57 protein-coding genes (2 of these 57 cut by a window edge) are annotated in these 55,891 nt (G+C 69.3%); 28 read left to right on the top strand and 29 right to left on the bottom strand.

Going from position 1 to position 55,891, the window contains the following annotated elements; translation table 11 throughout:
- The 4 genes from ACFPJ4_RS10850 to ACFPJ4_RS10835 all read left to right on the top strand — a co-directional run.
- A protein-coding gene (locus tag ACFPJ4_RS10850) for an ATP-dependent helicase (protein ID WP_386740431.1) crosses the window boundary here: on the top strand, positions 1-179 show its end. The gene continues 4,417 nt to the left of window position 1, outside the view; only the last 179 of its 4,596 coding nucleotides appear in the window; its start codon lies beyond the left edge, outside the window; it ends in the stop codon at positions 177-179.
- An 11-nt stretch (positions 180-190) separates the two neighbouring features.
- A complete protein-coding gene (locus ACFPJ4_RS10845) occupies positions 191-976 on the top strand; it encodes a DNA-formamidopyrimidine glycosylase family protein (protein WP_386740430.1) in 786 nt (261 codons plus the stop codon).
- A gap of 97 nt (positions 977-1,073) precedes the next feature.
- Positions 1,074-1,790 (top strand): hypothetical protein, encoded by a 717-nt coding sequence (locus tag ACFPJ4_RS10840; protein WP_386740429.1) that lies wholly within the window; start codon positions 1,074-1,076, stop codon positions 1,788-1,790.
- Positions 1,791-1,796: 6 nt separating this feature from the next.
- On the top strand, positions 1,797-2,198 hold the full coding sequence (locus ACFPJ4_RS10835; protein WP_386740427.1) for a DUF3052 domain-containing protein: 402 nt from the start codon (positions 1,797-1,799) through the stop codon (positions 2,196-2,198).
- 25 nt (positions 2,199-2,223) lie between these two features.
- On the opposite strand, the gene ACFPJ4_RS10830 is transcribed toward ACFPJ4_RS10835, so the two are convergent.
- On the bottom strand, positions 2,224-2,760 hold the full coding sequence (locus tag ACFPJ4_RS10830; protein WP_386740426.1) for a hypothetical protein: 537 nt from the start codon (positions 2,758-2,760) through the stop codon (positions 2,224-2,226).
- 41 nt (positions 2,761-2,801) lie between these two features.
- The gene (locus tag ACFPJ4_RS10825; protein WP_386740425.1) at positions 2,802-3,362 is read right to left on the bottom strand and encodes a MarR family winged helix-turn-helix transcriptional regulator; all 561 of its coding nucleotides are present in this window, start codon (positions 3,360-3,362) and stop codon (positions 2,802-2,804) included.
- Positions 3,363-3,447: 85 nt separating this feature from the next.
- Here ACFPJ4_RS10825 and idi point away from each other — a divergent pair, with 85 nt between their 5' ends.
- From idi to msrA, 10 genes are all read left to right on the top strand, one after another.
- The gene (gene idi / locus ACFPJ4_RS10820; RefSeq protein WP_386740424.1) at positions 3,448-4,038 is read left to right on the top strand and encodes an isopentenyl-diphosphate Delta-isomerase; all 591 of its coding nucleotides are present in this window, start codon (positions 3,448-3,450) and stop codon (positions 4,036-4,038) included.
- Positions 4,035-5,102, top strand: a complete 1,068-nt coding sequence (locus ACFPJ4_RS10815) for a polyprenyl synthetase family protein (RefSeq protein WP_386740423.1) — start codon at positions 4,035-4,037, stop codon at positions 5,100-5,102. The genes idi and ACFPJ4_RS10815 overlap by 4 nt, the downstream gene beginning before the upstream one ends.
- The gene (locus ACFPJ4_RS10810) at positions 5,099-5,989 is read left to right on the top strand and encodes a phytoene/squalene synthase family protein (RefSeq protein ID WP_386740422.1); all 891 of its coding nucleotides are present in this window, start codon (positions 5,099-5,101) and stop codon (positions 5,987-5,989) included. Before ACFPJ4_RS10815 ends, ACFPJ4_RS10810 begins: the two co-directional genes overlap by 4 nt.
- Positions 5,986-7,563 carry a phytoene desaturase family protein gene (gene crtI / locus ACFPJ4_RS10805; protein WP_386740420.1) on the top strand — a complete coding sequence of 526 codons (1,578 nt, stop codon included), beginning with the start codon at positions 5,986-5,988 and terminating at the stop codon, positions 7,561-7,563. The genes ACFPJ4_RS10810 and crtI overlap by 4 nt, the downstream gene beginning before the upstream one ends.
- Positions 7,560-7,889 (top strand): lycopene cyclase domain-containing protein, encoded by a 330-nt coding sequence (locus ACFPJ4_RS10800; protein WP_386740419.1) that lies wholly within the window; start codon positions 7,560-7,562, stop codon positions 7,887-7,889. Before crtI ends, ACFPJ4_RS10800 begins: the two co-directional genes overlap by 4 nt.
- Positions 7,886-8,212, top strand: a complete 327-nt coding sequence (locus tag ACFPJ4_RS10795; protein ID WP_386740418.1) for a lycopene cyclase domain-containing protein — start codon at positions 7,886-7,888, stop codon at positions 8,210-8,212. The genes ACFPJ4_RS10800 and ACFPJ4_RS10795 overlap by 4 nt, the downstream gene beginning before the upstream one ends.
- Before the next feature lie 13 nt (positions 8,213-8,225).
- Positions 8,226-9,095, top strand: coding sequence for a prenyltransferase (locus ACFPJ4_RS10790; protein ID WP_386740416.1), 870 nt, complete (start codon positions 8,226-8,228; stop codon positions 9,093-9,095).
- A gap of 19 nt (positions 9,096-9,114) precedes the next feature.
- Complete coding sequence (locus ACFPJ4_RS10785) at positions 9,115-9,885, top strand: enoyl-CoA hydratase/isomerase family protein (protein WP_386740415.1); 771 nt, start codon at positions 9,115-9,117, stop codon at positions 9,883-9,885.
- A 109-nt stretch (positions 9,886-9,994) separates the two neighbouring features.
- The gene (msrB, locus tag ACFPJ4_RS10780; RefSeq protein ID WP_386740414.1) at positions 9,995-10,453 is read left to right on the top strand and encodes a peptide-methionine (R)-S-oxide reductase MsrB; all 459 of its coding nucleotides are present in this window, start codon (positions 9,995-9,997) and stop codon (positions 10,451-10,453) included.
- Positions 10,450-10,992: a peptide-methionine (S)-S-oxide reductase MsrA gene (msrA, locus tag ACFPJ4_RS10775; RefSeq protein ID WP_386740413.1), complete on the top strand. Its 543-nt coding sequence runs from the start codon at positions 10,450-10,452 to the stop codon at positions 10,990-10,992. Before msrB ends, msrA begins: the two co-directional genes overlap by 4 nt.
- A gap of 85 nt (positions 10,993-11,077) precedes the next feature.
- Here msrA and ACFPJ4_RS10770 read toward each other — a convergent pair whose 3' ends face one another.
- Positions 11,078-12,067 (bottom strand): potassium channel beta subunit family protein, encoded by a 990-nt coding sequence (locus ACFPJ4_RS10770; RefSeq protein ID WP_386740412.1) that lies wholly within the window; start codon positions 12,065-12,067, stop codon positions 11,078-11,080.
- Between the two features lie 125 nt (positions 12,068-12,192).
- Between ACFPJ4_RS10770 and ACFPJ4_RS10765 the strand changes: the two genes are divergently transcribed.
- Positions 12,193-13,080: a 1,4-dihydroxy-2-naphthoyl-CoA synthase gene (locus tag ACFPJ4_RS10765; RefSeq protein ID WP_386740411.1), complete on the top strand. Its 888-nt coding sequence runs from the start codon at positions 12,193-12,195 to the stop codon at positions 13,078-13,080.
- 12 nt (positions 13,081-13,092) lie between these two features.
- Here ACFPJ4_RS10765 and ACFPJ4_RS10760 read toward each other — a convergent pair whose 3' ends face one another.
- The 5 genes from ACFPJ4_RS10760 to ACFPJ4_RS10740 all read right to left on the bottom strand — a co-directional run bounded on the left by ACFPJ4_RS10760 (position 13,093) and on the right by ACFPJ4_RS10740 (position 18,451).
- Positions 13,093-14,265, bottom strand: a complete 1,173-nt coding sequence (locus ACFPJ4_RS10760; RefSeq protein WP_386740410.1) for a serine hydrolase domain-containing protein — start codon at positions 14,263-14,265, stop codon at positions 13,093-13,095.
- A complete protein-coding gene (locus ACFPJ4_RS10755) occupies positions 14,262-15,242 on the bottom strand; it encodes a glycoside hydrolase family 68 protein (RefSeq protein ID WP_386740409.1) in 981 nt (326 codons plus the stop codon). The genes ACFPJ4_RS10760 and ACFPJ4_RS10755 overlap by 4 nt, the downstream gene beginning before the upstream one ends.
- Positions 15,243-15,312: 70 nt before the next feature.
- The gene (locus ACFPJ4_RS10750) at positions 15,313-16,137 is read right to left on the bottom strand and encodes a carbohydrate ABC transporter permease (RefSeq protein WP_386740408.1); all 825 of its coding nucleotides are present in this window, start codon (positions 16,135-16,137) and stop codon (positions 15,313-15,315) included.
- On the bottom strand, positions 16,134-17,039 hold the full coding sequence (locus tag ACFPJ4_RS10745) for a carbohydrate ABC transporter permease (RefSeq protein WP_386740626.1): 906 nt from the start codon (positions 17,037-17,039) through the stop codon (positions 16,134-16,136). Before ACFPJ4_RS10745 ends, ACFPJ4_RS10750 begins: the two co-directional genes overlap by 4 nt.
- A 71-nt stretch (positions 17,040-17,110) precedes the next feature.
- Positions 17,111-18,451 carry an ABC transporter substrate-binding protein gene (locus tag ACFPJ4_RS10740; RefSeq protein ID WP_386740407.1) on the bottom strand — a complete coding sequence of 447 codons (1,341 nt, stop codon included), beginning with the start codon at positions 18,449-18,451 and terminating at the stop codon, positions 17,111-17,113.
- A 204-nt stretch (positions 18,452-18,655) separates the two neighbouring features.
- Between ACFPJ4_RS10740 and ACFPJ4_RS10735 the strand changes: the two genes are divergently transcribed.
- Both ACFPJ4_RS10735 and ACFPJ4_RS10730 read left to right on the top strand, forming a co-directional pair.
- Complete coding sequence (locus tag ACFPJ4_RS10735) at positions 18,656-19,750, top strand: LacI family DNA-binding transcriptional regulator (RefSeq protein ID WP_386740406.1); 1,095 nt, start codon at positions 18,656-18,658, stop codon at positions 19,748-19,750.
- A gap of 69 nt (positions 19,751-19,819) precedes the next feature.
- Positions 19,820-20,581: a FadR/GntR family transcriptional regulator gene (locus tag ACFPJ4_RS10730; protein WP_386740405.1), complete on the top strand. Its 762-nt coding sequence runs from the start codon at positions 19,820-19,822 to the stop codon at positions 20,579-20,581.
- A gap of 24 nt (positions 20,582-20,605) precedes the next feature.
- Here the strand turns inward: ACFPJ4_RS10730 and ACFPJ4_RS10725 are convergent, their stop codons facing one another.
- Genes ACFPJ4_RS10725 through ACFPJ4_RS10695 form a run of 7 tightly spaced genes read right to left on the bottom strand, consistent with a single transcriptional unit; the run spans position 20,606 to position 27,230 of the window.
- Positions 20,606-21,628, bottom strand: coding sequence for an aldo/keto reductase (locus tag ACFPJ4_RS10725; protein WP_386740404.1), 1,023 nt, complete (start codon positions 21,626-21,628; stop codon positions 20,606-20,608).
- Positions 21,625-22,464: an amidohydrolase family protein gene (locus ACFPJ4_RS10720; RefSeq protein WP_386740403.1), complete on the bottom strand. Its 840-nt coding sequence runs from the start codon at positions 22,462-22,464 to the stop codon at positions 21,625-21,627. The genes ACFPJ4_RS10725 and ACFPJ4_RS10720 overlap by 4 nt, the downstream gene beginning before the upstream one ends.
- Positions 22,461-22,802 (bottom strand): L-rhamnose mutarotase, encoded by a 342-nt coding sequence (locus tag ACFPJ4_RS10715; protein ID WP_386740402.1) that lies wholly within the window; start codon positions 22,800-22,802, stop codon positions 22,461-22,463. The genes ACFPJ4_RS10720 and ACFPJ4_RS10715 overlap by 4 nt, the downstream gene beginning before the upstream one ends.
- On the bottom strand, positions 22,799-23,980 hold the full coding sequence (locus ACFPJ4_RS10710) for a mandelate racemase/muconate lactonizing enzyme family protein (protein WP_386740400.1): 1,182 nt from the start codon (positions 23,978-23,980) through the stop codon (positions 22,799-22,801). Before ACFPJ4_RS10710 ends, ACFPJ4_RS10715 begins: the two co-directional genes overlap by 4 nt.
- 28 nt (positions 23,981-24,008) lie before the next feature.
- Positions 24,009-24,914, bottom strand: coding sequence for a carbohydrate ABC transporter permease (locus ACFPJ4_RS10705; protein ID WP_386740399.1), 906 nt, complete (start codon positions 24,912-24,914; stop codon positions 24,009-24,011).
- Positions 24,915-24,916: 2 nt separating this feature from the next.
- Positions 24,917-25,840 carry a carbohydrate ABC transporter permease gene (locus ACFPJ4_RS10700; RefSeq protein WP_386740398.1) on the bottom strand — a complete coding sequence of 308 codons (924 nt, stop codon included), beginning with the start codon at positions 25,838-25,840 and terminating at the stop codon, positions 24,917-24,919.
- A 25-nt stretch (positions 25,841-25,865) separates the two neighbouring features.
- Positions 25,866-27,230 (bottom strand): ABC transporter substrate-binding protein, encoded by a 1,365-nt coding sequence (locus tag ACFPJ4_RS10695; RefSeq protein WP_386740397.1) that lies wholly within the window; start codon positions 27,228-27,230, stop codon positions 25,866-25,868.
- Between the two features lie 136 nt (positions 27,231-27,366).
- Between ACFPJ4_RS10695 and ACFPJ4_RS10690 the strand changes: the two genes are divergently transcribed.
- From ACFPJ4_RS10690 to ACFPJ4_RS10675, 4 genes are read left to right on the top strand one after another with little or no spacing between them, the layout of a single operon-like run.
- Positions 27,367-28,395 carry a zinc-dependent alcohol dehydrogenase gene (locus tag ACFPJ4_RS10690; protein WP_386740396.1) on the top strand — a complete coding sequence of 343 codons (1,029 nt, stop codon included), beginning with the start codon at positions 27,367-27,369 and terminating at the stop codon, positions 28,393-28,395.
- On the top strand, positions 28,392-29,147 hold the full coding sequence (locus ACFPJ4_RS10685) for an SDR family oxidoreductase (protein ID WP_386740395.1): 756 nt from the start codon (positions 28,392-28,394) through the stop codon (positions 29,145-29,147). The genes ACFPJ4_RS10690 and ACFPJ4_RS10685 overlap by 4 nt, the downstream gene beginning before the upstream one ends.
- Complete coding sequence (locus ACFPJ4_RS10680) at positions 29,144-29,770, top strand: bifunctional 4-hydroxy-2-oxoglutarate aldolase/2-dehydro-3-deoxy-phosphogluconate aldolase (RefSeq protein WP_386740394.1); 627 nt, start codon at positions 29,144-29,146, stop codon at positions 29,768-29,770. Before ACFPJ4_RS10685 ends, ACFPJ4_RS10680 begins: the two co-directional genes overlap by 4 nt.
- Entirely contained in the window at positions 29,767-30,729 is a 963-nt protein-coding gene (locus tag ACFPJ4_RS10675; protein ID WP_386740392.1) for a sugar kinase, read from the top strand. The genes ACFPJ4_RS10680 and ACFPJ4_RS10675 overlap by 4 nt, the downstream gene beginning before the upstream one ends.
- Before the next feature lie 54 nt (positions 30,730-30,783).
- Here the strand turns inward: ACFPJ4_RS10675 and ACFPJ4_RS10670 are convergent, their stop codons facing one another.
- From ACFPJ4_RS10670 to ACFPJ4_RS10615, 12 genes are all read right to left on the bottom strand, one after another.
- The gene (locus ACFPJ4_RS10670) at positions 30,784-32,088 is read right to left on the bottom strand and encodes a glycoside hydrolase family 27 protein (protein ID WP_386740391.1); all 1,305 of its coding nucleotides are present in this window, start codon (positions 32,086-32,088) and stop codon (positions 30,784-30,786) included.
- On the bottom strand, positions 32,085-34,193 hold the full coding sequence (locus tag ACFPJ4_RS10665) for an alpha-galactosidase (RefSeq protein ID WP_386740390.1): 2,109 nt from the start codon (positions 34,191-34,193) through the stop codon (positions 32,085-32,087). The genes ACFPJ4_RS10670 and ACFPJ4_RS10665 overlap by 4 nt, the downstream gene beginning before the upstream one ends.
- Complete coding sequence (locus ACFPJ4_RS10660; RefSeq protein WP_386740388.1) at positions 34,190-36,217, bottom strand: beta-galactosidase; 2,028 nt, start codon at positions 36,215-36,217, stop codon at positions 34,190-34,192. Before ACFPJ4_RS10660 ends, ACFPJ4_RS10665 begins: the two co-directional genes overlap by 4 nt.
- Entirely contained in the window at positions 36,214-37,116 is a 903-nt protein-coding gene (locus tag ACFPJ4_RS10655) for a carbohydrate ABC transporter permease (protein ID WP_386740387.1), read from the bottom strand. The genes ACFPJ4_RS10660 and ACFPJ4_RS10655 overlap by 4 nt, the downstream gene beginning before the upstream one ends.
- Positions 37,116-38,072, bottom strand: coding sequence for a carbohydrate ABC transporter permease (locus ACFPJ4_RS10650; protein ID WP_386740386.1), 957 nt, complete (start codon positions 38,070-38,072; stop codon positions 37,116-37,118). Before ACFPJ4_RS10650 ends, ACFPJ4_RS10655 begins: the two co-directional genes overlap by 1 nt.
- An 11-nt stretch (positions 38,073-38,083) precedes the next feature.
- Complete coding sequence (locus ACFPJ4_RS10645) at positions 38,084-39,340, bottom strand: ABC transporter substrate-binding protein (RefSeq protein WP_386740384.1); 1,257 nt, start codon at positions 39,338-39,340, stop codon at positions 38,084-38,086.
- Between the two features lie 222 nt (positions 39,341-39,562).
- On the bottom strand, positions 39,563-40,627 hold the full coding sequence (locus ACFPJ4_RS10640) for a LacI family DNA-binding transcriptional regulator (RefSeq protein WP_386740383.1): 1,065 nt from the start codon (positions 40,625-40,627) through the stop codon (positions 39,563-39,565).
- Positions 40,628-40,739: 112 nt separating this feature from the next.
- Positions 40,740-41,426 carry an ABC transporter ATP-binding protein gene (locus ACFPJ4_RS10635; protein ID WP_386740382.1) on the bottom strand — a complete coding sequence of 229 codons (687 nt, stop codon included), beginning with the start codon at positions 41,424-41,426 and terminating at the stop codon, positions 40,740-40,742.
- On the bottom strand, positions 41,423-43,180 hold the full coding sequence (locus ACFPJ4_RS10630; RefSeq protein ID WP_386740381.1) for a branched-chain amino acid ABC transporter ATP-binding protein/permease: 1,758 nt from the start codon (positions 43,178-43,180) through the stop codon (positions 41,423-41,425). The genes ACFPJ4_RS10635 and ACFPJ4_RS10630 overlap by 4 nt, the downstream gene beginning before the upstream one ends.
- The gene (locus ACFPJ4_RS10625; protein WP_386740380.1) at positions 43,167-44,036 is read right to left on the bottom strand and encodes a branched-chain amino acid ABC transporter permease; all 870 of its coding nucleotides are present in this window, start codon (positions 44,034-44,036) and stop codon (positions 43,167-43,169) included. Before ACFPJ4_RS10625 ends, ACFPJ4_RS10630 begins: the two co-directional genes overlap by 14 nt.
- An 80-nt stretch (positions 44,037-44,116) precedes the next feature.
- Positions 44,117-45,343 carry an ABC transporter substrate-binding protein gene (locus ACFPJ4_RS10620; RefSeq protein WP_386740379.1) on the bottom strand — a complete coding sequence of 409 codons (1,227 nt, stop codon included), beginning with the start codon at positions 45,341-45,343 and terminating at the stop codon, positions 44,117-44,119.
- 220 nt (positions 45,344-45,563) lie between these two features.
- Positions 45,564-46,490 carry a LysR family transcriptional regulator gene (locus ACFPJ4_RS10615; RefSeq protein WP_386740378.1) on the bottom strand — a complete coding sequence of 309 codons (927 nt, stop codon included), beginning with the start codon at positions 46,488-46,490 and terminating at the stop codon, positions 45,564-45,566.
- A 222-nt stretch (positions 46,491-46,712) separates the two neighbouring features.
- On the opposite strand from ACFPJ4_RS10615, the gene ACFPJ4_RS10610 reads away from it, so the two are divergent.
- The 7 genes from ACFPJ4_RS10610 to ACFPJ4_RS10580 are packed head-to-tail and all read left to right on the top strand — an operon-like array spanning position 46,713 to position 54,190.
- On the top strand, positions 46,713-47,921 hold the full coding sequence (locus tag ACFPJ4_RS10610; protein WP_386740377.1) for an FAD-dependent oxidoreductase: 1,209 nt from the start codon (positions 46,713-46,715) through the stop codon (positions 47,919-47,921).
- Entirely contained in the window at positions 47,918-48,937 is a 1,020-nt protein-coding gene (locus ACFPJ4_RS10605; RefSeq protein ID WP_386740376.1) for an alpha/beta fold hydrolase, read from the top strand. The genes ACFPJ4_RS10610 and ACFPJ4_RS10605 overlap by 4 nt, the downstream gene beginning before the upstream one ends.
- Positions 48,934-49,749: an SDR family NAD(P)-dependent oxidoreductase gene (locus ACFPJ4_RS10600; RefSeq protein WP_386740375.1), complete on the top strand. Its 816-nt coding sequence runs from the start codon at positions 48,934-48,936 to the stop codon at positions 49,747-49,749. The genes ACFPJ4_RS10605 and ACFPJ4_RS10600 overlap by 4 nt, the downstream gene beginning before the upstream one ends.
- Positions 49,750-49,781: 32 nt before the next feature.
- A complete protein-coding gene (locus tag ACFPJ4_RS10595) occupies positions 49,782-51,575 on the top strand; it encodes an FAD-dependent oxidoreductase (protein WP_386740374.1) in 1,794 nt (597 codons plus the stop codon).
- Positions 51,576-51,579: 4 nt separating this feature from the next.
- Positions 51,580-52,638: a maleylacetate reductase gene (locus tag ACFPJ4_RS10590; protein ID WP_386740373.1), complete on the top strand. Its 1,059-nt coding sequence runs from the start codon at positions 51,580-51,582 to the stop codon at positions 52,636-52,638.
- A gap of 12 nt (positions 52,639-52,650) precedes the next feature.
- A complete protein-coding gene (locus ACFPJ4_RS10585) occupies positions 52,651-53,547 on the top strand; it encodes a dioxygenase family protein (RefSeq protein WP_386740372.1) in 897 nt (298 codons plus the stop codon).
- Positions 53,548-53,584: 37 nt separating this feature from the next.
- Positions 53,585-54,190: a 4'-phosphopantetheinyl transferase family protein gene (locus ACFPJ4_RS10580; protein WP_386740371.1), complete on the top strand. Its 606-nt coding sequence runs from the start codon at positions 53,585-53,587 to the stop codon at positions 54,188-54,190.
- On the opposite strand, the gene ACFPJ4_RS10575 is transcribed toward ACFPJ4_RS10580, so the two are convergent.
- Positions 54,187-55,506: a M1 family metallopeptidase gene (locus ACFPJ4_RS10575; protein ID WP_386740370.1), complete on the bottom strand. Its 1,320-nt coding sequence runs from the start codon at positions 55,504-55,506 to the stop codon at positions 54,187-54,189. The two genes, ACFPJ4_RS10580 and ACFPJ4_RS10575, sit on opposite strands and share 4 nt — an antisense overlap.
- Positions 55,503-55,891: the 3' end of a Pls/PosA family non-ribosomal peptide synthetase gene (locus ACFPJ4_RS10570; protein ID WP_386740369.1), read on the bottom strand. 3,589 nt of this gene lie beyond the right edge of the window; the window shows 389 of its 3,978 coding nt (coding positions 3,590-3,978); its start codon lies beyond the right edge, outside the window; the stop codon is at positions 55,503-55,505. The genes ACFPJ4_RS10575 and ACFPJ4_RS10570 overlap by 4 nt, the downstream gene beginning before the upstream one ends.

Below are 55,891 nucleotides of genomic sequence, written 5' to 3'. Positions count from 1 at the left end.
ACGACGAGGGCGGCCGGGCCTCCGCCGCCCAGTCGCTCACGACGACCCTGCGGGCGACCGGCGGACGGCTGCGCGTCGAGAAGGTCAACGGCGAGTTCGCCGTCGGCACCGTGCTCGGAGACGCGCTCGTGGCGGCGGGATTCGTGCCGACGCCCCAGGGCCTGCGGCTGCGCGGGTAGGGGCGGCATCCATGCCCGAGGGCGACACCGTCTACCAGACCGCGCGGCACCAGAACGCGGCGCTCGCGGGCGCGGTACTCACGGGCTTCGAGCTGCGGGTGCCGGCGTTCGCCACGCACGATCTGCGCGGCGAGACCGTGCACGAGGTGGTGTCACGCGGCAAGCACCTGTTCCATCGAATCGGCGAGTTCTCGCTGCACTCCCACCTCAAGATGGAGGGATCGTGGCGCCTCGTGCGTCCCGGCCAGCGATGGCCGCGACCGGCGTTCCAGGCGCGCGCGGTGCTGCAGACGGCATCCGTCACCTCGATCGGCTTCGAGCTGGGCATCACCGAGTTGATCCCGACCACCCAGGAGCACTCGGTGGTCGGGCACCTCGGTCCGGATCTGCTCGACCCCGGCTGGGACGCCGAGTCGGCCGCCGAGGCCGCTCGACGCCTCGCGGCGCATCCCAGCACGGCGGTGTTCACCGCGCTCTTGGAGCAGCGCAACCTCGCCGGGATCGGCAACGTCTACGCCAACGAACTGTGCTTTCTGCGCGGGATGCTGCCCACGACGCCGGTCGCCGAGGTGGATGCCGCCGCCGCCGTCGACCTGGCCCGCCGCCTGCTCTGGGCCAACCGCAGCCGAGTCGCCCGCACCACGACCGGCGACCCGCGTCCTGGCCGGCGAAGCTGGGTCTACGGGCGGACCGGATCACCGTGCCGGCGCTGCGGAACCCCGCTGCTCGGCGGCGAACTCGGCGAACGACCGGGTCAGGCGCGGATCGTCACATGGTGCCCGCGGTGCCAGCGATGACAGTGAGGCGAAGCGCGGCATCCCGACGGCCGCGGGCGAGGGAAGTTCTTCTCACTATCCGCGCCCGCAGGGGTGACGGCCTGGCTATGGTGGGGGCATGACCCAGCCGTCACCCTCGTCCCTGCCATCGGAGAACTTTCAGCGCGGCCTGATCTTCGCGTTGCTCGCCCTGCCGGCCGGCATCATCGTCTGGGACATCATCTGGAGCGCTGGCTTCGTGGCCTCGCTCGTCGCCTTCGGGGTGGCTTGGCTCGCGATGCGCCTTTACCGCTTCGGCTCGGGCGGTCGCATCAGCCGCAACGGCGCGATCGCGGTCACCGTCGTCACGGTCCTGACCCTGGTGCTCGCCTTCATCTCGGGCTACGTGATCGACAATGTCGTCCAGTTCACGCAGCAGACGGGCGGCAGCATCCCCGAGGGGATCGTCGACTCGCGGGTGTGGTCGTTCGCATTCCAGGACATGGTGACCGGTCAGGCGTTCGTGAGCCTGCTGCTCGCAGCCGCGTTCGGTCTGCTCGGCTGCTTCAGCATCCTGCGCGGCGCCTTCCGTCAGGCCCGGATGCCACAGGCCGAGAGCGCCCCGGTCGCGCCGCCGTCGGGCGCGCAGGCGCCGACGGATGCCGCGTCGGGTGCTCCGAGCGCCTCCGGTCAGACGCCCGACGGCAGGCCGCGCTACGGCCAGATGCTCGATAGCCAGGGGCTCGACAATCAGACCTCCGAGGGCACGACCCTCAACGGAATGCCGGTCGACGGTCGACCCCTCGACGGACGCTCTCTCGATGGGCGCCCTCTCGACGGCCCTGACCCGAAGTAGCCGCGGATGGCGGACGCGGGCTACTCCGGGACGCCCCAGCTTACGAAGCTCGGCATCGTGCCGGGCGCGCGCTGGTCGCTCGTCGGCGCCGACGACGGCTGGGCCTTCGCGACCGACCCGGACGCCGCCGACCGCGCGCCCGACGACGCACCGGCCGACGTGGTCGTGGCGTTCGTCCGCACCGCCGCCGAACTCGAGTCGGTGCTGCTCGCCCAGGAGTCCCGGATCTTCCCGGCCGGTGCGCTCTGGATCGCGTGGCCGCGCAAGGCCGCCGGTCATGTCAGCGATCTGAGCGACTCGGTCGTGCGCGCCGCGGCACTGGCGCGCACGCTGGTCGACGTCAAGGTCGCCGCAATCGACGACGACTGGTCGGGGCTCAAGCTCGTGTGGCGGCGCGAGCACCGCTGACCCCCGCCGGCGCGGTGCGCGGCGGTCAGCCGGAACGGTGACTGCGCTGCCAGCTCCGCCCGAAGAGCACGAGCAGGGCGGCGACCACCGCGACGCCGACGATGATCGTGAGAGGCGCCCCGAATGACATCGTCTGCGCGGCCCAGTACTCGACCTCGTTGCGGGTTCCCCCGTTGCGGACGATCGTCGCGAAGCCCTCGTACGCCCAGATCGCACCGCCGATCACGAGCACGACCGCGAGGGCGGCGAGCGCGATCACGAAGGGATTGCGGGCGAGCTCGCGCGGTGTGGCAGTAGGCGAGGGGGCCACGGGGGCGGCCGCGTCGGCATCGGCCGTCGCCTCAGCGAGCTCCTCGACGGGCGGGCGCGGCGTTGCGACATCGGCGGCACGCGGGGACTCCTCGACCTGCTGTGCAACGGGGCGAGCCGGAGCCGGGTTGACCGCCGCCGTCCGCCGCAGGGTCGACTGGCCACGCGGCGCCGTCGTGACCTCGCCCTCGAACCCCCGCTGGAACGCAGGGTCGTACCGCGGGTCGATCGGGGCCCCGTTCTGATCGCTCATCGATTCACCTCCCCGCACGGCGGATCGCCGCGCCGTCGAGCCTAGCTCGTCGCCTCCGGTTCGGCGCCGGTACTGCTCAAGTCATTCAGGAACCGGATGACGACCTCGCGCTCCGGCGGGCTGAGTCGGGCGGCGACGTCGAACCGCAGAGCGTGAGTGCGCCCGACCGACTCCCGCACCTGTTCGTGCGTGGACTGGGTGATCGTGATCCTCAGCGCTCTGCGATCGGTCGGATGCGGCGAGCGCTCGATGTGCCCGGCGGTCGCGAGGCGATCGAGGAGCTTGGTGGTCGACGCCGTGGAGATGTTCAAGTGCTCGGCGAGGCTGCCCGGCGTCACGACGACCCCCTGGTTCTTCGAGACGACCAGGAATCGGAGCGCCTTCATGTCGGTCTCGTTCAACCTCATGTGGCTGCGCGACTCGAGACTGAGGGCCTGCTCCGCTTCGCGCCAGCGACGCAGGCCCGACAGCACCTTCACGATCTGCGCGATCTCGGCGTCATCCATCCCGGAGTAGTCGACGAGTTCTTGGCGCGGGTCGATCACGCGCGGGTCGAGCATCGTGTCGGCGTCCCGCGATGGCAGATTGCGGGACGCTCGCATGTGGATATTGTATGCGGATGAAGAATGCTTTCTTAGCTAGTTTTTAGCTAGGCTAGCCACGCAAGAGCGATGAGAAGGAGACCGCATGACGGCCAGTACGGATGTCGACGAAGTCGTGCTTCTGGGTATCGACGGCACTCCCACCGGCACGGCCTCGAAGGCAGCCGTCCACGGCCCGGATACCCCTCTGCACCTGGCATTCTCGTGTTACGTCCTCAACGGCCGGGGCGAGGTGCTCGTGACCCGCCGCGCGCTGACCAAGAAGACCTGGCCGGGCGTCTGGTCGAACTCGTTCTGCGGTCACCCGAAGCCGAGCGAGTCCTTGCTGGCCGCCGTGCACCGGCGTGCCGACTACGAGATCGGTGTGGAGCTGTCAGACGTCGAGCTGGCCCTGCCCGTGTTCCGGTACCGCGCCACCGATTCCAGCGGAGTCGTCGAGAACGAGGTGTGTCCGGTCTACGTCGCCTCGTTGCGAGGCCATGTGACGCCCCACCCGGGAGAGGTCATGGATCACGCCTGGGTCGACAGGGCAGACCTCGGCCGATCGGTTCGGGCGACCCCGTGGGCCTTCAGCCCCTGGATGGTGCTGCAGGCGCAGGTGCTTCCCCTGCTCGGCGGATCGGCCAGCTCAGCGAGCACGGCGCAGCCCGCGTCGCGCCACGGGGCGCCGCGATGACGCTGATCATGTCTCGGCCCGGCAGCTCGGATGCCGTCACCGAGGTCTCCCTGCGGATCGAGGAGTTCTTCGCCCGAATGCAGACCATGGCGCTCCCGCTGGGCCGTCGCTATGCGGAGCTGTGGGGCGCAGCACGGCTCTCGAGCGAGGGCGGCAAACGATTCCGTCCAGCCCTCGTCATCGACGCGTATCACGCACTGGGCGGAGCCCACGACGACGTGATCACCGTCGCGACGGCCTTTGAGCTCCTGCATACGGCGTTTCTCCTGCACGACGACGTCATCGACGGCGACACGACGCGGCGGGGCCGACCGAACCTGGCGGGCACCTTCACGACACGTGCGACGGAACGTGGCGTGAGCGCAAAATCCGCGGAGGACTGGGGTGCGGCGTCGGCGATCCTCGCGGGCGACCTGCTCATACACGCCGCGCAGGCTCACATCGCACGACTCGAGATCTCGGCCACGCGACGTTCGGCGCTGTTGGACTTGATCGAAGAGACCATGTTCGTGACCGCGGCGGGCGAGTTGGCCGACGTCGCCTTCGCCACCGGCGTCGAGGTGCCCGAGCTCGCCGAGAGCCTGTCGATGACGCAGTGGAAGACCGCCCACTACTCGTTTCAGGCTCCTCTGTTGGCGGGGGCCATCTTGGCCGGGGCCTCGGACGAGACGTTGCGGGCCCTGAGCGAATTCGGGCATCAGATCGGGATCGCCTTCCAACTGCGTGACGACGTTCTCGGGGTGTACGGAGCCGAGCACCTGACGGGAAAGAGCACGTCGAGCGACCTGCACACCGGAAAGATGACGCCCATGATGTGCTACGCGCTTCAGCACGACGATGACGGCGAGCTGCGGAACGCCCTCGCGCTCGGGGTGGTGACCGATCGGGACGCCTGCAGGGTGCGCGCGCTGCTCGAGCGCAACGGCGCGCGTGCGTTCACCGAGAACCTGATCGACGACTGCACGCGCATTGCCTCGGCGGCGCTCGCGTCGCCCGCCGTGCCCGCGAGCCTGCGACAGCATCTGGACCGCGTGGCCTCAGCGGCGCGGGAGCGCGTTTCGTGATCGGCAGCCGCCTCGACTCGGGGCTCGCGCTCTACTCGCGCGCCGCCCAGCTGAGTTCAGCCCGCGTCATCCACGAGTACTCGACATCGTTCGGAATGGCGACTCGGCTGATGGATCGTCGCCTCCGCCCGGGCATCGAGAACATCTATGGACTCGTGCGCATCGCCGACGAGATCGTCGACGGGGCCGCCGCCGAGGCGGGCCTCAGACGTGAGGCCCAGCGGGCGCTCCTCGACGCGCTCGAGGCCGAAACCGAGAGAACCCTTCAACTCGGCTACAGCGCCAATCTGATCGTGCACTCCTTCGCGGTCACCGCCCGAGCGGCGGGAATCGGCCCCGAGCTGACCCGTCCGTTCTTCGCCTCCATGCGGCGCGACCTCGACCCCGCGGCCTTCACGAACGAGCAGGTACGCGACTACATCTACGGCTCGGCCGAGGTCATCGGCCTGATGTGTCTCAAGGTCTTTCTGAGCGAGGGCCCCGACGAAGCCGATCAGCGCCGTCGGCTCGAACAGGGTGCTCGGCGGTTGGGCGCGGCGTTCCAGAAGATCAACTTCCTGCGTGACCTGCGAACCGATTGGATCGCGCTGCACAGGAACTACTTCCCCGACATCGACCCGGCGCGGCTGAGCGAAGCGCAGAAGCAGCAGCTGCTCGCCGACATCGAGGCGGACCTCGAGATCGCCCGGACGGCGATCCCGTACCTCCCTCGCAGCTGTCGCGCGGCCGTCGCGGCCGCGCACGGACTGTTCCGGGAGTTGACCGCGCGGATCCGCGCGACGCCCGCATCCGATCTGCTCAGTCGACGCATCCGGGTACCCACCCTCGCCAAGCTGCGCATCCTGCTCGAGGCACAGCTGCTCGGCCGCGCGGAGCGACGACGATGAAGGCCGGCCGCACCCCGGGCACTCCCGCCGTCGTCATCGGAGCCGGGATCGCCGGGCTGGCCACGGCCGCCTTGCTCGCGCGGGAAGGGTTCGTCGTCACCGTGCTCGAGGCGCGCGACGAACTGGGCGGGCGTGCCGGGAGTTGGTCATCCGATGGCTTCCGCTTCGACACGGGACCGTCGTGGTATCTGATGCCCGAGGTGTTCGACCACTTCTACCGCCTGCTTGGAACCTCCAGCGCGGAGCAGCTCGACTTGGTCCGGCTGGACCCGAATTATCGCGTCTTCTTCGAGGGATACGACGAGCCGGTCGAGATCGTCGCCGACAGAAGTCGTAATCGGCAGACCTTCGAGCAACTCGAACCCGGCGCAGGTGACGCGTTCGATCGCTATCTCTCCTCGGCGAAAGATGCCTACTCGATGGCCCTGCGCCGCTTCCTCTACACCACCTTCGCCTCGTTCCGCACGCTCCTGAGCCCCGCCGTGCTGAGACGGAGCGCACGGCTACTGCGTCTGCTCCGGCACCCGCTCGACCGGTTCGCCGCCGCCTCGTTCCAGGACCCGCGCCTTCGGCAGATCCTCGGGTACCCGGCCGTCTTCCTCGGATCATCGCCCTCGATGACACCGAGCCTCTACCACCTCATGAGCCATCTCGATCTTGACGACGGCGTGTATTACCCCGACGGCGGCTTCTCCGCGGTCATCGGGGGCATCGCCGAACTGGCCAGGGCCGAGGGCGTGCACATCGTCACGGGAGCCCGGGCGACCGCCATCGCCACCAGCGCGGGCAGCCATCCGCGTGTGACCGGCGTCGACTTCATGGACGCCGAGGGTACGCCGCAGCACATGAGCGCAGAGGTGGTCGTCTCGACGGCCGATCTGCATCACACGGAGACCGAGTTGCTGCCCGAGGCGCTGCGCAGCTATCCGGCGAGTTGGTGGACGACCCGGGTCGCGGGCCCCGGCGCCGTGCTGGTGCTTCTCGGGGTGCGAGGCGCCCTGCCCGAACTCGCCCATCACAGCCTGTTCTTCACCACCGATTGGGGCGACAACTTCGCTCGCATCTTCACCGAGCCGACCTCGATCCCGGACCCCGCGTCGATCTACGTCTGCCGGCCCAGCGCGACCGACCGCGCCGTAGCGCCGCCTGGGCACGAGAATCTGTTCGTCCTGGTGCCCGTCCCAGCGGATCCGGGAATCGGTTCCGGCGGCGTAGGCGGACGCGGGGACCCCTCCGTCGAGGCGGTCGCCGATCGAGCCATCGCTCAGATCAGCGAGTGGGCGGGCATTCCTGATCTGGCCGACCGCATCGTGGTGCGCCGCACGATCGGACCAGCCGACTTCGAACGCGAGCTGCACTCCTGGAAGGGCAGCGCGCTCGGGCCGGCACACACGCTGCGGCAGAGCGCCTTCCTGCGGGGAAGGAACATCTCGTCTCGTGTGAGCGGATTGTTCTATGCCGGCGGGAGCACCATTCCGGGCATCGGACTGCCCATGTGCCTCATCAGCGCGGAGCTGGTCGTGAAGCGACTGCGCAACGACACCAGCGCCTCTCCCCTGGCGGAGCCGCTGTGAGCGCGGGATACCTGCTGGTCCTCCTTGCCGCGATCTTCAGCACGATCCTGGTCGACCGTCGCTATCGCCTGTTCTTCTGGCACGACGCGTGGCGGGCCGCAGCGGTGCTGGTGATCGGGATCCTCTTCTTCCTCGCTTGGGACCTCTGCGGAATCCACCTGGGGATCTTCTCCCGCGGGTCGTCTTCGTTTGCGACCGGCATCGTGCTGGCTCCGGAACTCCCCGTGGAGGAGCCCGTCTTCCTTGCATTCCTCTGCTACTTGATCATGGTGCTCGTGACCGGCGCAGGCCGCGTCATGTCGCACGCCAAGCGGGGTGCTCCGTGACCTACTGGTGGCTGAACCTGGTCTTCCTCGCGGTCGCGAGCGCGGTGCTCCTCGCCGCGGTGCGGTTGACGCCTCGACCCGGCCGCGTCGTGACCCGCTGGGCCGTGCCGATCGCTGCCGCCGGTGCGTCGGTGCTGGTCCTGACCATCGTGTTCGACAACGTCATGATCGACATCGGCCTCGTGAGCTACGCGTCGTCGGCCATCTCCGGGATGTTCCTCGGGGCAGCTCCCGTCGAGGACTTCGCCTATCCCGTGGCGGGCATGATCCTGCTTCCCTCCCTGTGGCTCCTGTTCGGGAGGCGTGGCGCACGTGACCGGTGACAGCACTCGCCGCATGATCCGAGAGCTGGTCCTGGCCTCCCGGCCGGTCAGTTGGATCAACACTGCATACCCCTTCGCCGCCGCATACCTGGTGACCACGGGGAGAATCGACGCGCCGTTGATCGTGGGAACGGTCTTCTTTCTGATTCCCTACAACCTCGCGATGTACGGGATCAACGACGTCTTCGACTACGAATCCGATCTCGCCAACCCGCGCAAGGGCGGGGCCGAGGGAGCCGTCCTCACTCGAGAAGCCCACGCGGTGACCCTGCGAGCGGCCGTCCTGCTGAGCACGCCGTTCGTCATCACGCTGATCGCTCTCAGCGGACCGTGGTCGTGGGGCGTCCTGACGATCAGCCTGTTCGCCGTGGTGGCCTACTCCGTGCCGGGGCTCAGACTCAAGGAGAGACCGTTCCTGGATTCCCTCACGTCGAGCGTCCACTTCGTCAGCCCGGCCGTCTTTGGGCTCGCGCTCGCTGGCGCATCCCCCACTCCCGCGTCGACGTTGACGGTGGCGGCGTTCCTGCTCTGGGGAATCGCGAGTCACGCCTTCGGCGCTGTACAGGACGTGGTGCCCGACCGCGCGGCCGGCATCTCGTCGATCGCCACTGCCATCGGCGCCCGCTGGACCGTGCGTCTCGCCATCGGAGTGTGGGTCACCGCCGGATTGGTGATGTTGCTGCTCGGATGGCCGGGACGGCTCGCCGCGTTTCTCGTCGTGCCCTACATCGCCCTGGCCATGCCGTACTGGTCGGTCTCCGATGCCGACTCCGCGCGCGCCAATCGGGGCTGGAAACGATTCCTCTGGGTCAACTATGTCGTCGGCTTCTTCGTCACCGTGCTGCTGATCGTCTCGAGTTGGCACGGGTCCTCGACGTCGTGAGCCGGGGTAGCCTGCGTAGATGACCGAGCCGCTCGTCATCACCGCCATCGACACCGGGGTCGCCAGCCTCACGCTCAACCGTCCCGCGCTCGGCAACGCGATGAGCATCGAGATGCTCGAGACGCTGCTGCAGGGGCTGCGGGATGCCGAAGCCGATCCCGACTGCCGGGTCGCCGTGCTGCACGCGACGGGCCGGGTGTTCTGCGGGGGCGGTGACCTGCACGACCTCGCCCGCGCGGGGGAGGACGAGGAGCTGAGGCAGCGGATGGTCACCGTGCTCCAGGACGGGATGTACGCCTTCGCGGCGTCCCCACTCGTCGTGATCTGCGCCGTCAACGGCGCGGCCGCCGGCGCCGGACTCGGCCTCGTGCTCAACACCGATCTGGTGCTCGCCTCCTCGCGTGCGACGTTCCTCGGCGCGTACGGGGCCATCGGGCTGAGCCCCGACGCCGGCGTCTCGTATCTGCTGCCGCCGGCCATCGGCTCCAAGCGGGCGGCCGCGATGCTCCTCGCGGGGCGTCCCGTCACGGCGCAGGAGGCGCTCGACTGGGGTCTCGTCGCCGAGCTGGTCGAACCCGATGAGGTGGATTCCCGGGCCGATGAGTGGGCGAGGCGCCTGGCCGACGGGCCGTCGCACGTGCTCGCCGCGACCAAGCGCCTGCTCGGCGCCGAGCGGCTGGCCGGATACCGGGCCCACCTCGACGCCGAGGCGGCCGACATCACGGGGTTCGCGGCGCATCCCGACACCCGGGCGCGCATCGCCGCGCTGCTCGAGAAGTCGCGACGATAGCCCGCGAAACGCGGAACAGCCGGGGCGCCCACGCGGTTGTACGTCTCGGGCGCGACGGGATCGCGTCCGGCGCCGCAGCCAGCGGCGACGACCCCAGGGAGGACACCCCGTGTCGAACTACCAGAAGACCACCGAGGCCATCTCGAAGCTGACCCCGGAGCAGTACCGCATCACCCAGGAGGCCGCGACCGAACCCGCGTTCCGCAACCGGTACTGGGACAACCACGAGCAGGGCCTGTACGTCGACATCGTCTCGGGCGAGCCCCTGTTCGCCTCGATCGACAAGTTCGACAGCGGTTCGGGCTGGCCGAGCTTCACGGTGCCGGTCGACCCCGACAACATCGTGGAGAAGAGGGATCGCAGCTGGGGCATGGTGCGCACCGAGGTGCGTTCCAAGCACGGCGACAGCCACCTGGGCCACCTCTTCGACGACGGCCCGCGCGAGCAGGGCGGTCTGCGCTACTGCATCAACTCCGCGGCGATGCGGTTCATCCCGCTCGCCGAACTCGAGGCCGCCGGATACGGTGACTTCGCCCACCTGTTCACCACCGAGGAGGCCGCACGATGAGCGACACGACCAGCACGACACCGACGACCGAGACCGCGATCCTCGCGGGCGGCTGCTTCTGGGGGGCCCAGGAGCTGCTCCGGATGCGACCGGGCGTGATCTCCACGCGCGTCGGCTACTCCGGCGGCACCAACGCCAACGCCACCTACTACAACCACGGAACGCACGCCGAGGCCGTCGAGGTCGTCTTCGATCCCACGGTGATCTCGTTCCGCGACATCCTGGAGTTCTTCTTCCAGATCCACGACCCGTCGACCATGAACCGCCAGGGCAACGACGTCGGCACGAGCTACCGCTCGGCGATCTTCTACACCAGCGAGGAGCAGAAGCGCGTCGCGCTCGACACGATCGCGGATGTCGACGCCTCGGGCCTCTGGCCGGGCAAGGTCGTCACCGAGGTCACGGCGGCCGGGCCGTTCTGGGAGGCCGAGGAGGAGCACCAGGACTACCTGCGCAAGCACCCCAACGGCTACACCTGCCACTTCGTGCGGCCGAACTGGAAGCTGCCGCACCGCGAAGCGACCCCGGTCGACGCGTAGCAGCCGCTCACCGAGACGCCCCCGGGCGACGCCGCGCGCGTCGGCCGGGGGCGTCTCGCCGTCCAGGGCGTCTCGGGTCGGCGGGTCAGAACCGGCTCGGGCCGGCCGGCTTGTTGTCGACGATCGTCTCGATCTCGGCCAGCACCTCGGGCGTCAGCTTCGCCTTCGCGTCGAGCGCGGCGAGGTTGTCTTCGAGCTGCGAGCGACGGGATGCCCCGAGGATCACGGTCGAGACGTGCGGGTTGCTGAGGCACCAGAGCAGGGCGAGGTGGGTCAAGGGAAGCCCGGCCCGCTCGGCGACCGCCGCCAGCTTGCGCACCTTCTCGAGCTTGACCAGGCCCGCCTCGCTCTCCCATTGCGCCTTGAGCCACTCGTAGCCCGGGAGGTTCATCCGGCTGTCGGCGGGGATCCCGTCGTTGTACTTGCCGGTCAGGATGCCGGAGGCGAGCGGCGACCAGATGGTCGTGCCCAGCCCGAACAGCTCGTAGAGGGGCAGGAAGTCGCCCTCGACCTTGTCGCGCCGGAACAGGTTGTACTCGGGCTGCTCCATGGTCGGCGCGGTGAGGTGGTTCTCGCGCGCGACCGCGTAGGCCTCGGTGAGCTGCTGCGCGGTCCACTCGGAGGTGCCCCAGTAGAGGATCTTGCCCTGGGTCACGAGGTTGTGCATCGCCCACACGGTCTCGTCGATCGGGGTGTCGATGTCGGGGCGGTGGCAGAAGTAGAGGTCGAGGTAGTCCACCCGCAGGCGCTTCAGGGCGGCGTGGGCGGCATCCGTCACGTGCTTGCGCGACAGCCCGCGCTGGGTCGGCTTGCTGCCGCCGAAGAAGACCTTCGATGACACCGCGAAGGTGTCGCGCGCGAAGCCGAGCTTCTCGAGCGCGGCGCCCATGAGGGCCTCGGATGCCCCGGCCTCGTAGCCCTCGGCGTTGTCGAAGAAGTTGATCCCACTGTCGTAGGCGAGCGTCATGAGGCTCATGGCCTCGCTCTCGTCGACCTGTTTGCCGAAGGTGACCCAGGAGCCGAGCGAGACTTCACTGAGCTGAAGGCCGGAGCGGCCGAGACGGCGATATTCCACGGAGTTTCTCCTTGTGGGTGTGGGATGCCCGGCGCGATCGCACCGGATTCCATCATCTCCCCTGCCGGGTGCCTTCGCCGTCGCTCGGAACCCCTGGCGGCCTCGCGGGCGGATACGGTGAAGGCGTGACCCAAGTATCCGAACTGTTCGACCCGTCGCGCTGGCGCGACGTGGACGGCTTCTCCGAGCTCGTCGACATCACCTATCACCACGACACGACGGGCCGGATCGCGCGCATCGCATTCAACCGGCCCGAGGTGCGCAACGCCTTCCGACCGCAGACCGTCGACGAGCTGTACCGCGCGCTCGATCACGCGCGCCAGGACGTGCACATCGGGGTCGTCCTGCTCACCGGCAACGGACCGAGTCCCAAAGACGGCGGCTGGGCGTTCTGCTCGGGCGGCGACCAGCGCATCCGCGGCCGGGACGGATACCGGTACGCCGACGGGACCGCCGCGACCGGGCGCCTGCACATCCTCGAGGTGCAGCGCCTGATCCGCACCATGCCCAAGGTCGTCGTCGCGGTGGTTCCCGGTTGGGCCGCCGGCGGCGGGCACTCGCTGCACGTCGTCTGCGACCTCACGATCGCGAGCGCCGAGCACGGCCGCTTCAAGCAGACGGATGCCGACGTCGGCTCCTTCGACGGCGGCTACGGCAGCGCGCTGCTGGCCCGCCAGGTCGGGCAGAAGTTCGCCCGCGAGATCTTCTTCCTCGGCCAGGAGTACAGCGCGCAGCGCGCCTACGAGACCGGCGCGATCAACGCCGTCGTGCCGCACGCCGAGCTCGAGGGCACGGCCCTGCAGTGGGCCGAGACGATCCTCGGGAAGTCGCCCACCTCGATCCGTATGCTCAAGTTCGCCTTCAACGCCGTCGACGACGGACTCGCCGGTCAGCAGGTCCTGGTCGGGGAGGCGACCCGTCTCGCCTACGGCACCGACGAGGCCGTCGAGGGCCGGGATGCCTTCCTCGAGAAGCGCGCGCCCGACTGGGGGCCGTACCCCTGGCAGTACTGAGCCGGGCGAGTCTCAGTTCGCTGCAAGCTCCGACACGCAGTCGCGAACAGCATCGATGATCCGAGTCGCGCGCGGGTCGTCCGCCTCCATCCAGTTCGTGACGAAGGCGAAGCCGATCTCGTGGGTCGGGTCCGCGAAGGCCACCTGCCCGCCGGCTCCGTCGTGCCCGAAGCTCTGGGCGGTCAGATACCGTCTCGCCTCCGAATCGAGCTGGAACCCCATCGCCCACCGCGGCCACGGGCCGGGGACCGGGAACACGGGAGCCCCGGCGCTCTGCTCGACGAGGGCCGCTCCGAGTACGTCCGGTCCGAGGAGCCGCCGGCCGGATGTCTCGGAGACGGTCGCCGACCAGATCGCCGCGAGGTCCCGCGCGGTGGCGATCCCTCCGGCTCCCGGGATCTGAGCCGCCTGCAGGCGCGGATCGTTGAACCCCGGGGCGTCGGTGACGAGGTCGAGGGGCAGGGCACCGCCGAGCGTCATCGCACGAAGGGGCCAGTCCGGGTCGGACTGCTCCCTGAGCTGCTTCGTGGTCAGCTCGCGAAGCGTGGGGCCGACTGACAGATGCGCAACCCGATGCTGCTCGGTCGACGGGAGGCCGATCCAGGTATCGGGCGCCAGGTCGGCGAGCGCCGAGCGGAGGTAGTCGCCGACCGAGGTTCCCGTGACCCGTCGGATGAGCTCTCCGGCCAACCACCCGTGGGTGATCGCGTGGTACGCCCAGCCCTCACCCGGAGCCCAGAGCGGCTCCTCCGCCACCAGGTTGGCGATCGCACGATCCCACTGCAGGATGTCCTCGAGCGACATCGCCTGCCGCGGTGCCGAGAGTCCGGCTCGGTGGGCCAGGAGATGCTTGACACGCGATCGGGACTTACCCGCCTGACCGTACTCCGGCCAATAGGCGGTGACCAGCTCCTCGTAGTCGAGCCTGCCCTCCTGCACCAGCAGGGCCACGAGGAGCGACATCAGTCCCTTCGTCGACGAGAAGACCACGGAGAGGGTGTCCCGCCTCCATGGCTCGTCAGTGCGTGCGTCGGCCAGACCGCCCCAGAGGTCGACGACGGTGCGCCCGCGATGTCGGATGGCCAGGGCGCCGCCCATCCGCGGGTGGGTCTGGAATGCGCGGGCGAAGGCATCCCGCACCGGTTCCCAGCCCGCTTCGGATGCTCCGTCGATCTCGACGCTCATCGAATCGCCGTCACGTGCTCGACGCCGAGTCGCCCGTCGTCCGTCCACCGCAATGGAAGCGGGTCCGACAGGCGTCCCACGAACGCCTCGTCGCTTCCGATGTTCTCGAACCCCAGGAGCACCCACGAACCGTCGCGCTCCCGGACCGCGCGCCCCGCGTAGAGTTCCTCACCGATCACCAGCTCGGCGGACTCGATCGAGATGCCCGGGCCGAGCGGAGCCCCGGGCACGGCCCAGATGCCTCCGCGTCCCCCGGATGCCGCGCGCTCGCCCGCGAGATGAGCCGTGTCGCATGAGAACAGGATCACGTCCCGTCCCTCGATCTGGACGTACTGGAGCACCTCCAGGTGGGCGAATCCCCCGCCCGGAGCACTCAGCGGAGCACGCACCTGCCACGTCTCGAGGTCGACGGATGTCGCGTGGCCGACGACGCCGCGGTCCCGATCGTCAGGCAGCGCGCCACCGGCGCGGGCCGTGACGAGCATGTGCCAGCCGCCACCGAGCGGGTCCGGGAAGATCCATGGATCCCGCCAGGCCTCCTCCCGCCACGTGCCGTCGGCGATCGTCTCATACCACCGCGGGTCGGCTCGGCAGACCGCCTGGCTGCGCGTCGTCCAGCTCTCCAAGTCGGTGGACTCGGCGACCACGATCGTCTCGATGTTGGCGTTGCTGCTCGGAGAGGGGAAGCGGGACCCGGTGTAGAACATCCGCCAAAGGCCATCCGGACCGCGCAGCACGCTGCCCGTCCACGTCGCGGTCTCGTCATCCACTCCGACGGCTCCGGGTCCGATGACCACGCCTCGGTCCTGCCAGTGCACCAGGTCGTCCGAGACGGCGTGCCCGATCGTCGCGTTCCGATGACGCAGCTCGGGGTCGACGAGGGATTTCGGCGCTCGGAGGTAGAAGAGGTGGAAGCACTCTCCGTCATCGGCCACCCAGAAGTCCCAGACCCAGTGATCCGGTAACGAGAAGGTCATGCACAGACTCCTTGATCGGTGACACACGAGTAGCCCGGACGCGGAAGATGCCGCGCAGCCGAAGTGGCCGTCATCCCTTGACCGCGCCTTGGAGCAGGGCGCGGATGAACTGACGTTGGAAGATGACGTAGATGATGATCGTCGGCAGCATCACGATCAGGGCGGCCGCGAACAACAACGGCAGAGCGTCGATGTACTGGCCCTGGAAGGCGCCGAGCGCTCCCGCCATGGTGCGCTTGTCCGGGTCGTCGACGAGCACCAGGGGCAGCAGGAACTGATTCCAGGTCCAGAGGAACAGCAGGATGCCCAGGGCCGACAACGCGGGGCGCGCCAACGGGATCTGGATGCGTCGGAACTCCTGCAGGATCCCCGCACCGTCGACCCGCGCCGCCTCGGAGAGCTCCCGGGGAACGCCGAGGAAGTGCGCCCGCATCCAGAAGACCCCGAACGGCATGTACAGGCCGATCAGCGGAAGGATGATCGCCCACTGCGTATTGATCAGACCGTAGGCGGTGATCTGGTAGTAGAGCGGGATGATGATCGCCTCGAACGGGATCGTCAGGCCGAGGACCATCGCGACCAGCACGATGCGACCGCCGCGGACCCGCAGGTTGCCGAGGGCATAACCGGCCAGGGTCGCGAAGAGCAGACTGACCGGGACGACGACGACCACGATGAGCAGGCTGGAACCCAGCAGAACCCAGACGTGACCGACCGTGAAGGCGGTCACGAAGTTATCCCAGTGCGGATCGCTCGGCCAGGCGATCCCGGTCGGCAGCCGGTCGGCGGGCTGCAACGCGGCGGACAGCATGCTGAGCAGGGGCAGAACGGTGAGGATGAGGACCAGGAGCAGGACGACCCTGCCGACGATGACCTCGCGCTTGGAGGTGATCACGAGTTGTCCCGTCCGAAGCGCTGCACAGGCAGCACGACCGCGAGCACCAGAATCAGCAGCACGACCCCGAGCGCCGATGCCAGGCCGACCTGGCTCTGAACGAACGCGAGTCGGAAGATCGAGATCCCCGGCACCAGGGTCGTCGTGCCGGGGCCGCCCTTGGTCGTGGTGTAGATGATGTCGAAACTGCTCAGCGCCGAGATGATCGTGATCGTGACGAGCACGACGATCTCCTGCCGCACCCCCTGGAGGGTCACGGAACCGAAGAGACGGAACCAGCCGGCGCCGTCGATCCTCGCCGCCTCGTACAGGGCGGGATCGATCTTGCCCATCCCGGTCAGAAGCAGCACGGTGCACAGTCCCGTCAGCACCCACGATCCGATCAATCCGACGGCGGGCAGGGCGGTGGAGAAGTCGGCCAGCCACGAGCGGGAGAGGAAGCCCAGCCCGATCGAGTTGAGGATGCTGTTGATCGTGCCCGTCTGGGCGTACATCCACGACCAAGCGATCCCGGCGGCCACGAGAGGAACGATCTGCGGCAGGAACAGCACCGTACGCGCGGTCGAGGCGAACGGGCCGGGCTTCATGTCGCGGATGAGCGTCGCGAGAACGAGCCCGCTGACGACGGGGATGACCGTGAAGAACACGATCAGGATCAGGGCGTTCATGATCGGAGCCAGCAAGGTCGGATCCGTGAAGATCTGCACGTAGTTGTTCAGCCCCACCCAGCTGGATGCGCCGATGCCGTTCCACTTGTAGAAGGAGTACTGCACGGCGGTCAACAGGGGGTACACCACGAAGATCGCGTAGGCGACCACCGCCGGGAGCAGGAACAGCCAACCGGTGATCAGCGCTCGCCGCGCTCCCCGGGACAGCCGAGGAGAACGGGACGGAGCATGCACACCGGACGCCGCTTTCGCGTCGGCGGTCGAAGAGTCGACGCCCGCGATCCGCGGCGCCCGGTGTGCGATGCTCACTGTGCGGCCAGATCCTTCACGTAGAACGCCTGGATCGCCTTCACGAAGGCGTCAGGAGCCATCTTGTCAGTGAGCAGCAACTGCTCATCGGGCTGCAACGCACCCTGGTAGATCCCGGCGGTGGTGTTCGCGATGAAGTCGGTGAACCCATCGTCGGCGGCGACCTTGGAGGAGAGCTCCAGGGCCTTCTCGATGAGGGACCCCTTCTCGACGGACGGCAGCTTCTGCGACGGATCACCGCCGGGCGACGCGCCGGTCACATCCACCACGATCTGACGCGCCTTCTCGTTCGTGGCGATCCAGTTGAGGAAGTAGGCCGTGGTGTCCTGGTTCTTCGACTTGGCCGGCACGGCGAAGGTGTTCCCGGCGCCCATCGCGACGTACTTCCCGCCCTTGGTGGCGGGCGGCATCAGGAAGAACTGTGCGCCACCCTTGCCGAGCGCCTTGTCGACGTTTGCCGCGTCCCAGTTGCCGTCCCACATGAACAGCCCCTGCCCCCCGGTGAAGTTGGCGACCATCGTCGTGTAGTTGATCGCGTTCACGTCCGGCGGCAGGTACCCCTTCGTCGCCCAATCCTGGAACGTCGTCGCGCCCTTGAGAGACGCGTCGGTGTCGAAGGTGGCGCCCGACTTGTTGAACATCCAGTCGATCAGCTTGCTCTTGTCTCCGTACTGGTTGATCAAGGCCTGAAGCACGAAGGTGCCCACGCCGTCCTGCATGCCGGTCTGGATCGGGAGCACTCCCGCGTCCTTCGCCTTCTGCAGGTCGGCCTCGAGCTCGTCGATGGTCGCCGGGATCGAGGTGATGCCGACCTTGTCGGCCAGCTTCTGGTTCATGTAGATCCCGGTGACGCTGTAGCCCAGTCCGAACTGCCAGAGCGATCCCTCACCGCGCACGCCGGCCTTGGTCATGCGGGAGCCGGCCAGCTGTCCCGCCGGGAACTTGTCCCAGCCGTATGCGGTGAAGTACGGGTCGAGGTTGGTGAGCAGGCCATCCTTGACCGTCGACCCCAGGGTGGGAAGGCGGATCAGGTCGGGGGCGTCAGCGCTCGCCATCAGTCGGGGCGCATTGGCGATCAGGTTCTGGAAGCTGTCGCGAACCACCTTGAACGTGACGTTGGGGTGCTGTTTCGTGAATTCCTTGGCGAGGTCGGAGGTCACGGGGAAGCCGGTCTCATCCTGGATCTTGATCGTGACCTTCTTCGTGGTCAACGTCGTGCTGACCGAGCCGGACGCGGCCTGACCGGCGTTGGAGCTGCCCGGGGCACAGCCCGCGAGGGTGAGCAGCGCGACCGCGATGCCCGCCACGAGGGCGAGGGCGCGAGGGGATTGCCTCATGTGATGTGACTCCTTTGTCGTGGGCTGATGCAAGGGCGCGAGATCCACCCGAAACAGCTGTTGGCGCGGTTTTCCCGAGTGCTAAATGGGTTTAGCACCTGAATACTGCCGCCTCGTGCAGCCGGATGTCAAGTCCCGCCCGATGCAGAGCCCGCACGCGCCAGCGGCTACGCTGCTCGCTGAGAGAAGCAATGAGGTGATGCCGTGAGAGCCAGGCGAGTGACCTTGGCCGAGGTCGCGCGGCGTGCTGGAGTATCGCCCACGGCCGCGTCCATGATCCTCAACGGCCGGCCGGACACCCGGTTGTCGGCCGACGCGCACGCTCGGGTGAACGCGGCGGCGAGTGAGCTGGGGTACCGGCCCAACATCGGAGCGCGAGCTCTCAGAACCGATCGCTCATTCACGATCGCGTTCATCTCCGACGTCGTCGCGACGACTCGCTTCGCGAGCGGCCTGATCCGCGGAGCACTCGAAGAGGCCGAGACCTCGGGCCACGTCATGCTGGTGCTCGAGACCGGAGGCGAGCCCGCTCGCGAGAACGAGGCCATCGAGGCGGCCCTTGACCGGCAAGTGGACGGCATCGTCTTCGCCACCATGCGTGCCCGCGAGCTGTACCTGCCCGACCTCCCCGCGTCCACCCCCGTGGTCATGCTCAATGCCACGAACAAGCATTACCCGACCTCCGTGCTCCCCGACGAGGAGCGCGGCGGCCGCTCGGCGGTCGACCTGCTCGTCTCCGCGGGCCACAGCGACGGGATCGCGATCATCGGCCAGAACGACGAGGTCGAGAAGGATCTCTTCCGATCCGAGACCGTGGCGAGGCGGGTGCGCGGCATCCGCGATGAGATGCGGCACCTCGGGCTCGAGTTCGTCGCCGAGGAGTCCTGCTGGGAGTGGGAGCCGTCCAACGGGTACGCCGCGACCATGGCCCTGCTCGATCGTCGCGACGACGTGCGCGCCTTGCTGTGTATGAACGACCGGCTCGCGTTCGGCGCCTATCAGGCGCTCGCCGACCATCACCTCGGCGCGGGCCGCGACGTCTCGGTGGTGTCCTTCGACAACGACGAACTCGCTGCATATCTGCGGCCCGGACTCACGACCGTTGCGCTGCCCCACGAGCAGATGGGTCAAGAAGCGGTGCGCCTGCTTCTCGCGGGAGACCGGGGGCAGACTCCTCTCGAACGGCTGGTGCCGATGCCCGTCATCGAGCGCCAGTCGATCATGACCGGGTTGACCTCGACCTCCGCTGCCCGGGACGAGGCGGCCGCCCGGCTGGGGCGCATCCAGGTCGTCGGCTGAGGGCAAACGACCTCGGGCGGCTCGTGCCAGAAGACTCCGCCCGGACCGACATCTGGCTACAGTTCATCTATGTCCCTGGATCCGGTCAGCGCGGCGAGTCCCAGCTTTCCGCCTCGGCTGCTCTCCCGGCGGCTCGGCGTCGCCGTCGTGAGCGAGCTCGTGGAGCTGATCGTGACCGGTCAACTCCACGAAGGCCAGCTGCTCCCGCCAGAGGGTCCGCTCAGCGAGCACTTCGGAGTGAGCCGCACGGTGCTGCGAGAGTCGATCAAACGGCTCGAAGAGAAGGGCCTCGTGATCGTGGCACAGGGCCGCGGCACGCAGGTGGCCCGGTCGGGCAGCTGGAACATCCTCGACCCCGTCGTGCTCTCGGCGCTCATCGACAACGACCAGTCGTTGGGGATCCTCGACGAGCTGACGGTCGTGCGCAGCAGCCTGGAGTCGCTGATGGCGGGCGTGGTCGCGGCACGGCGCACCGACGACGAACTGCTCCGCATCGAACACGCGCTGACGGCCATGCGTGAGACCGAGCACGACAGCGATGCGTTCCGCCATGCCGACTTCCTGTTCCACATCACCCTGATGGAGCTGTCGCAGAATCGTCTCGCCGAGAACATCGCGAAGAGCCTGTACCGACGCGCCCTCGACAGCGCCCGTTATCAGGGCATGGGGCACGAAGGGGCGTTCCGGCTCACCCTCGAGGAGCATTCGCGGGTCGTCGAGGCGATCACCGCGAAGGATGTGCCGTCGGCTGAGAAGGCCATGCGCGACCACATCGAGGTCGCCTGGCAACGGCGCAGGTTCCCCACTCGACGCGAGTCGCGCAGAGCCTGACCTCGCCGGCCTCGGGGCCCGGCCTCAGCGCGGGTTCGAGGCCTTCCCCTCGGCGACTTCGAGCGAGCGGACCGCGCCGGGCGGGATGAGCCCCTCGGCCGCGAGATCGCTCCACAGAGCTGCGGGGATGTCGACCTCGGCCCGATCCACGTTCTCGTCGACCTCCCGCGCCGACCGCATGCCCACGACGACTCCGGCGACGGCCGGATGGAGCATCGGGAAGGCCAGCGCCGCGGCGGGCAGCTCCACGCCGTGCGATTCGCAGATCTCGGCGAGCGCATGAGCCCGCCGGACGATTTCGGCATCGGCCGGGCGGTGCTCGTAGCTCGCGTCCGGGGTCGGCCGGGCGGTCGCCAGCAATCCGGTCCCGTAGATCCCGACGGCGATGACGGGAACCCCGGCTCGCGCGGCGGGATCGAGCACGGTTTCGAGAGCGGAATGCTCGACCAGCGTGTAGCGGTTCGCGAGCATGATGACGTCGATCGAGCCGTTGCCGATCAGCTCCGCGAGCCCGCTCGTCGAGTTCGTGCCGACGCCGATCGCCCGCACAGCTCCCGCCTGCTTCAGGGCCGCGAGCGAGCGGACGCCCTCCTCGAGGGCACCCGGCCCGGCCTGATCGGGGTCGTGGACGAAGGCGATGTCGACGGCATCCACCCGCAGGCGCTCGAGGCTTTCGGCGAGGGAGCGCTCCGCACCGGGGAGCGAGAAGTCCCAGACCCGGGTGAGGTCACCCGGCACCGCGAAGCCGTCGTCGTCCTGGTCGGCAGGGTGCGGGTTGGGCACGATGAGCCGACCGATCTTGGTCGACAGCACCAGCTGCGTGCGCGGCAGGCCGGGCAGCACCTCGCCGAGGCGTCGCTCCGAGAGGCCGAGTCCGTAATGCGGGGCCGTGTCGAAGTAGCGGATGCCGCGATCCCACGCCCGCCGGATCGCCGCTGTCGCCTCCGCATCCGTCACGGCCGTGCGCAGGTTGCCGATCGGGGCTCCGCCGAAGCCCAGGAAGGGAAGCGGCGGCACGCCGGCGGCCAGGCTGCTCCCGAGTCTCATGCAGGCTCGATCCGGTAGACGCGACACGCGGTTCCGCCCGTGATCGCGTCGGTCTCGGCGGGCGACATCCCGGCCGTCACCCGCGTGACGGCCTCGTGCCAGCGGCGCGCGCCCCCGGTGAGCTCGACGAGCGGCCAGTCCGACCCGTACATGAGCCTGCTCGCCCCGAACGACGAGATCGCCGCCTCGACCACCGGGGCGAGGTCGTCGACGGTCCAGTCCGAGCGCCCCAGGGCGCCGCCGAGGCCCGAGAGTTTGGCGACGACATTGGGTCGCTCCGCGAGCGCTCGCAGCGCAGCCTCCCAGGCGGGCAGATCGTCGCCGCCGTCGAGCGGCGGGCCGCCGAGATGATCGAGCACGAAGGTGAGCGACGGATGCTCGGCCGCGACCCGTGCCGCCAGCGGCAGCTGCCACCAGCGCACCACCAGATCGAACGACAGCCCGGCCGATGCCAGGTGCCCGAGACCGCGTGCCACCTCGCCGCGCCCCAACCACTCGGGGTCGGGGTCGATGTGCACGAGGTGCCGGATGCCCGGCATCCGGTCGCGCTCCCCCATGCCCGCCAGTTGCGCCGGGACGTCGGCGGTCAGATCCAGCCAACCGACCACGCCGGCGATCCTCGCGTCGTCGATCGCGAGCAACCTCGCGGTCTCGGCCGCGCTGTTGCTCGACTGCACGACGACCGCGCGCTCGACGCCGACCGTCGAGAGCATGGCATCCAGCTCGGAGGCCCCGAAGTCACGGTCGATCGCGGCCATCGACACGGGGTCGATCCATGGCTGCGGATCGGTGCGCCGGTTCCACAGGTGCACGTGCGCGTCCACGGACCCGATCATGCCAGGTGCCAGATCTCCTCGAGTGGCTGCCAGAGGGCGCCGGGAACCGTCTCGGGCGCGATGCGCACCTGACAGGGATCGGTGTGCGTCCACCACTCCCGCGTCACCGGGTCCTCGGCGATGCGCGCCATGTCGGCGTCGTGATCCGTGCCGGTGTACTCGTAGTACGCGACGAGGGTGTGCTCGACGATGAAGATCGAGTAATTGGTGACGTGGCACGCGCTCAGGGTCTGCTCGACCTGCGGCCAGACGGCGGCATGCAATCGCAGGTACTCGTCGCGCAGCTCGGGTCGCACGCCGACGATCAGCGCGTGCCGCTCGACCGGTGAGTCCGTCACGACGACGCTCCCCCGATCGCGAACTTGAGCTGGTGCCCCGGCGACGCCTCCGGCACGTAGCGGAGCCCGGCCCGATCCGGACGCACGTGCGGACCGGATGCCTCAGCCGGCCGCGTCGCGCCCGCCGCCCGGATCGCCTCCTCGTCCACCCGGTAGCCGAGACCGGGCTCGTCGCCGAGCACGATGCCGCCATCGGCGAACTGCTGATCGACGGCGAGGCCGAGCGGGAAGGTCAGGTCCTGCACCTCGAAGATCAGGTGGTTCGGCACCGCCACGGCGGCGTGCGCCAGGGGGTTCCCGTTGTAGGTCACCGGGCTCACCGGAAGATCGTGGCTGTGCGCCACGGCGGCCACGCGCAGGAAGTTGGTGATGCCCCAGACGTTGCCGACCTGCACGATGTCGACCGCGTTCGCGGCGAGCAGGGGGCGGTACTGATCGAGTCCCGTGAGGTTCTCGCCCGTCGCGACCGCAGCACGGACGCCGGCCCCGACCTTCGCGAGCCCCGCCGCATCCCAGCGCCGCACCGGCTCCTCGATCCAGGTCAGCTCGAGACGCTCCTCGATCGCCGAGACGAAGCGGATGGCCTGCGTGCGGTTCCAGGCCTCGTTCGCGTCGAACATCATCGCCGGATGCGTCGAGTTGCGTGCCATCACGCCGCGGACCGCCTCAAGACGCCCGAGATCGTGATCGAGGTCGCGGCCGCCCTTGACCTTCGCCGCCACGAAGCCGCGATCGGCGAACTGCTCGTAGAGCGCCACGACGGCGTCGTCGTCGAGGGCGATCTCGAGCCCCGAGGCGTAGCCGGGAACGAACCGGTCGCGCCCGCCGAGGGTGCGCCAGAGCGGCTCCTGCGCCATCTTCGCCTTCAGGTCCCAGAGGGCCATGTCGATCGCGCCGATCGCGCCGAACACCGAACCGGCGTGCCCGGTCTTGAAGACGCGCGAGAGCATCCGGTCGTAGATGGCCGTGACCGCGCGCGGGTCTTCGCCGATCACGGCGCCGAAGACCCGATCGATGTCGGCGTGCGGTCCCAGGCCGATGCCCTCGAGGCCGCTGTCGGTCTCGAGGATCAGCACCGAGACCTCGGGGCTGTCGCCGTCCAGCACGCCGTTCACGTCGCCGGTGAGCCGACCCCTCTCGTGCACGGTGGTCAGGCTTCGGTATCCGGTGACCTTCACGGTCGGTCCTCCTCGGGGTGGTGGCGGGTCATTCCTTGGTCCCTCCTGCTGTCATCCCCGTCACCAGGAAGCGCTGGGAGAACAGGAAGACGATCAGGACGGGAAGCACCGAGACGATCGTCGCGAGGGCGAGGGTCGGCAACTGCACCGACTGGGCGCCCGCCGAGCTCGGGTTGAACGCGGGCGTCGACGCCAGCAGCGAGGTGAGTCCGACCTGCACGGGGTAGCCGTCGCTCGAGGGCAGCATCACGAAGGGCAGGAAGAAGTTGTTCCAGTTCTGCACGAAGCTGAAGAACGCGACCAGGGCGACGATCGGAGCGGCCAGCGGCAACGCGACCCGCAGGAACACCTGCAGCTCGCTGCAGCCGTCGATCCGGGCGGCGGCGAGCAGGTCGCGCGGGATGCTCGTCGAGAAGTAGATGTAGGTGAGGTACACGCCGAACGGGAAGAACGACATCGGCAGGATCACCGACAGCGGATTGCCGATCAGGCCGACCACGTTCAACTCGAGGAAGATCGGAAGCACGAGCGCCGTGTTCGGGATCAGCATCACCACGAGGGTCAGCACCAGCACGATCCGTCTCAGCCGGAACTCGGTGAGCGCCAGCGCGTAGCCCGCCGGGATGCTGGCCAGCAGGGTGATGACCAGTGCTCCGCCGGCGTAGAGCGCCGAGTTGCCGATCCAGCCGGTGACGGCGCCGTCCTCGAAGCCGAACAGCTGGCTCCAGTTCTTCGCGAGGTCGCCGAAGGTTCCCGGCGCGAAGGGGTTCTCGACGAGGAGCGCCTGGGGCGACTTGCCCGCGGCGAGCAGCAGCCACACGATGGGGATCGCGAAGAACAGCACGAAGAGCGCGAGCACGACGCCCAGCAGCGCCCTGCCGCTCCAGCCGGTCAGGCTGGGGCGCAGTGGTCGGCGCGCGGTGACAGCGGTCATGGTCAGTCCCTCTCGAAGAGTCCGCCGCGCGTCACGAAGACGGCGGACAACGCCAGCGCGAAGACCAGCAGCAGCAGCGAGATGGCTGCGGATCCGTTGAAGTCGTTCTGCTGGAACGCGTACTGGTAGGCGAGTTGATTGAGCGAGTAGTCATTGGGCACCACCGCGTTGCTCGCCTGCGAGAGGAGCTGCGGTTCGACGAACAGCTGCGTGCCGGCCGCAAGCGACATGATCAGCATGTAGGCGATCCACTTGCGCAGCAGGGGCAACTGGATGCGCAACGCGATCTGCACCCGATTCGCACCGTCGATCCGCGCGGCCTCGATCACGTCGCCGCTGATGTTGTTGAGCGCGCCGTACATGATCACGATCCAGCCGCCGGCACCCGTCCAGAAGGCGATGATCGCGAAGATCGGGGGCAGGTTCGCGGGCACGATGACGCTGAGGAAGCTGCTGAATCCGATCGCGTGCAGCAGCCCGCCGACCGGGCTCGCCGTCGGATCGAGCACGAACAGCCAGAGCAGCACGCTCGAGGCGCCGGCGAGCGCGCCAGGCAGATAGAACACGAGCCGCAGCCCCGTGCTCAGCCAGCGGATCGCGATGGAGTGGACGATCAGCGACAGCAGCACGACGAACACCAGAAGTGCGACCAGCCAGATCGCGAGATACAGCACGACGTGCACCACGGCCGGGAGGAAGCGGAAGTCCCCGATCACCTTGGTGAAGTTGTCCAGGCCCGCGAATCCGCCGTCGCCCGCGGTGAACGCCAGCACCACCGCGTACAGGGCCGGGAGGATGCCGAGGAAGACCATCAGGATCAGGTACGGCGAGACGAAGACGTAGCTCATCGTCGCCGACGTCGCGGCGCCCCGACGGGGCCGGCCGGCCGACTGCCGGCGCGGAGAGCCCGCGCCGGCAGTCAGCACTTCTGGGGGTGTGGCGAGTGTCACGTTATTTGACCGTGTACCCGTTCACCTTGGCCTGGTTGGCGATGGCGGTCTGCCATTCCGGCAGGAGGTCGACGATGTTCTTGCCGCTCGAGACCGCGGGGGTGATCGTCTTGGCCCAGATGGCCTCCTGGCTGTAGACGCCCGATCCCCAGCCGCTCCAGATCAGTGGCGCGGCGTCGATCACGGCCTTCAGCGGCGTCGCGTAGTAGCCGCTCGACTCCTGCTTCTTCACCCACTTGTCCGCCGCGGAGGCGAAGGCCGGGTAGCCGGGAGCCGAATCGACCTGGTAGTCGTCGGCCGTGGTCACGAACTCCACGAACTTGGCCGCGGCCTTCAGGTTCTTCGAGTGGCTGCTGATGAACCAGGTGCCGCCGCCGACGTCGCCGGTGACCGCATCCTCGCCCTTCCACGGCAGCGGAGCGGCGACGCCGAGCTGGCCCGCCGGCACGTTGAGCGAGTCCTTGTTGTTGAAGATGGCTCCCGCGTACCAGGCCGGGCCGGGAATCATGAGCACCTTGCCGGTGTAGCTCTTCAAGAACTCCGGGGTGAACACGCTCACCACGGGCACCGTGCCGTTGCTGCGCAGCGTGTCGAGCATCGACGCGGCCCGCTTGCACTCCGTGCTGCCGGTGTTCACGGTCACCGACTTGACCCCGGTGATGTCGTTGGCCTGGCACTTGCTCGCCCAGAAGTAGACCTCCGGCGTCCAGGCGTCACCCGCGGCGCCGATGATGTACCCGGGGTGCTCCTGGGCCACCTTCTTGCCCAGGGCCTCGTACTCCTCCCACGTCGTGGGCAGCGCGTAGCCGAACTGGTCCATGAGGGTCTTGTTGTACCAGAGCACGTTCTGCGCCAGGTCGTTGCGCAGGCAGTACACCTTGCCGTTGACCGTGCAGGGGTCAAGCGAGCCCTTGGTGAAGCCGTCGAGGGTCGACGAGGGCACCAGCCCGCCGTTCAGCGATGCGGCGAAGGCCTGCTTGCCGCCGGAGGGCTGGCTGGCCCAGGCCGCGTCGTTGTTCTGGGTCGAGAACACGACATCCGGCCATCCGCTGCCGGAGCGGTCGAACAGCTGCATCTTGGTGCGGAACGAGTTGGAGCCGTTGGCCGAGCCGTCGTAGGTGACGGCCTTCACCTTGACGTCGGGATTCGCCTTCTCGAAGGCGGTGACGGCGGCGGCCCGATCGGAGTCGGCCCACACGGTGATGGTCGCCTTGCTGTCCTGGGCTGCCTGGGGGAAACCGTACGAGCCGGCGCCGGTGGCGCCGGCGCTGCTGCAGCCGGCGAGGACGAGCGCGGCGAGCGCCGCACTCACCGCGACCGCGCCCGCGCGACGACCGCGGCGTCCGGCAGATGTGATTCGGAACATGTGGGGTCCTTAGGGATTGTCGACTTCGTTGACGACTGCGACGACTTCGCATGTCGCACCGAATCTAGAGCATACGTATGATGTTTTCAAGTCGTCGGCAGATGTCGATGCGTGGGGTTCCAGAAAGGACCAGAACATGCGCGGTGCTGCGTATACGGGAAATGGCACGCTCGAAACCGTCACGGTGGATCGGGTTCCCCCGGGTGACGGCGAGGTGCAGATCCGGGTGGCGTTCTGCGGGCTCTGCGGCACCGACATCCACATCGTGCACGGCGACATGGATGCGCGCGTCACCACCCCGCTCGTCTTCGGGCACGAGATGTCGGGCACGATCGCGGAGCTCGGCGGCGGCGTCGAGGGCTGGAAGCTCGGCGACCCCGTCACCGTGATGCCGCTGCTGTGGGACAACAGCTGCCCGGCCTGCCAGGCGGGCCACCAGCACATCTGCCAGAACCTGACCTTCGTCGGCGTCGATTCGCCCGGCGCGCTGCAGGAGTACTGGAACGTGCCCGCCTCGTTGCTCGTGGCGCTCCCGGCCGGGCTCGACCTCCGGGCCGCCGCGCTGGTCGAGCCCACCGCGGTCGCCGTGCACGACGTGCGGCGCTCGGAGCTCGCCGTCGGCGACCACGCCGTCGTGCTCGGCGGCGGACCGATCGGGGTGCTCATCGCCACCGTCGCCCGGCATGCCGGGGCCCACGTCATGGTCGCCGAGGTCGATCCCGGCCGCCGGGCACGGATCGCCGAACTCGGCTTCGAGGTCGTCGACCCCTCCCAGGACGACGTCACGGCCCTCGTCGAGACCTGGACCGGCGGCGTGGGTGCCGACGTCGTCTTCGAGGTGTCGGGCGCCGCCGCCGCCGTCCGGCTCGCGACCACCCTGCCCAAGGTGCGCGGCACGATCGTGGTCGTCGCGATCCACTCGGCCCCACGTGAGCTCGACCTGCAGCGCATGTTCTGGCGCGAGCTGCGGCTGCTCGGCGCCCGGGTCTACCGCCGGGAGGACATGGAACGCGCGGTCCGTTTGGTCGCCGACGGCACCATCCCGGCCGACTTCCTGATCACGGGGACGGTCCCCCTGGAGGACACCGGGCGGGCCATCGAGGACCTCACCGGCGGGCGGGCGATGAAGATCCTCGTCGACGTCGGAGCGGAGGTCGTACGATGAGCTCCCCCTTCGACCTGAGCGGTCGCCTCGCCGTCGTCACCGGCGCCCGGCGCGGGATCGGCCGCGCGATGGCTCTTGCCCTCGCGACGGCGGGTGCCGACATCGTCGGCGTGAGCGCCCGGATCTCGGACTCGGACGAGATCGCGCGCGAGGTGCGCGCGACGGGCCGCGACTTCACGGCGCGGGCGACCGACTTCGCCGATCGCGACGCGGTGATCGCCCTCGGCACGGAGCTGGCCGAGCGGGCCCCCGACATCCTGATCAACAACGCCGGCACGATCGAACGCGCCCCCGCTGCGGAGCACCCGCTGTCGTCGTGGGACCGCGTGATCGCGGTCGACCTGTCGAGCCAGTTCGCCTTCACGCAGCTGCTGGCGCGGCCGATGCTGGCACGGGGCTCGGGCAAGATCGTCTTCACGGCGAGCATGCTGAGCTTTCAGGGCGGCATCAACGTGCCGGGCTACACCGCGGCGAAGTCCGGCATCGCCGGCCTCACCCGGGCTCTCGCCAACGAGTGGGCACCGCGCGGCGTGAACGTCAACGCCATCGCTCCCGGGTACATCGCCACCGACAACACGCAGGCGCTGCGCGACGATCCGGATCGGTCCCGCGGCATCCTGGAGCGGATCCCGGCGGGCCGCTGGGGATCGGCCTCCGATCTCGACGGCGCGGTCGTGTTCCTCTCCAGCCCGGCCTCGGACTACGTGTCCGGCGCGATCCTGCCCGTCGACGGCGGCTGGCTGGCGCGATGACCGCCGAACTGAGCGACTCCCTCGCGGGGATCGGCGTGCTCCCCGTGATCGTCATCGACGATCCACGGGCGGCTCGGCCGCTGGCGGAGGCGCTGCGGGCCGGGGGCGTTGGCTGCGCGGAGGTCACCCTGCGCACGCCCGCGGGCCGCGACTCGATCGCCGAGATGTCGGCGGTCGAGGGATTCCTGGTGGGCGCCGGCACCGTCCTCACCGTCGAACAGCTGGACGCGTCGGCCGCGGCGGGAGCGCGCTTCGCGGTCAGCCCCGGCTTCGACGGTCAGCTGGTCGACCGGGCCATGAGCTCGGGCGTGCTCGCGATCCCGGGCATCGCCACGGCGAGCGAGACGATGGCGGCGATGCGGGCCGGCGTGCGAACCGTGAAGCTCTTCCCCGCCGCCCAGCTCGGCGGGCCCGCGATGATCGCCGCGCTCCGCGGGCCGTTTCCCGAGATGAGCTTCGTGCCGAGCGGCGGCATCGACATCGACAACGTCGCCGACTACGGCATCGACGGGGTGCTCTGCGTGAGCACCAGCTGGATCGCGCCGCGGGCGATGATCGCGCAGCGCGACTTCGCGACGATCGCCGAGCGGGCGCGGGCGTTCGTCTCGCGGAGACGATCGTGATCTCCCGCGTCGTGACCGTCGGCGAAGCGCTGGCGGTGCTGCGCAATCCACCGGACGAGCCGAGCTGGCTCGCCCGCGAGCTGATCCTGGGCACGGGCGGCGCCGAGGGCAACGTCGCCATGGCCCTCGCGCGATCCGGCGTGCCGGTCAGGTGGATCGGCCGCGTCGGCGCGGACGCCATGGGGCGACGGGTCGCGCGGGAACTGCGCGCCGAGGGAGTCGAGGTGCGAGCCATCCAGGACGGGGAGCATCCGACCGGCCTGCTGCTCAAAGACACCTCCGCCGACGGCCGGACCCGGGTCGTCTACTACCGGAAGGGCAGCGCGGGCAGCCGGCTCAGCGAGGCGGATGTCGCGGAGGAACCGCTCGACGCCGGCACGCTGCTGCACCTGACCGGGATCACGCCGGCCCTCTCGGAGTCGGCCCGCGCGGCCGCCGCGCTCCTGCTCGACCGCGCCGAGGAGTCCGGGTCGACCGTCTCCTTCGACGTCAACCATCGGGCACGGCTGTGGGGCGCCGAGGACGCGGCCGCCGTCTACCGCGCGATCGCCGCCCGCGCCGCTGTGCTGTTCGCGAGCGTCGACGAGGTGCCGCTCCTGCTGCCGGGCTGGCAGGGGACCGACCCGGCTGCAGCGGCCACCGCCCTGGCGGAGGCGGGCCACGGTCACGTCGTCGTCACGGCCGGCGCGCGGGGCGCCGCGGCGCTCCGCGACGGGGCGTCGTACATCCAGCCCGCCGTGCCGGTGCGGGTGGTCGATACGGTCGGCGCCGGCGATGCCTTCGTCGCGGGCTACCTCGCACGATTGATCGCCGGGGACGACCCGGCGGCCGCCCTCGCCCGCGGCGCGCTGCTCGGCGCGGCGGCCTGCCGTCATCCCGGCGACTGGGAGGGCGCGGCCGACCTCGACGGGCTCGACCCGGATATCGACCCGGACCCGGCCGACCCCGTCAGCCGCTGACGCGATCCCTCTCGGAACGCCTGCGGGCCTCCGCCAGGGCGCACCTGTCCGTCGTCATCCGCTCCACGACGCGCGACCGGCTGGCTCGGAGATGCGGAACAGCAGAGCGGCGTGCGGCGCGACCACGGCCGTCAGGCGTCCCGCGATGGTCGAACTCGTCTTCGCCCACACGTCGCGGGCGACATACGACACCGCCGGCGCGAGCCCCAGCTGCGCCGCCGTCGTCGTCATCGTCTGCGGCTCATCCGTCGCGTTGAACAGCACGACCGCCCTGGCACCGTTCACGAGGGGCTTGCTGAGCACCCAGAGACCCCGATCGCCGGGACCACGGTCTCCGTCGGCCACCGGCACCGCTTGTCGCCCGAGCGGATCCTGATCGATGGCGACGACCTCCGGATCGCCGTAGACGGCCAGGTCGTCCGCGCTGATCGTGCGCAGATCCGTCCCCGCGACGAGCGGAGCCGCCATCGCGGCCCACAGGGTGAACTCGGTGCGTTCCTCGGTGGGCGTCATCCCGCCGTTGCCGATCTCGAGCATGTCGGGATCGTTCCATCCGCCCGGACCGGCGTAGGCCGAGAGCCCGACGTTCACCCGGAAGATGGCGAGCATCGACGAGTAGCTGTCGGTGATGTCGTGAGTCGTCCGCCAGGTCTGCCCCATTCCGGCCGCCCAGGCCCACGGATGGTGCACCCCCCATTCGCAGATCGCGAACAGGATCGGCCGGCCGGCCGCATCGAGCGCGCGGCGCATCGCGGCGTAGCGTTCGATGTACTGCGCGGTCGTCACGCTCGAGCCGTGGTTGCAGTTGTCGTACTTGAGGTAGTCGACGCCCCACTCGGCGAAGGTCCGGGCATCGAGCCGCTCGTGTCCGAGGCTGCCGGGATATCCGGCGCAGGTGGTGGTCCCGGCATCCTCGTAGATCCCCAACTGGAGGCCGAGCGCGTGCACGTAGCGGGCGACGACCGCCATGCCGTCGGGGAATTTCACCGGGTCGGGAACCAGCCTGCCGGTGCGGGCATCGCGGTGCGGCGACATCCAGCAGTCGTCGATGATGACGTAGCCGTAGCCCAGGGAGGCGAGGCCGAGCGACACCAGCTGGTCGGCAGATTGCTCGACCAGCGCAGCACTCACGTCGCAGCCGAAACGGTTCCAGCTGTTCCACCCCATGGGCGGGGTCAGTGCCATAGGCGGGGTCAGGGCGGCGAGGCGGCTCGGATGGCCGGCCGCCGGTCCGTCCCCCGCCTGGTGCGCATCCGCGTGGTCCGCGTGCCGTGCACTCAGCGCGACACCGAGTGCCGCGGGCACGGTCAGAACGAGGACGATCGCTGCCGCGACCAGCATCCACCGGCGCGCTGTCACACCTCGGCGACCTCGGTCACATGCAGCAGGATCCCGTTCTCGGGCAGCAGGATCGGCATCGGGAGTCCGACCTCACCCAGGAAGGCGCCGGATCCGACCACCGATTCCACCGTCCACGGAACGGTGTTGCGCTGCTCGAACGGCATCCCGACAGTGGGGAACACGACCGCGACCCGGTACCGCTTCCGGGGATCCAGCCCGGGGAACCCGATGCGTCCGGGCAGTTCGTCGCGGGCGCTGCGCAGGCAGACGAACGAGTAGAGGGCTTCGGCACGGTCCACGGCGACCACGCCCTGCATCGCGTAGGCGTCGTCGCTGAGATCGGCGTGCACCGAGACCCCCGAGTGGAGCAGGCCGCGGTGCCGCTGGTAGAGGGCGATCGCGGCCGCGAGCTCGGCGGACTGGTCCTGATCGAGCGCGCGGATGTCCCACTCGATCCCGAAGTGGCCGAACATCGCGGTGATCGCGCGGAACGAGAGCGAATGCGTCCGGGCCGTGGTGTGCGAGAGCGGCGGCCCGACGTGGGTGCCCACGAGCTCGGGCGGGAGGAGCGCCTGGGTCCAGCGTTGAATCGTCTGCCGCTCGAGCGCGTCGTTGCAGTCCGACGCCCACACCCGGTCGGTGCGCTCGAGAATCCCCAGATCGACGCGCGCCCCGCCGGACGAGCAGCTCTCGATCTCGACGTCCGGATGCGCGCGCTTGAGGGCGTCGAACAGCCGATAGCTCGCCTCCATCTGGCGGTGCGACGACGCGGCACCACGATGACCCTCCTCGACGAGATCCCGGTTCTGGTCCCACTTCAGGTACGAGATGCGGTAGCGGGAGAGCAGGGTGTCGATCTGGGAGTAGACGTGCTGCCAGGCATCCGGATTCACGAGATCGATGACCTGCTGGTGCCGCCACCCGGTCGGCAGGCGATCGCCGGGCCCGCTGATCCAGTCCGAATGCTCACGGATGACCTCGGAGTCGACATTGACCATCTCCGGTTCGACCCAGAGCCCGAACTGCATGCCCTGCCCGACGACCTCGTCGATCAGGGGATCGAGACCGCCGGGCCACACCCTCTCGTCCACCGTCCAGTCCCCCAGGCCCGCCAGGTCGGAACGCCGACCGCGGAACCAGCCGTCGTCGAGCACGAAACGCTCGACGCCCAGCCGAGCGGCGGCGCGCGCCAACTCGCGCAGCGTCTCGAGGTCGTGGTCGAAGTACACCGCCTCCCACGTGTTGAGCACGACCGGTCGGGCGCTGCGCGGATGCGTGGGGCGGGCTCGGATCCAATCGTGGAACACCTCGGACAGCCCGTCGATGCCCTGCGTCGAGTGGGCGGCGTACAGCCACGGGGTGCGGTAGCTCGCGCCGGGAGCGAGCTCGAGCTCCCCCGGCGAGAAGAGCTGACCCGTGCCGATCATCGCCGGTGCGGCGGCCGTCTTCTCGACGTAGCTCGCACGGTTGCCGCTGTACCCGAAGTGCGTGGCCCAGACCTCGCCCCGCCGATTCGAGAAGGCCTCGGTGCCGACCATGGTGAGCACCGAGCTGTCGTGACCGGTTCGACCGTGCCGGTACTCCCGCAGCCAGGTGCCCTGCCGCAGCTCCTGACGTTGCGGATGCTGCTCGCGGCACCACCGGCCGGTCAGGTCGACCACCTCGGTCGCCGCCGCGCCCACCGGCAGCACGACATTCAGGCCGTCGAGGTGGAACGCGAGGTCCGAGGTGTTGATGAGCTCGTGGCGCATCCGCAGCATGCCGCGCGGGCTCATCGACAGGGTCACCTCCAGCTCGAGCGACTCGTCGGCGGACCGCAGCCGGATCAGGGCGTCTCCCCCGTCCTGCGAGGAGGCCACCGTGCGGAACCGGGGGGAGAAGCCCGTGCCGTCGGGGCGGTGGCCGAGCAGGGCGGGCCGACCGCGCCATCCGCTCGAGGCCTGGGGCACCAGCTCGGTGACGACGGGGGCGTCGTAGAACGAGTGCGGAACGGGATTGACGGAGGCGTCGGCGAACCCGGAGGCGTCGCCGAGGTCACGGCCCCAGTGGATGACGGCGGGCACCTCACCGCTCAGGTCGATGAGCAGTGCGGACCCTCCCCCGCGCAGGTAGAGCGGTCTCACGACGCGGTCACGCGGACGACGGCGACCTTGCCCGCCGGCACCGTCACCCGCCCGTCGATCTCATCGCCCGACAACAACTCGATCCCGTCCGTCTCGACCTCGACCGGCGACAGGCCGTGATTGATCACGAACAGCCACGACCTCGCTCCCGAACGGCGCTCGACGATCTCGACGTCGGCGGACGCGGCCGGGTTCGTGGCGATCGCGTGCTCCGTGGCGAGCAGTTCGAGGAACGCGCGGATGCCCGGCTGCTGCAGCGCCGTCCCCACGTAGTAGGCGGTTCCCGAGCCGACGGCGTTCCGCGTGATCGCCGGGGAGCCGGCCGTCGCCCCGCTGGCATAGCTCGCGAGCGCTTCGGCCCCCTCCAGACGTCCGTACTCGCTGAAGACCCGGCCGGGACCGAACCGGGTCAGCTCGACCTGCTCATCGCGCATCAGGGGGAAGAACTCCTCGATCGCGACGCCGAGCAGCTTCGCGAAGACGCCCGGGTAGACCCCGGGATGCAGATGGTCGTCCTGATCGACGATGCCCGAGAAGTAGGTGACGACGACGATGCCGCCGTTCTCGACGAAGCGGCGGATGTTGTCGGCACCCTCCTGCGTCATCAAATACTGCGAGGGGACGACGACCAGCGCGTAGCCGGAGAGGTCGTCGACCGAGCGGCGGATGTCGGCGATCACGCCGAGCTCCCCGAGCCCCGCGTGCCATCGGCGCGTCTCGGCGATGACGTCGACATCGATGCTGGGGTGGTCGCTGAGCTCGTTGCCCCAGCGCGCGTCGGTGTCGTGGATGATGGCGGCCGACACCCCCGACACGCGCGAGCCGACCACCTCCGAGATCGCCTCGAGCGACCGGCCGAGTTCGACGACCTCGCGCCAGCGCGCCGTGGACGCCCCGCCGTGCGGCACCATCGCCGAGTGGAACTTCTCCGTGCCCGACTCCGAGGCGCGCCACTGGAAGAAGAGCGCGGCGTCGGCCCCGCGGGCCACGTGCTGCATGGTGTTGCGCAACATCTCACCGGGCGCCTTGGCGCGATTGCGCGGCTGCCAGTTGACGGCGGAGGTCGAGTGCTCCATCAGCATCCACGGCGAACCGCCGGCGAGCCCGCGGACGAAGTCCGCCGTCATCGCGAGTTCCTGATAGCCGCAAGGATCGTCGGCGATCAGATAGTGGTCGTTGGAGACGATGTCCATCTCGGCGGACCAGGCCCAGTAGTCGATCGGCTTGTCGAGGCCCATCGAGAAGCCCATGAAGTTGGTCGTGACCGGATGCGACGATCCGGCACGCAGGATCTCGGCTTCCGCCCGGAAGCAGTCGAGCAACTCGTCGGAGGAGAACCGGGCGAAGTCGAGCACCTGGCCGGTGTTGACACTCGCGCCCGACTGGCGCGGCGGCGTGATCTGATCGAAGCGCGTGTAGTGCTGCGACCAGAACGCCGTGCCCCACGCGCGATTGAGCGCGTCGACGGTTCGGTACTTCTTCTCGAGCCATCGCTGGAACGCGCGACCCGACTCCTCGCAGTAGCACGGCAGGTTGTGGCATCCGTATTCGTTGTGCACGTGCCACATGACGACCGCCGGATGCTCGGCATAGCGTTCGACGATCGCGCGGGTGAGTCGGGCTGCAGCGCGACGATAGTCGGGGTTGGACGGGCAGAACGCCTGCCGCGACCCGTAGCCGAGCCGGACGCCCGACCGGGTCACGGGGAGCGACTCGGGGTGGGCGTGCGAGAACCAGGGCGGCGGCGAGGCCGAGGCGTTGGCGAGGTCGACCCGGATCCCGGCCGAGTGCAGCAGGTCGAGCACCTGGTCGAGCCACTCGAACTCGAACACGCCCTCCTCGACCTCGAGCAACGCCCAGGAGAAGATGCCCACGCTCACCAGGTTGACGCCGGCCGCCCGCATCAGCTCCACGTCGTCGCGCCACACCGCGGGATCCCACTGCTCCGGGTTGTAGTCGCCCCCGAACGCGATCCGGGGGATGCCGTCCTCGGCGAGGCGGGTGCTCAGTCGTTGCAAGGTCATCCTTTGCTCGCTCCGAGGGTGAGTCCGGCCACGAACTGCCGCTGCAGGGCGAGGTAGATGATCAGGGTGGGGACCACCGTGATCATGGCGCCCGCGGCCAGCAGGTTGTAGTTCGAGAGGAACTGCCCCTGCAGGTTGTTGATGGCGGTGGTCACCGGGAGTCGGTTGCCGCTCTGGATGAACAGCAGCGGCCAGAAGAAGTCGTTGTAGATCCAGATGACTTCGAGGGTGCCCAGGGCGGCGAAAGCCGGACGGGTCAGCGGCATGATGATGCCCCAGTACTGCCGCCAGACCCCGGCCCCGTCGACGAAGGCCGCCTCGGTCAGGTCCATCGGCAGCGCCTTCATGTAGTTGGAGAGCACGAAGGTGCAGAACCCGATCTGGAACGCGGTGTCCACGGCGATGACCGCGGTGTAGGTGTTGAGCAGGTTGCCCGAGTCGCTCACGCTGTACGGCAGATTGAAGTGCTTGAACATCTCGAACAGCGGGGCCGCGAGAACCTGCGGAGGCAGCAGATTGCCGGCCGTGAACATGATCAGCAGGGTCACGTTGAACTTCCAGCTGAACCGCGACACGGCGAAAGCCATCATCGAGGCGAAGAGCAGGGTCAGCACCACGGTCGGGATCGTGATGATCGCGGAGTTGCCGAAGTAGGTCGCGAACCCGCCCTGATTCCACGCCGTCACGAAATTGTCGAAGTTGAAGGCGCCGCCCAGGCTGAAGTACCCGTACTTGTCGGTGTCGACCTTCGGGCGGAGCGCGGTGAACAGGGCCCAACCGAGCGGGACCAGCCAGACGATCGCCATCACGACCAGGAACAGGTGGGTGCCGTAGCGCGGGCGCTTCTTCGGCCGACGGGCCGGTGCGCGATCCGTCGGCGCGGCGAGTGCGGCCGTCATCAGGCCTCCTTCTTGAAGGTGCGGCTGAGGTAGAGCACGATCGGCACGAGCGAGATCACCAGCAGCACCACGGCGAGCGCGGAGCCGACGCCGATGACCTGCCCCTCGCCGACCAGGTTCTGGATGACGAGGGCGCTGATCAACTCGAGACCGTTGGTGCCGCGGTTGATGATGTACACGATGTCGAATGCCCGCAGGGACTCGATGATCGTGATCACCACGATCACGATGTTGATCGGGCGCATGACCGGCAACACGACGCGGAAGAAGGACTGCACCGCGTTCGCGCCGTCGAGGGCCGCGGCCTCGCGCAGCGAGGGATCCACTCCCTTGAGACCGGCCAGGTACAGGATCATGACGTAACCGGCATGTCGCCAGGTCGCCGCGATCAGGGCGGCCCAGATGTTGACGTGGGGATCCCCGAACCAGTCCACGGCCTGCGGGGTCCCCGAGGTGCCGAGAAGGAAGTTCAGCAGACCGTTGTTCTGCGAGTAGAAGAGCTGCCAGATCACGCCGATGAGCACGAGCGACAACATCACCGGGGTGAAGAAGATGCTCTGGTAGATGCGCGACCCGCGGATGTTCTGGTCGAGCAGGATCGCCAGCAGGAGCCCGATCGGCGTCGCGATCAGCGCGAGGAAGGTCAGCCACAGCAGGTTGTGCGCCAGCGCCGGCCAGAAGGGCGGATAGCTCCTGAAGATGAAGTCGTAGTTCGCGACGCCGGCGGGCCGGATGTCGCTGAACGCGAGCCCGTTCCACCTCACGAACGACAGCAGCACCGAGATCACCGTCGGGATCCACACGAGCACCAACTGGATGAGCGTCGGAATGGCCACCATCGCGACGAGAACCACGCGGTCCCGGCCGTTCAGCAGGCTGTAGCGCCGCCTGGGGCGGCGGGACGCGAGTCCCGTCGCCCCAGGCGGCGTGCCACGAGTGGGCGCGTCGAGGGTCATGACACGCTCATCTACTGAGCGGCGTAGAGCGCTTTGGCCTGCGATTCGAGGCTTCCCGTGTCGATGGTTCCGTCCTTGAGGAAGCCCTGGAGCGCCGGGATCATGACGTTGTTGGCCATGGCCGGAAGCGCGTCGCGGTCGAAGAACTGACTGATGTGCTTCGCGTCGGCGATGACGCCCGCGAGCTTCTTGTTGAAGGCCGAGTACGACGAGGTGTCGGCGGTCTTGACCGTCATGAGGTTCGACTTGTCCACCGAGAAGTACGCCTCCTGACCGGCGGCCGACCCGATGAATGCGAGGAAGTCGTGGGCGGCCTGGTTGTCACCGCCCTTCTTCGACAGCATGAGGCCGTCGATCGGCGCCTCGACCGAATCCGTGCCCTCGACCGCGATCTCGGGGAACGGGAAGAAGTCGATGTCGGCGAGCACGGTCGGGTCGGTGAACTGCTGCGTCACGAAGGAGCCGAGCAGGTACATCCCCGCCTTGCCCGCGCCGAGCGTTTGAGCGGCCTCCTGCCAGGTGAGGCCGAGGGCGTTCGTCGACTGGAACGGGAGCAGCCGCTTCCAATTGTCGAAGACGTCCTTGACCTTCTTCTGATCCCACGACTCCTTGTGCGCCGTCAGGTCCATGTGGAACTGGTAGCCGTTGGTGCGCATGTTGATGTAGTCGAAGGTGCCCATCGCCGGCCAGCCGTCCTTGTCGGCGAAGGCGATCGGGGTCAGGCCGTCGGACTGCATCTGCTTGGCGAGCGTGACGAGGTCGTCGAACTTCGTGGGCACCGTGTACCCCTTGGCCTGCCACACGCTCTTGCGGTAGAAGAAGCCCCATGGGTAGTTGTAGTTCGGCACGAAGTACTTCTTGCCGTCGTCTCCCGTCGAGGCCTGCGCCAGGCCGGCGCTGAAGTCGCCGCCGATCTTCTTCCACACGTCGTCGACGGGCGCGACCAGACCCTTGCCGGCGTAGTAGCGCATCCGGTACCCGGCGAACCAGGTGAACGCATCGTCGGGGCTGCCCTGGAGGTAGGTGTTGATGTTGTTCTGGAAGTCGTTGTGCGCCACGGTGTTCGTGGTCACCTTGTCGCCCGTCTTCTTGCTGAACGCCGAGACCACCGCGGCGTAGGCGCGCTTGGGCACATCGTCGGAGGAGCCCGAGCCGAAGGTCAGGGTCTTGGATGCGGTGCTGGATCCGCCGCCGGTTCCCGTGCAGGCGGCGAGAGCCGCGAGGGCTCCGAGGCTGACGGCACCGGACACCAGTGCCCGTCGCGTCATCGTGGGCCCAGTCGCTCGGCTGAAGGCGCTCATGGGGTCAGTAGTCATCGTCGAATTACTCCCTTGTAATCAGAACTGCTATGGACGCCGCTATCCCGAACGGGTTGCAGAATCTCCCGGCGCGGTCAATATACACGAGTAGATAGCGTCCGGTCCATCGACCTCTCCCCGGTGTTGCGGACCCGTTGGTCGCGCGACGGCGCGACCACCACAGCGACGGCGCTAGCCGAGCGAGGTGAGCGACGGCGCTCCGGACCTCAGATGGGGGCGCTCGAGCGGCAGGTTGCACCCGCACGAACTGCGCACCAGAAGCGGCGCCTCGAAGGTGTGATGCACGAGGGAGTCCGCGTCTCTGAGGGAGAGCAGTCCCACGGCGGCGCGGGCCATCTCGCGCACCGGCTGCCGCATGGTGGTGAGTGGCGGCCAGCTGAACTCGGACTCCGTGGAACCGTCGAACGACACCACCGCCATCTCGCCGGGAATCCTGAGGCCTGCCTCATGGACCGCGTTGAGGAATCCGATCGCCTGCTGATCGGACATCACGTACACGGCCGTCGGCCGCTCCGGCAGCTGGAGCATCCGGATGCCGGCGTCGTACCCGCCGTCCCGGCTGAACTGGGCACGGACGACGGGACCGGGTTCCAGTCCCGCCCGCAGGATCGCCTCGCGTCCACCCGCCTCGCGCTCCGTCGTCGTGGATCCGCCGGAGTACCCCGTCACGAACCCGATGCGGGTGTGACCGTGGCCGAGGAGGTGCTCGACCGCGACGCGAGATGCCTCGCGGAAGTCGGAGCCGATGCTCGCGTGTCCCTCGACAGCGTGCGCTCGGTCGATCAGCACGACGGGGATGCCGGCCGCCTTGGCCGCATCCAGTTCCGGCTCGTCGAGGGTGCTCGCCAGGATCAGTCCGTCGACCCCCCGCAGGATCATCTTGTAGATGACGTCGCGTTCGGGGCTGATCGCCAGCGCCGAGTTGGTGAAGATCACCGAGAGGCCGCGCTCGGCGGCCGCCTCCTCGATCGCATGGGAGTACTCCGAGAAGAACGGGTTCGTGATGTCCGAGACGATCAGGCCGATGGTCTCGCTCACACCGCGCTTCAACGCGCGAGCGCTCGCGTTGGGCCGATAGCCCAGCTCCTCGATCGCGCGGAGAACGCGCTCACGCGTTTCAGGAGCGACGTTGCGTGGGCCCGCGTTGACGACATAGCTCACCACCGCCGAGCTGACGCCGGCGCGGCGAGCGACATCCGTTCGCGTGACCGGGCGAGGGCGTTGCGCTGCGGTCACCTCTGCCCCCGTCCTTAGGCCCAGAGATCGTGGAATCCGGGAATCAAAGTCTAGAACCGCGCTGCCTCGAACGCTGAGACGGCCGCGGCGACGCCGGCCACGGGACCCCGCCTCAGCCCAGGTAGTAGTCGCGCAACCCCGACTCGTCGTCGAGCAGCGCGGCCGCCGAACCGTTGTAGCTCATCCGGCCACTCGTGACGACGACGGCCGTGGTGGCGACCCGGAGCGCCAGGTGGGCGAACTGCTCGACCAGCAGAACCCCCACCCCGCTCTCGGCGATGCGGGCGACGACGGGGATCAGGCGGGTGACGATCACCGGGGCGAGGCCCAGCGACATCTCGTCGACGAGCAGGTAGCGCGGACGGGAGGCGAACGCCCGGGCGAGCACGACCATCTGCTGCTCTCCGCCCGACAGGAGCTTCGTCGGCGCGTTCATGCGCTTCTCGAGCTCGGGGAAGTGCTCGAGCGCGGCGTGCAGATCCTCCTTGGTGCGGCTGGTCAGGGCGATGTTCTCGCGAACCGTGAGGTTCGGGAAGATCGTGCGGCCTTGCTCCACGTGCTTGAGACCGTCCATGGAGCGGCGGCGACGGGACGAGGCGCGCAGGTCTTTACCGTCCATCGTCATCGACCCGGTGACCGAGCCGACGATGCCCGAGATGCCCTCGAGCAGGCTGGTCTTGCCTGCGCCGTTGGGGCCGACGAGGACCGTGATCTCGCCGGGCCTCACCTCGAGCGAGACATGGGAGATGACGGGGCCGAGCTCTCGGCGCACCGTGACGTCGTCGAGGATGAGGCTCACAGCATCTCCATCTCGCCCATGTAGGCCTTGAGCACCCGAGGGTCGGACAGCACCGTCTCGCGGTCGCCGACCGCGAGCACCTCGCCGAAGTCGAGGACGGCGATGCGCGAGCAGACGCTGCGGACCAGGTCGAGATCGTGCTCGATGATCAGCAGGGTCGTGCCGAAGCGCTCCGGGATCCCCCGCAGCCGGTTCGCGAACGCGAGGTGCTGGTCGTGCGACAGTCCCGCGGCGGGCTCGTCCAGCAGCAGCACCTGCGGAGCCGCCGCCAGGTTGGCCGCGACCTCGATGAGCCGGCGGGTGCCCGCGTCGACGATCTGCAGGGGCGTCGATCGCGGAGGGCAGCCGAGGTACTCCAGCACCTCGTCCAGCTGCGCCGTGGTCGTACGCCCCCGCGCGACGAACTTCGCATAGGTGCCGATCGTCATGGTGCTCGGCACGCGATCCTGCTGGAAGGTGCGGCGCAGACCGAGGCGCGCCACGCGGTGCGGAGTCAGGCGATCGATCGGGCGGCCGGCGAGCCGCACCGTGCCGGAGTGGGCGGGCAGGAAGCCGGTGAGAGCGTCGACCAGGGTCGACTTGCCGGCCCCGTTCGGTCCGATCAGGCCGAGGATCTCGCCCCGGTGGATCCGCAGCTCGACTCCCGAGAGCGCCTTGACCGCCCCGAACTCCACCGCCAGGCCCCTGACCTCCAGCAGCACCTCGGCGCTTCCCGTCGGCGGAGCTGACGGCTCCGCCGCGTCCGGAGCTCCCCCGGCGACGACGAGCTCCGGCTGTCGACGACGCCGCCGCAGCAGGCCGTTACGCACGTTCGTTCCGAGGTTGGAGTTGGTGGTCAGCGAGACCACCCCGAGCACCCCGTAGGCGAGATCGGCCCAATCCAGCGGGATGTCGAACTGCTTGAGCAGTTCGGGCAGCAGCACGAAGATCAGGGCACCCAGGATGGCCATGTCGATGAGGTGCGCCCCCACCACGATCGACAGCACGTAGAGCCCCAGCGAGTTCGCCGTGCTGAACGTCGTGTAGTTCGCCGTGCCCAGCTGCCCCATCGTGAGCCCGCCGGCGAGGCCGCCGATGAACGCGCTCACCGTGAACGCCGACAGCTTCGCGCTCGTGACGCTCGAGCCCGCCGATGCCGTGCCGCGCTCGGAGAACGCGACCGACCGCCAGCCGGATCCGATCCGGCTGCGCTGGAGCAACGAGACGGCGACCGCGATCAGCACGGCGACCGCGAGGGTGAAGAGGAAGTAGTTGCGGTTGCCGGCGAGATCGGCGATGCCGGGGATGCCGAACGGGCGCGCGACCGGCGTGCCCGAGACCTGATCCGGGAACGAGACCTTCTCGATCGTGAGGTCGGCGGCCGCGGCGACGCCCAGGGTCACGACCGCGAGGTTGACCCCGCGCAGCCGCAGCGCCGGAAGGCCCACGACGAAGCCGAGCGCCGACGCCGCGACGGCGCCGACGATCATCGCGACCGGGAAGGCCACCGCTCCCAGAGCCGCCGCAAGGGAGGTGTGGGTCATCAGGTAGTCCAGCACCCACGCCCCGACCGCCGCGAAGGTCAGCTGGCAGAGGGCGATCATGCCGGCCGTGCCCGTGACGATTCCCAGCGCCATGAGCGAGACCATCGCGATCAGGGCGGAGGTGCCGATCAGCAGCAGGTACTGGGGCAGCAGGAAGGCGAGGCAGAGCGCGACGACCACCGCGCCCGCGGCGATCGCCCACGACCCCCAGGCGCGCTCAGCGTGCGGCATCCCAGACCTCCTTGCGCTGGTTCCAGAGCAGGAACACGACGATGACGACGATCGGCACCCAGTCGTTGAGCAGGGTGATGGCCGGGAACGCCGTGAGTACGCCCTGCACGCCGCCCACGACGAGGCCTCCCACGATGGTCAGCGCCACGCTGCGGAATCCGCCGACGAGGGCGGCGGCGGCGGACGGGACGAGGAGGGTGACCATCGACTGCGCACCGGCCGCCTGCGAGTTGCCGACGACCGAGACGACGAGGCCCGACATGGCACCCACGAACGCCCAGACGACGACCTGCAGGCCGCGGACGTTGATGCCCTGCAGCTCTGCCGTGGTCTGACGGTCGGCCACGGCACGCAACCGCACGCCGAGCGGAGTCCAGGTGAGCACCGCTCGCGCGACCGCGGCGGTCACGATCGCGAGCACGAGGAGCAGCACGCCGACCTTGGTCACGGCGATCGCCCCGATCGTGAACACCGGCCCGATCAGAAGCGGCCGGAGCTGCTGCGGCTGGGTGCCGAAGACGATGAACGACAGCGACACGAGCCCGAGCAGGGCCGCGACCGTGACCGCGGACCGGGCCGTGGTGCTGGAGTCTCCCAGCCACCGCGAGATGACCCAGCCCAACCCGGCCGACAGCAGGGCGCCCGCGATCACGGCGATCAGCGTCGACGCCCACTGCGGCAGGGGGGTCATGGTCGACGTCAGGTGGATCGAGAGGTAGGCGCCGAAGACGCCGACCGCCACCTGCGAGAAGTTGATGACGCGGGTGAGCGATGCCACCAGCGTGAGGAGCACGCCGAACAGGGCGAACAGGCCACCGGAGCTGAGCCCGACCACGAGCGAAGCCAGTACGTCCACGTCACTCCTTGAATCGATCGGATCGTGCGGAGGCGAGGCCGGGAAGAGGGGCTCCCCGGCCTCGCACTACAGGATGACGGTCAGCCGGCGGACGGGACCGTCGTGTCGCTCCAGCCGAGCTTCGACCCCGTCAGCAGCGGTCCGACCGACGTCCAGGTGGTCGTGCCCGCCTTCAACTCCACCACGTAGGCGGTGTTGTTGGACTGGTGATGATCGGCCGATCCGAAGATCCAATCGGCCTGGGCCATCGGCGACGAGATCGCCTTGGTCATGCCCTTCGCAGCCGCCGTGAACGAGTCGCGGGTCACGTCGCCCTTGATCGATTCGAGCACGTCGATGAAGTACTTGGCGGCCAGGTACCCGCCCTGGGCGAAGGAGGTCTTGGGAACCTTGTGGGCATCCATCACCTTGGCCCAGTCGCTGTTGCCGCTGACCTTGTCGTCGTAGTACGGCGCGAACTCGGCCGGCACGTACAGGTTGCCCGGGTAGCTGTAGGCCTGGGCGAACTGGTCCGAGAAGCTCGAGGTGAGTGCGAGCACCGGAAGGGTCAGGCCCTGGTTCGCCGCCTCACCCAGATACTTGAGCACCGAGTCGCCGGTGTCGCCCTCGAAGATCGCATCGCACTTCTTCGACTTGAGGGTCGAGACATTCGCGGCGTAGGAGGCCTGACCGCGGGTCAGGGTGTCGTCGGTGAAGCTCAGCCTCTTGCCGGTCGCCGTGCTCCACGCGGCGAACGACTGCTCGAAGGCCGCCTTGATCGCCGGGCTGTCGGGGGTGTAGACGGCGCAGATGTTCTTGAGTCCAAGGGTCTCGGAACCGTAGTCCAGAGCGGCGAACGCATCGAAGTAGGGGCCCGCGTTCGTCGGCGAGATGTTCGGAGTGGTGAAGCAGTACGGGTCGACGCCCGAGCCCTGGATGGAGACGATCTTGTTGCTCTCCCAGGTGGTGTGGTTGATCTGGCAGTCGAGCAACGACGAGCTGCCGACGAGCGCGACCGCCTTGGACGAGATCGCGTTCTGCGCTGCGGTGGCCGACGCCGACGGGTCGGCCTTGTCGTCGTAGACCTTGTACGCGATCGGGTGCCCCTGGTACCCGCCCGCCGCGTTGTAGTCGTCGAAGACCGCCTGGGCGGCCTGTGGCGCCTCGGGGAAGAACGACAGGCTGCTCAGCGCAGCGACGTCGATCGGGGTCCCGGTCGCCGCGGTCGTGGACGGCGTGGAACCGCCTCCGGTGCTGCAGCCGGTGAGGATGAGGAGCGCGGCCGCACCAGCGGCGGCGGCTCCCAGGAAGTGACGTTTCGTAGCCATGGACTCAGGTGCCTCTCGTTTCGAGAACGGGTCGTCGTCGCCCCGTTCGTCCTGAGAAGACGACGCCGTCTTCTCAGCGGAGTCCCGCGTCGCTCGGTGAGTCGGTCGCGACGAGGGCGTGTTCCGGCGCGGATGCCGCGTCTTTCAATGAGGTTGGGGGGCGGGTGGGGCCGCGTCCAATGCCGAACGCTCAACTACTCATCAGCGTCGCGCATGAGGGTCAGCGCGGCTCGGCCGGGCGGGCGTCGGCGACGAGGTGCAACTGCGTCGCCGCGACCTCGACCGCGAGTTCGGCCAGCGCCGCGGCGGCCGGCGTGAATCCCGAGGAGGGGTAGGCGACGGCGGCATGGGACATGACGGTTCCCCGAGTGCGCACGGCGTGGACTCCCGGGTGAGGACGCAGACGATGGACGGAGGTCGGCAGCACCCCCGAGAGCCGGCGATAGGCCACCGCCGCGCTGAACTCGCCCTCCGTCCTGGCGAAGGCGCCGATCCTGGGGCTCGCTCCCGCGCGCTGGTCGGCGAAGAGCCAGAAGGCGCTCCACGCGCTCGGGATGCTGGGCGGCAGCGTGACCCAGGCATCGTCGAAGATCTCGCTCACCTCGGCGGACTCCTCGCCGACCAGGCGATGGCCCTCCCAGAGGAGCAGGTCGAGGGGTTCGGAGAACAGCCGGATCGTGCGGAGTTCGGGCAGATCGACCGGGGCGCGGAGGAAGGCGATGTCGTACTCGCCCGAGAGGAGCGGCTCGATGCCGCGCGCGAAGTCGGCATCGCGGACCTGGACGGCGGTCGCCGGGAACTGCTCGCGGAAGGCCCGCAGCACCGGGTGCGTCAGCTCCGCGAGCCCGTTGCCGTACATGCCGACGCGCAACTGCCGGTCGGTGGCCGCGCTGAGCGCGTGCGCGGCGTAGGTGAACTCGTCGGCGGCCGTCAGCATCCCTCGAGCGCGCTGCAGCAGCTGGGCCCCGTCGGTCGTCATCGACACGCCTCGTGTGCTCCGGTTGAACAGGGTGACGCCGAGTTCGCGCTCCAAGGCGGCGATCGAGCGGGTCAGCGCGGGCTGCGTGAGATGCAGGCGCTCGCCCGCGATCCGGAAGTTCAGGGTGTCGGCGAGCGCGACGAAGTGACGCAGACTCCGGATCTCCACGGTCGCCTCCTCGCGTTTCCGTCGGTCCATCCTCATGCACGCCGCGCATCAGTCGCAACCAGTTGAGCATTGGACGCACCGCGCGCGACGCGGCACGTTGTGAGAGTGCCGCCTTCTTCGCGGCACCGGCTCGGCAGTGTCGTCGACCACGTCCCGGAGGTCTCCGCGGCGAAACCGCGACGCGTCGGCCGATGCGCCCGCCCCGAGACCGACAGGAAATCGATGGACAAGACGAATCCGACCGTGGTCGTCGCGGGAGCCGGCCCGGTGGGGCTCGCGACCGCGTACAGCCTGGCGAAGGCCGGGGTCGACGTGACCGTGCTCGAGAAGGGCGACGCGATCGCCGATGCCCCGCGCGCGATGGCGTACCTGTTCATCGTCCACGACGGCTTCGAGCGGCTGGGCATCCTCGACGATCTGCACGTGGAGGGACTGCGCGGCGACGGCATGAACCTCATCGACTACGAGACGGGCGAACAGTTCCATCAGTCGCTCGACGCCATCGAGAACGACGTGCGGCATCCGTACACGCTCCACCTCGGGCAGGACCAGGTGTGCAAGGTACTGCTGCGTCACCTGTCGGACTTCGACAACGTCGAGGTGCGCTTCGGGGCGGAGGTCGTCGGGGTGACGCCGGACGACGACGGGGTGACGGTGCGCGTCGGGGGCCCGGAGGGCGAGGAGAGCATCCGCAGCGCCTGGCTGGTGGGCGCGGACGGGGCGAACAGCATCGTGCGCCGCAGCCTCGGACTGGGGTTCGACGGCATCACCTGGCCGGACCGGTTCATCTCGACGAACATCCGGGCGGACCTCGGCGCGGAGGGACTGCGGATCGCGAACTGGCGCATCGACCCCGTCTACGGGGCGATCATCGCGCAGATCACGGCCGACAAGCTGTGGCGGTTCACCTTCCGCGAATCGGGCGAGCTGCCCGACGAGGGCCTGGAGGAACGCATCCACGCGCACTTCGCGATCGGCATGCCCGGGAAGGCGGCCTACGAGCTCGTGCAGTTCCAGCCGTATCGCATGCACCAGCGCGCCGCCGACACCTTCCGCGTCGGACGGGTGCTGCTGGCCGGCGACGCGGCGCACATCACGAACCCGGTGGGCGGGCTGGGCCTGACCGGCGGGTTCCTCGACTCCTTCGTGCTGTCGGAGGCCCTCGCCGCCGTCATCCACGGACGCGTCGATGACGCCGTGCTCGACGCCTACGCCGAACGACGACGGCGGGTCTACCTCGACATCGTCTCGCCGGCCGCGAGCGCCAACAAGCACATGCTGTTCGACGCCCATCCGCCCGAGCAGAAGGCGGCCCTGCTTGCGGGCCTGCGGCACAGCGCCACCGACCGCGCCGCCCGTCGGGAGGACCTGCTCGCCATGCGGGCCATGATCACGCCGTCCCTGCTCGGCGATGCGGAGGCGGCACGATGAGCCGCGGATCGTTCTGGATCACGGGAGAGCGCGCGAGCACCCCGAGCGGTGGTGTGCTCGTCGGCCCCATGTACGTCGAGTGGGAGCTCCCCGAGACGACCACGCCGCGCACCCCGATCGTGCTCGTGCACGGCGGGGGCGGACAGGGCACCGACTATCTCACGACCCCCGACGGCCGACCCGGCTGGGCACCGATGCTGGTCGCCGCGGGACACCCCGTGTACGTCGTCGACCGGCCCGGCCATGGTCGTTCGCCCTACGATCCTCAGGTGCTCGGCGCCCCGACCGGCACGTGGGGGGCCGAGGTGCTGATCGGCGTGTTCCTGGGCGACCCGAACCTTCCCCTGCCCCCGCACACGCAATGGCCGGGAACCCTCGACGGCTCCGACGAGGTGTTCGAGCAGTTCATCGCGACGCAAGGCCCGCTGCTCGCGGACACCGCGACCATGCACACCCTCGAGCGCGACCGCCTGGTCGCGCTGCTCGACCGGATCGGACCGGCGATCGTCGTCGCGCACTCGGCCGGCGGCCCCGGCGCCTTCCTCGCCGCCGACAGCCGCCCCGAGTTGGTGCACGCCTTCGTCGCGGTCGAGACGCTCGGCCCGCCCTTCCTCGGGCAGCCGCAGACCGGCATGACCCTGCCCTGGGGTCTCGCCGCGGCACCGATGCGCTACGAGCCACCGGTCGCCGATCCGAGCGAGTTCCGCCTGCGGATCGACGAGACCGGTCCCGTCCCGATGGCCCTTCAGGAGGAACCGGTCCGCACCCTGCCGGGGCTCGCGCAGGTCCCGATCGCGATCGTCACGGCACAGGCGTCGCCGTTCCGCTTCTTCGACGGGCACCTCAAGGCCTTCCTCGACCAGGTCGGTTGCACGAGCGAGTTCGTGCGGCTCGAAGATTCCGGCGTGAACGGCAACGGTCACGGCATGATGGTCGAGCGGAACAACGCGGACGTGCTGGCCGTCATCCTCGACTGGGTGGGCGCGCGCGGTCTCGCCGACGGAAAGAGACCATGACGGGGATCGGACGCATCGTCGACCGGGTCGCCGTCGTCACCGGCGCAGCCTCCGGGATCGGACGCGGCATCGCCGAGGCCCTGATCTCGGCGGGGGCGAGGGTCGTGCTCGCCGACATCGAAGCCGGCCCCCTCGAGAGGACGGCCGCCGAGATCGGCGCGACCGCATTCCGCACCGACGTGAGCCGGATCGAGGATGTCGAAGCGCTCGCCGGCCACGCCCTGGAGCTGTACGGGCGCATCGACATCGTCTGCAACAACGCCGGCGTCGGACACCTCGCGCCCTTCGACGAGCTCACCCTCGACGACTTCTCGTGGGTGCTGGACGTCAACCTCCGCGGCGTCATCAACGGCATGATCACCTTCGTCCCGATCATCCGGGAGACGTCGGACGACGGCTGGATCGTCAACACGGCGTCGATCGCCGGCCTCTTCGACGCACCCGGCATGGCCGCGTACGCCGCATCGAAGTTCGCGGTCGTGGCGCTCACCGAGACCGTCGCGCAGGAACTGGCGCAGTCGCCGACGCGGCTCGGAGCATCCGTCCTCGTGCCGGGGCTCGTCGACACGGCGATCGGCGACAGCGAGCGCAACCGGCCGTCCGGTTCGCGGCACGCCCCGACCCAGCTCGACCAGATCCCTCCGGGACGGATGCTGTCGCCCGCCGCGGTCGGCGAGATGGTCGTCGACGGCATCCGCCGTGGCGAGCTCTACATCGTCACCCACCCCGAGATGCTGCCCCTCGTCGAGGAACGCCACGACCGGATCGAGGCCGCATTCCGGGCCGCGGCCGATCGGGCGCCGCTTGCGTGACGGAACAGACCCCAGCCCAACAAGGAGAGCACATGTCGGCATTCGATGACGGGATCAGCGAGACGCGGCCCCCGGTCGGCGGCACCGTCGAGACCGACGTCCTCATCGTCGGGTCCGGACCGAGCGGCGCCTCGGCCGCGCTCGCGCTCGCGACGTACGGCATTCCGAACATCATGATCACGAAGTACCGGTGGACGGCGAACACACCGCGCGCGCACATCACCAACCAACGCGCCATGGAGTTCTTCCGAGACATGGGCATCCAGGACGAGGTCGCCGCGCTCGCGACCCCGCACCAGCTGATCGGCGACACGGTGTTCTGCACCTCGATCGCCGGCGAGGAGCTCGGTCGCATCCTCACCTGGGGCACGAGCCCGGCCCGCGAGGGCGAGTACATCGCCGCCTCGCCGACCCTGAACTGCGACCTTCCGCAGAACTACCTCGAGCCGATCCTCGTCTCGAACGCGACCAAGCGCGGCACCCAGACGCGCTTCTCGAGCGAGTACCTCTCCCACGTCCAGGACGACGAGGGCGTCACCACCACGGTGCTCGATCGGGTGACCGGCGAGGAGTACCGCATCCGGTCGAAGTACCTCATCGGCGCCGACGGCGCCCGGTCCCAGGTCGCGGCCGACCTCGAGCTGCCGAGCGAGGGGAAGATGGACATCGCCGGATCGATGAACATCACCTTCCGTGCCGATCTCGAGGCCCTCGTGGGCCACCGGCCCTCGGTGCTGTACTGGGTGATCCAGCCGGGCGCGAACGTCGGGGGCATCGGCGCGGGGCTCGTGCGCATGGTGCGGCCCTGGAACGAATGGCTGATCGTCTGGGGCTACGACATCTCCCAGCCGGCGCCCGTCGTCGACGAGGCCGCCGCCATCGAGATCGTGCGGAATCTGCTCGGCACGCCCGATCTGCCCGTGCAGATCACGGGGACCTCCCTCTGGGGCAACAACGAGTGGTACGCGACGCAGTTGCAGCGCGGACGCGTGTTCTGCGCGGGCGACGCGGTGCACCGTCATCCGCCGTCGAACGGGCTCGGCTCGAACACCTCGATCCAGGACTCGTACAATCTGGCCTGGAAGCTCGCGGCGGTGCTGCGCGGGCAGGCGGGAGAATCCCTGCTCGACACCTACACCGCGGAGCGCGCGCCGATCGCGAAGCAGATCGTCACCCGGGCCAACAAGTCGAGCCGGGAGTTCGGCGACTTCTTCGACGCCCTCGGCGTGACCCGCGCCGAGACGATGGACGAGATGCTGGCAGCCATCGAGGAGCGCAAGGCGAATACCCCGGCAGGGCTCGCGAAGCGCGAGGCCCTCTACAAGGCGATGGAGACGAAGCACTACGAGTTCAACGCCCACGGCGTCGAACTCGGCCAGTTCTACACCTCGACCGCCGTGCTCTCGGACGGCTCGAGTCGCCCCGCCCCGCAGCGCGACCCCGAACTGCACTTCACGCCGTCGACGGTGCCGGGCTCGCCCCTTCCGCACGCCTGGGTCGGCTCGAGCGAGCGCAAGGTCTCGACCCTCGACCTCGCCCCGAGCACGCAGTTCACCCTGTTCACCGGGATCGCCGGCCAGGCGTGGGCCGACGCCGTGCCCGGGGTCGCCGAGGCGCTCGGCCTCCCGCTGGGAGCCGTCGTGATCGGCCCCGGCGCCGACGTGGCCGACCTCTACTACGACTGGGCGCGCCTGCGCGAGATCGAGGAGTCGGGGGCGCTGCTCGTGCGACCCGACAAGATCATCGCCTTCCGCAGCAGGACGGCGGTCGCCGACCCCGCACAGGTGCTGACCTCGGCGCTCATGCAGGTGCTGGGCAGAGACTGACACCATGCTCTCCTTCGACCACGTCACCCTCGCGCAGCGCGTGCTGTTCGGCACCGGCAGCGCTGTCGACAACGCCGTGCGCGCGGTCGCCGATCTCGGGGCGGAGCGGATTCTGCTCATCCACGGGCGGTCGAGCCGCGAGCTCGCCGACCGGCTCGCTGCCCGGGTCACCGTGGTCGCGCGCATCGACGACGTCGTGCAGCACGTTCCCGTGGAGCGGGCGGATGCGGCGGTCGCCTCCGCCCGTGCCGCCGATGCCGACCTGATCGTCACCATCGGGGGCGGATCGGCGACCGGCCTCGGCAAGGCGGTCGCGTTGCAGACCGGCGCGCCCATCGTCGCCGTGCCGACCACCTTCGCGGGGTCGGAGGCCACCGACGTGTGGGGGCTCACGGAGGCCGGACGCAAGACGACCGGCTCCGACATCCGGGCCCTGCCGCGGGTGGTCGTGTACGACGCGGCCCTCAGCGCCGGCCTGGACGGGTCGTTCGCGATCGCGTCGGGGCTCAACGCCGTCGCCCACGCGGTCGACGCGTTCTGGGCTCCGCGCGTCGATCCGATCAACCGCGCACTCGGCACCGAGGGACTGCGCGCGCTCGTGCCCGGACTTCGGGGCCTGGCGTCCGATCCCGCCGACCTCGAGCTGCGCGAGCGCACCCTCTACGGCGCCTACCTCGCGGCCGTCGCGTTCTCGTCGGCGGGATCGGGCCTGCACCACAAGATCTGTCACACGCTCGGGGGCGCCTACGGGCTGCCGCACGCCGAGACGCACGCGATCGTGCTGCCCTACGTCACCGCCTTCAACCAGTCGGCGGCACCCGATGCCGCCGACCGCGTGCGATCGGTCCTCGGCGTCGACGATGCCGCGGCCGGGCTGGCCGCACTGCGTGCCGAGCTGGGCGCGCCCGCCTCCCTGGCCGCGATCGGCTTGCGCGAACAGGACGTCGCCGAGGCCGCGGCGCTCGTGCTCCCCGCCGTTCCGCCGAGCAACCCGCGTTCCGTGGCGCTGTCCGATCTCGTCGCGATCATCCGCGCGGCGTGGCGCGGCGACCCCGTCGTCTGAGAGGAATCCGCCATGTCCGACTCCCCCATCTCCGCCGAGCAGAGCGCGCGCGAACTAGATCTCACGAACCGCGTGCTGCGCTCGTTCGACGGCACCCACGATCCGCGTTTGAAGTACCTGATGACCGAGCTCGTCACCTCGCTGCACGACTACGTGCGCCGGGTACGGCTGACCGAGGCCGAATGGAACGCGGCGATCGCCTTCCTCACCCGGGTGGGGCACATGACGAACGATCGCCGTCAGGAGTTCATCCTGCTCTCCGACGTCCTCGGCGTCTCGATGCAGACGATCGCCGTGAACAACGAGGCGGTGGGCGACGCCACGGAGGCCACGGTCTTCGGGCCGTTCTTCGTCGCGGATGCACCCGAGATCCCCAACGGCGGCGACCTCGCCGGCGAGGCCCCGGGCGAGCCGGCCTGGGTCGAGGGCACCGTCACCGACATCGACGGCCGGGTCGTTCCGGGCGCGCGCCTCGAGGTGTGGGAGGCCGACGAGGAGGGGCTCTACGACGTCCAGCACGACGACGGCCGGGTCTACGGCCGCGCTCACCTCTTCGCGGATGCCGAGGGCCGCTACCGGTTCTGGGGCCTGTTCCCGACCCCGTATCCGATCCCGGACGACGGCCCGGTCGGGGATCTGCTGCGAGCGGCCGGCCGGAGTCCGTATCGGGCATCCCACCTGCACTTCATGGTCACCGCGCCCGGCTACCGCACGCTCGTGACGCACATCTTCGTCCGCGGCGACGAACTGCTCGACCACGATTCGGTGTTCGGCGTCAAGGAGTCGCTCATCCACGACTGGGAGCACCACGCCGCGGGCGACGCGACACCGGACGGACGCGACCTCGACGGTCGGACCTGGGCGAGCACCCGGTTCGACATCGTGCTCGCCCCGGTCGACGCCATCTGAGGCGCCGTCGGAGGCGGTCGCAGCGCAGAATGAGGGTGTGGACGGCATCGCGATTCGTTTCGACCGGCGCACTCCGTTCGACCCCGGCGCCGCGCGCGCGGCGCTCTCCGACGACGAGCTCGTCCGCTACGAGTCGTTGCCGGCGGCGAGCGGGGGCTCCTTCCTCGCGGGTCGCCTGCTGCTGCGCACCCTCGCGGGCGAGCAGCTCGGCGTCACCCCGCGGGAGGTGCCGCTCACGGCCGTCTGCCTCGATTGCGGAGGCCCGCACGGCAAGCCGGTGATCCTCGGCACGGAGCTGCGGGTCAGCCTCTCGCGGTGCTCGGTCGGCGTGGTCGCCGTGACGGCCTGGGGTCGCGAGATCGGCGTCGACCTCGAGCCGGTGCGGGGCAGACCGGGCCGGCTGTCGGCGATCCGGACCATCACCGGGGCCGACGGGCTCGAGCATTGGACGAGGGTCGAAGCCGTGCTCAAGGCCGACGGGCGCGGCCTGCGCGTCGATCCGCGCGAGGTGACGATCTCGGAGTCGGGGAGCGAGCGATACGCGGTCGTGTCGGGGAGCCCGAGCCGTTACCGCATCATCGAGCCCGGCATCGAGACCGGCGGCGGCGCCGACGTCCAGCTCAGCATCGCGGTCGCGAGCTAGGGCAGGCGCGGCAGCGGGGTCTCGAACAGCCAGGCCGTGAAGAGGCGGTCGAGGGAACGACCGGCCGCCTGGCCGGCGAGCGCCTGGAAGTCGGCGGTCGTCGCGGTGCCATGCCGGTGCGATCCGGTCCAGCTGCGCAGCAGCTCGAAGAAGGCCGGATCACCGAGCGTCGACCTGACCGCGTGCAGGGTCAGGGCGCCGCGCTTGTAGACCCGGTCGTCGAACATCAGGGTCGCCCCGGGATCGCCGACGACGATGTCCCGCGGCAACGCACTCAGCTGGCGCCGATAGTGCTGCGCCCAGCCCTCGGCCGACATCCCGCCGGAGTGCTCCGACCAGATCCACTCGGAGTAGCAGGCGAAGCCCTCGTTGAGCCAGATGTCCTTCCAGCTCGAGAGCCCGACGCTGTTGCCGAACCACTGGTGCGCGAGCTCGTGGGCGACGAGACGTTCCGACCCGCCGTGACCATCGGCATGGTTCGCGCCGAAGATGGCCAGGCCCTGTGCCTCGAGCGGGATCTCGAGCTCGTCGGCCGTGACCACGACCGTGTAGCCGTCGAAGGGATAGGGGCCGAAGCGCTCCTGGAACAGCGCCATCATCCGGTCCACGGCGGCGAAGTCGCTCGCCACGCGTGCGGCGATCGTGCGCGGGTACGCCAGCACGCCCGGAACACCGGACCAGTCCGGCGTGGCGCGCTCGTAGCGCCCGATCTGCACGGTCGCCAGATAGCTCGCGGTCGGCTGGGTCTGCTCGTAGTGCCAGTGCCCCTGCCCCGAGGCGACGTGGTGATCGACGAGGGTCCCGTTGCAGACGACGGTGTATGCCTGATCGGTGCGGAACCGGATGTCGTATGCCGCCTTGTCATCCACCCGATCGTTCGTCGGGAACCAGCTCGGGGCCCCCGACGGCTGCGCCGCGACGAGGACGCCGTCGGCCAGCTCCTCCCAGCCGACGGGACCCCAGCGACTGCGGATCGGGCCGGGCGCGCCCGCGTACTCGATCACGAGGGTGAAGTCCTCGTCGGCGGGAAGAGCGACGGCGGGCGTGATGACGACCTTGCGCGCGGCCTGGGCGAAGCGTGTTCCCCGGCGACCCTCGATGCGCACCCGGCTCACGCGGAGCTTGGCCAGGTCGAGGGTGAAGCGTTCGAGCGCCTGTGTGCTGTGGGCGTGGATCGTCGCCGTGCCGTGGAGGCGGTTCGTCGAGATCCGGTAGTCGAGGTCGAGCTCGTAGCGCAGGACGCGGTACCCGCCGTTGCCGTGACCCGGCAGGTAGGCGTCGCCGGCGGTCATGGCACCGACCGTCTTGGCCGTCATCGACCCGAGGTCGCGTGGTAGTCGCCGACCGTCACGTCGCGCCAGGGGCCGATCGGGTTGCCGCTCCAGCGGCTTCCGACGGGCACGAGCTCGCCGCGCATCACGAGCGAGGCCGGTCCGACGGTTCCGTGCTCGCCGATGCGCGCGGCGGGAAGGATGACGCTGTGCGGTCCGAGCGTCGCGCCGGGTTCGAGGGTCACGGTGTCGATGCTCATGATTCGATCATGAAACAGGTGCGTCTGCACCACGCAGCCGCGATTCACCGTCGAACCGTCGCCCAGTTCGGCGAGATCGGCCTCGGGAAGCCAGTAGCTCTCGCACCAGACGCCGCGCCCGATCCTCGCGCCCAGGCTGCGCAACCACCAGACGAGGGCCGGGGTTCCGG

The organism is Lysinimonas soli, from assembly GCF_042655435.1.
In the GTDB taxonomy this organism is placed as follows: domain Bacteria; phylum Actinomycetota; class Actinomycetes; order Actinomycetales; family Microbacteriaceae; genus Lysinimonas; species Lysinimonas soli.
Note: the sequence above shows the minus strand (reverse complement) of the source record. Positions and strands in the feature narration are given on the sequence as shown.

Excerpts from the sequence above, each read along its gene's own strand:
- ACFPJ4_RS10645 (WP_386740384.1), bottom strand. The coding sequence starts at position 39,340 with ATGACGCGACGGGCACTGGTGTCCGGTGCCGTCAGCCTCGGAGCCCTC.
- idi (WP_386740424.1), top strand. The coding sequence starts at position 3,448 with ATGACGGCCAGTACGGATGTCGACGAAGTCGTGCTTCTGGGTATCGAC.
- ACFPJ4_RS10830 (WP_386740426.1), bottom strand. The coding sequence starts at position 2,760 with ATGAGCGATCAGAACGGGGCCCCGATCGACCCGCGGTACGACCCTGCG.
- ACFPJ4_RS10575 (WP_386740370.1), bottom strand. The coding sequence starts at position 55,506 with ATGACGGCCAAGACGGTCGGTGCCATGACCGCCGGCGACGCCTACCTG.
- ACFPJ4_RS10595 (WP_386740374.1), top strand. The coding sequence starts at position 49,782 with ATGTCGGCATTCGATGACGGGATCAGCGAGACGCGGCCCCCGGTCGGC.
- ACFPJ4_RS10650 (WP_386740386.1), bottom strand. The coding sequence starts at position 38,072 with ATGACCCTCGACGCGCCCACTCGTGGCACGCCGCCTGGGGCGACGGGA.
- ACFPJ4_RS10740 (WP_386740407.1), bottom strand. The coding sequence starts at position 18,451 with ATGAGGCAATCCCCTCGCGCCCTCGCCCTCGTGGCGGGCATCGCGGTC.
- ACFPJ4_RS10685 (WP_386740395.1), top strand. The coding sequence starts at position 28,392 with ATGAGCTCCCCCTTCGACCTGAGCGGTCGCCTCGCCGTCGTCACCGGC.
- ACFPJ4_RS10590 (WP_386740373.1), top strand. The coding sequence starts at position 51,580 with ATGCTCTCCTTCGACCACGTCACCCTCGCGCAGCGCGTGCTGTTCGGC.
- ACFPJ4_RS10695 (WP_386740397.1), bottom strand. The coding sequence starts at position 27,230 with ATGTTCCGAATCACATCTGCCGGACGCCGCGGTCGTCGCGCGGGCGCG.
- ACFPJ4_RS10755 (WP_386740409.1), bottom strand. The coding sequence starts at position 15,242 with ATGACCTTCTCGTTACCGGATCACTGGGTCTGGGACTTCTGGGTGGCC.
- ACFPJ4_RS10660 (WP_386740388.1), bottom strand. The coding sequence starts at position 36,217 with ATGACCTTGCAACGACTGAGCACCCGCCTCGCCGAGGACGGCATCCCC.
- ACFPJ4_RS10620 (WP_386740379.1), bottom strand. The coding sequence starts at position 45,343 with ATGGCTACGAAACGTCACTTCCTGGGAGCCGCCGCCGCTGGTGCGGCC.
- ACFPJ4_RS10680 (WP_386740394.1), top strand. The coding sequence starts at position 29,144 with ATGACCGCCGAACTGAGCGACTCCCTCGCGGGGATCGGCGTGCTCCCC.
- ACFPJ4_RS10720 (WP_386740403.1), bottom strand. The coding sequence starts at position 22,464 with ATGATCGGGTCCGTGGACGCGCACGTGCACCTGTGGAACCGGCGCACC.
- ACFPJ4_RS10790 (WP_386740416.1), top strand. The coding sequence starts at position 8,226 with ATGATCCGAGAGCTGGTCCTGGCCTCCCGGCCGGTCAGTTGGATCAAC.
- ACFPJ4_RS10600 (WP_386740375.1), top strand. The coding sequence starts at position 48,934 with ATGACGGGGATCGGACGCATCGTCGACCGGGTCGCCGTCGTCACCGGC.
- ACFPJ4_RS10825 (WP_386740425.1), bottom strand. The coding sequence starts at position 3,362 with ATGCGAGCGTCCCGCAATCTGCCATCGCGGGACGCCGACACGATGCTC.
- ACFPJ4_RS10705 (WP_386740399.1), bottom strand. The coding sequence starts at position 24,914 with ATGACCGCTGTCACCGCGCGCCGACCACTGCGCCCCAGCCTGACCGGC.
- ACFPJ4_RS10785 (WP_386740415.1), top strand. The coding sequence starts at position 9,115 with ATGACCGAGCCGCTCGTCATCACCGCCATCGACACCGGGGTCGCCAGC.
- ACFPJ4_RS10655 (WP_386740387.1), bottom strand. The coding sequence starts at position 37,116 with ATGACGGCCGCACTCGCCGCGCCGACGGATCGCGCACCGGCCCGTCGG.
- ACFPJ4_RS10815 (WP_386740423.1), top strand. The coding sequence starts at position 4,035 with ATGACGCTGATCATGTCTCGGCCCGGCAGCTCGGATGCCGTCACCGAG.
- crtI (WP_386740420.1), top strand. The coding sequence starts at position 5,986 with ATGAAGGCCGGCCGCACCCCGGGCACTCCCGCCGTCGTCATCGGAGCC.
- ACFPJ4_RS10585 (WP_386740372.1), top strand. The coding sequence starts at position 52,651 with ATGTCCGACTCCCCCATCTCCGCCGAGCAGAGCGCGCGCGAACTAGAT.
- ACFPJ4_RS10690 (WP_386740396.1), top strand. The coding sequence starts at position 27,367 with ATGCGCGGTGCTGCGTATACGGGAAATGGCACGCTCGAAACCGTCACG.
- ACFPJ4_RS10840 (WP_386740429.1), top strand. The coding sequence starts at position 1,074 with ATGACCCAGCCGTCACCCTCGTCCCTGCCATCGGAGAACTTTCAGCGC.
- ACFPJ4_RS10725 (WP_386740404.1), bottom strand. The coding sequence starts at position 21,628 with ATGAGACTCGGGAGCAGCCTGGCCGCCGGCGTGCCGCCGCTTCCCTTC.
- ACFPJ4_RS10845 (WP_386740430.1), top strand. The coding sequence starts at position 191 with ATGCCCGAGGGCGACACCGTCTACCAGACCGCGCGGCACCAGAACGCG.
- ACFPJ4_RS10630 (WP_386740381.1), bottom strand. The coding sequence starts at position 43,180 with ATGCCGCACGCTGAGCGCGCCTGGGGGTCGTGGGCGATCGCCGCGGGC.
- ACFPJ4_RS10760 (WP_386740410.1), bottom strand. The coding sequence starts at position 14,265 with ATGAGCGTCGAGATCGACGGAGCATCCGAAGCGGGCTGGGAACCGGTG.
- msrA (WP_386740413.1), top strand. The coding sequence starts at position 10,450 with ATGAGCGACACGACCAGCACGACACCGACGACCGAGACCGCGATCCTC.
- ACFPJ4_RS10605 (WP_386740376.1), top strand. The coding sequence starts at position 47,918 with ATGAGCCGCGGATCGTTCTGGATCACGGGAGAGCGCGCGAGCACCCCG.
- ACFPJ4_RS10730 (WP_386740405.1), top strand. The coding sequence starts at position 19,820 with ATGTCCCTGGATCCGGTCAGCGCGGCGAGTCCCAGCTTTCCGCCTCGG.
- ACFPJ4_RS10835 (WP_386740427.1), top strand. The coding sequence starts at position 1,797 with ATGGCGGACGCGGGCTACTCCGGGACGCCCCAGCTTACGAAGCTCGGC.
- ACFPJ4_RS10610 (WP_386740377.1), top strand. The coding sequence starts at position 46,713 with ATGGACAAGACGAATCCGACCGTGGTCGTCGCGGGAGCCGGCCCGGTG.